Annotated in this window: 53 protein-coding genes; 13 read left to right on the top strand and 40 right to left on the bottom strand. The window is 60.7% G+C overall.

The window, feature by feature from the left end; all coding sequences use genetic code 11:
- Positions 1–317: 317 nt before the first annotated feature.
- Entirely contained in the window at positions 318–3185 is a 2868-nt protein-coding gene (gene rapA, locus ACWPWQ_RS02145; protein ID WP_454008905.1) for an RNA polymerase-associated protein RapA, read from the top strand.
- A gap of 194 nt (positions 3186–3379) precedes the next feature.
- A complete protein-coding gene (rluA, locus tag ACWPWQ_RS02150; RefSeq protein ID WP_040094972.1) occupies positions 3380–4036 on the top strand; it encodes a bifunctional tRNA pseudouridine(32) synthase/23S rRNA pseudouridine(746) synthase RluA in 657 nt (218 codons plus the stop codon).
- 85 nt (positions 4037–4121) lie between these two features.
- On the opposite strand, the gene ACWPWQ_RS02155 is transcribed toward rluA, so the two are convergent.
- The 5 genes from ACWPWQ_RS02155 to ACWPWQ_RS02175 all read right to left on the bottom strand — a co-directional run bounded on the left by ACWPWQ_RS02155 (position 4122) and on the right by ACWPWQ_RS02175 (position 8891).
- The gene (locus tag ACWPWQ_RS02155) at positions 4122–4310 is read right to left on the bottom strand and encodes a hypothetical protein (protein WP_106884960.1); all 189 of its coding nucleotides are present in this window, start codon (positions 4308–4310) and stop codon (positions 4122–4124) included.
- Between the two features lie 58 nt (positions 4311–4368).
- Positions 4369–6300: a putative bifunctional diguanylate cyclase/phosphodiesterase gene (locus tag ACWPWQ_RS02160; RefSeq protein ID WP_454008906.1), complete on the bottom strand. Its 1932-nt coding sequence runs from the start codon at positions 6298–6300 to the stop codon at positions 4369–4371.
- Positions 6301–6325: 25 nt separating this feature from the next.
- Entirely contained in the window at positions 6326–6823 is a 498-nt protein-coding gene (locus tag ACWPWQ_RS02165; RefSeq protein WP_454008907.1) for a molybdopterin-binding oxidoreductase, read from the bottom strand.
- A gap of 95 nt (positions 6824–6918) precedes the next feature.
- Complete coding sequence (gene groL, locus ACWPWQ_RS02170) at positions 6919–8553, bottom strand: chaperonin GroEL (RefSeq protein WP_025325745.1); 1635 nt, start codon at positions 8551–8553, stop codon at positions 6919–6921.
- A gap of 44 nt (positions 8554–8597) precedes the next feature.
- Positions 8598–8891, bottom strand: coding sequence for a co-chaperone GroES (locus tag ACWPWQ_RS02175; protein WP_005309514.1), 294 nt, complete (start codon positions 8889–8891; stop codon positions 8598–8600).
- 242 nt (positions 8892–9133) lie between these two features.
- On the opposite strand from ACWPWQ_RS02175, the gene ACWPWQ_RS02180 reads away from it, so the two are divergent.
- Positions 9134–10468 (top strand): MATE family efflux transporter, encoded by a 1335-nt coding sequence (locus tag ACWPWQ_RS02180; RefSeq protein ID WP_454009044.1) that lies wholly within the window; start codon positions 9134–9136, stop codon positions 10466–10468.
- Positions 10469–10505: 37 nt separating this feature from the next.
- Here ACWPWQ_RS02180 and ACWPWQ_RS02185 read toward each other — a convergent pair whose 3' ends face one another.
- Entirely contained in the window at positions 10506–10982 is a 477-nt protein-coding gene (locus ACWPWQ_RS02185) for an FxsA family protein (RefSeq protein WP_454008908.1), read from the bottom strand.
- 448 nt (positions 10983–11430) lie between these two features.
- Here ACWPWQ_RS02185 and aspA point away from each other — a divergent pair, with 448 nt between their 5' ends.
- Both aspA and ACWPWQ_RS02195 read left to right on the top strand, forming a co-directional pair.
- On the top strand, positions 11431–12873 hold the full coding sequence (gene aspA / locus ACWPWQ_RS02190) for an aspartate ammonia-lyase (protein ID WP_139436763.1): 1443 nt from the start codon (positions 11431–11433) through the stop codon (positions 12871–12873).
- Positions 12874–13001: 128 nt separating this feature from the next.
- Entirely contained in the window at positions 13002–14321 is a 1320-nt protein-coding gene (locus ACWPWQ_RS02195; protein WP_202047385.1) for an anaerobic C4-dicarboxylate transporter, read from the top strand.
- 127 nt (positions 14322–14448) lie between these two features.
- Here the strand turns inward: ACWPWQ_RS02195 and gshA are convergent, their stop codons facing one another.
- Genes gshA through ACWPWQ_RS02215 form a run of 4 tightly spaced genes read right to left on the bottom strand, consistent with a single transcriptional unit; the run spans position 14449 to position 20357 of the window.
- Entirely contained in the window at positions 14449–16044 is a 1596-nt protein-coding gene (gshA, locus tag ACWPWQ_RS02200) for a glutamate--cysteine ligase (protein ID WP_139436767.1), read from the bottom strand.
- Between the two features lie 60 nt (positions 16045–16104).
- Positions 16105–18918, bottom strand: coding sequence for a M16 family metallopeptidase (locus ACWPWQ_RS02205; protein ID WP_454008909.1), 2814 nt, complete (start codon positions 18916–18918; stop codon positions 16105–16107).
- A gap of 27 nt (positions 18919–18945) precedes the next feature.
- Positions 18946–19383, bottom strand: coding sequence for a YqaA family protein (locus ACWPWQ_RS02210; RefSeq protein ID WP_139436772.1), 438 nt, complete (start codon positions 19381–19383; stop codon positions 18946–18948).
- Positions 19380–20357, bottom strand: coding sequence for an NADP-dependent oxidoreductase (locus tag ACWPWQ_RS02215; protein WP_454008910.1), 978 nt, complete (start codon positions 20355–20357; stop codon positions 19380–19382). Before ACWPWQ_RS02215 ends, ACWPWQ_RS02210 begins: the two co-directional genes overlap by 4 nt.
- Positions 20358–20413: 56 nt before the next feature.
- Between ACWPWQ_RS02215 and ACWPWQ_RS02220 the strand changes: the two genes are divergently transcribed.
- Complete coding sequence (locus tag ACWPWQ_RS02220) at positions 20414–20581, top strand: hypothetical protein (protein ID WP_162472074.1); 168 nt, start codon at positions 20414–20416, stop codon at positions 20579–20581.
- A 45-nt stretch (positions 20582–20626) separates the two neighbouring features.
- Here ACWPWQ_RS02220 and ACWPWQ_RS02225 read toward each other — a convergent pair whose 3' ends face one another.
- Positions 20627–21625, bottom strand: a complete 999-nt coding sequence (locus ACWPWQ_RS02225) for a Preprotein translocase subunit SecY (protein WP_454008911.1) — start codon at positions 21623–21625, stop codon at positions 20627–20629.
- A gap of 91 nt (positions 21626–21716) precedes the next feature.
- On the opposite strand from ACWPWQ_RS02225, the gene ACWPWQ_RS02230 reads away from it, so the two are divergent.
- The 3 genes from ACWPWQ_RS02230 (at position 21717) to ACWPWQ_RS02240 (ending at position 23046) form a co-directional block, all read left to right on the top strand.
- Positions 21717–22163: a hypothetical protein gene (locus ACWPWQ_RS02230; protein WP_454008912.1), complete on the top strand. Its 447-nt coding sequence runs from the start codon at positions 21717–21719 to the stop codon at positions 22161–22163.
- A gap of 26 nt (positions 22164–22189) precedes the next feature.
- A complete protein-coding gene (locus tag ACWPWQ_RS02235) occupies positions 22190–22570 on the top strand; it encodes a hypothetical protein (RefSeq protein WP_404837732.1) in 381 nt (126 codons plus the stop codon).
- Positions 22571–22848: 278 nt separating this feature from the next.
- Complete coding sequence (locus ACWPWQ_RS02240; protein ID WP_404837731.1) at positions 22849–23046, top strand: hypothetical protein; 198 nt, start codon at positions 22849–22851, stop codon at positions 23044–23046.
- Between the two features lie 17 nt (positions 23047–23063).
- On the opposite strand, the gene ACWPWQ_RS02245 is transcribed toward ACWPWQ_RS02240, so the two are convergent.
- From ACWPWQ_RS02245 to rpsF, 4 genes are all read right to left on the bottom strand, one after another.
- Complete coding sequence (locus ACWPWQ_RS02245; protein ID WP_404837730.1) at positions 23064–23807, bottom strand: ferredoxin--NADP reductase; 744 nt, start codon at positions 23805–23807, stop codon at positions 23064–23066.
- A gap of 113 nt (positions 23808–23920) precedes the next feature.
- Positions 23921–24367: a 50S ribosomal protein L9 gene (gene rplI / locus ACWPWQ_RS02250; protein ID WP_005331773.1), complete on the bottom strand. Its 447-nt coding sequence runs from the start codon at positions 24365–24367 to the stop codon at positions 23921–23923.
- A 49-nt stretch (positions 24368–24416) separates the two neighbouring features.
- The gene (gene rpsR, locus ACWPWQ_RS02255; RefSeq protein ID WP_005313392.1) at positions 24417–24647 is read right to left on the bottom strand and encodes a 30S ribosomal protein S18; all 231 of its coding nucleotides are present in this window, start codon (positions 24645–24647) and stop codon (positions 24417–24419) included.
- 32 nt (positions 24648–24679) lie between these two features.
- Entirely contained in the window at positions 24680–25066 is a 387-nt protein-coding gene (gene rpsF / locus ACWPWQ_RS02260) for a 30S ribosomal protein S6 (protein WP_005331771.1), read from the bottom strand.
- A gap of 236 nt (positions 25067–25302) precedes the next feature.
- On the opposite strand from rpsF, the gene ACWPWQ_RS02265 reads away from it, so the two are divergent.
- Together ACWPWQ_RS02265 and ACWPWQ_RS02270 are read left to right on the top strand one after the other, a co-directional pair.
- Complete coding sequence (locus ACWPWQ_RS02265) at positions 25303–26526, top strand: Nramp family divalent metal transporter (RefSeq protein WP_404837729.1); 1224 nt, start codon at positions 25303–25305, stop codon at positions 26524–26526.
- A gap of 113 nt (positions 26527–26639) precedes the next feature.
- Complete coding sequence (locus ACWPWQ_RS02270; RefSeq protein WP_454008913.1) at positions 26640–27488, top strand: hypothetical protein; 849 nt, start codon at positions 26640–26642, stop codon at positions 27486–27488.
- Between the two features lie 27 nt (positions 27489–27515).
- Here the strand turns inward: ACWPWQ_RS02270 and ACWPWQ_RS02275 are convergent, their stop codons facing one another.
- The 5 genes from ACWPWQ_RS02275 to rnr all read right to left on the bottom strand — a co-directional run bounded on the left by ACWPWQ_RS02275 (position 27516) and on the right by rnr (position 32808).
- Positions 27516–28352 (bottom strand): EamA family transporter, encoded by an 837-nt coding sequence (locus ACWPWQ_RS02275; RefSeq protein WP_454008914.1) that lies wholly within the window; start codon positions 28350–28352, stop codon positions 27516–27518.
- Between the two features lie 97 nt (positions 28353–28449).
- Positions 28450–28902 (bottom strand): GNAT family N-acetyltransferase, encoded by a 453-nt coding sequence (locus ACWPWQ_RS02280; protein WP_454008915.1) that lies wholly within the window; start codon positions 28900–28902, stop codon positions 28450–28452.
- Positions 28903–29091: 189 nt separating this feature from the next.
- A complete protein-coding gene (locus ACWPWQ_RS02285; protein WP_454009045.1) occupies positions 29092–29658 on the bottom strand; it encodes a Crp/Fnr family transcriptional regulator in 567 nt (188 codons plus the stop codon).
- Positions 29659–29668: 10 nt separating this feature from the next.
- On the bottom strand, positions 29669–30418 hold the full coding sequence (gene rlmB, locus ACWPWQ_RS02290) for a 23S rRNA (guanosine(2251)-2'-O)-methyltransferase RlmB (protein WP_429110110.1): 750 nt from the start codon (positions 30416–30418) through the stop codon (positions 29669–29671).
- The gene (gene rnr, locus ACWPWQ_RS02295) at positions 30415–32808 is read right to left on the bottom strand and encodes a ribonuclease R (protein WP_139436795.1); all 2394 of its coding nucleotides are present in this window, start codon (positions 32806–32808) and stop codon (positions 30415–30417) included. The genes rlmB and rnr overlap by 4 nt, the downstream gene beginning before the upstream one ends.
- A 133-nt stretch (positions 32809–32941) precedes the next feature.
- Here rnr and ACWPWQ_RS02300 point away from each other — a divergent pair, with 133 nt between their 5' ends.
- Positions 32942–33964, top strand: coding sequence for a GGDEF domain-containing protein (locus ACWPWQ_RS02300; protein WP_404837725.1), 1023 nt, complete (start codon positions 32942–32944; stop codon positions 33962–33964).
- A 61-nt stretch (positions 33965–34025) separates the two neighbouring features.
- Here ACWPWQ_RS02300 and luxS read toward each other — a convergent pair whose 3' ends face one another.
- From luxS to ACWPWQ_RS02340, 8 genes are all read right to left on the bottom strand, one after another.
- Positions 34026–34535, bottom strand: a complete 510-nt coding sequence (luxS, locus tag ACWPWQ_RS02305) for an S-ribosylhomocysteine lyase (protein WP_017782209.1) — start codon at positions 34533–34535, stop codon at positions 34026–34028.
- 17 nt (positions 34536–34552) lie between these two features.
- Positions 34553–35146: a transglycosylase SLT domain-containing protein gene (locus ACWPWQ_RS02310; RefSeq protein ID WP_454008916.1), complete on the bottom strand. Its 594-nt coding sequence runs from the start codon at positions 35144–35146 to the stop codon at positions 34553–34555.
- 61 nt (positions 35147–35207) lie between these two features.
- Complete coding sequence (gene glnB / locus ACWPWQ_RS02315) at positions 35208–35546, bottom strand: nitrogen regulatory protein P-II (protein WP_025325723.1); 339 nt, start codon at positions 35544–35546, stop codon at positions 35208–35210.
- 9 nt (positions 35547–35555) lie between these two features.
- Complete coding sequence (locus ACWPWQ_RS02320) at positions 35556–37178, bottom strand: NAD+ synthase (RefSeq protein WP_454008917.1); 1623 nt, start codon at positions 37176–37178, stop codon at positions 35556–35558.
- An 85-nt stretch (positions 37179–37263) separates the two neighbouring features.
- On the bottom strand, positions 37264–39366 hold the full coding sequence (locus ACWPWQ_RS02325; protein ID WP_454008918.1) for a prepilin-type N-terminal cleavage/methylation domain-containing protein: 2103 nt from the start codon (positions 39364–39366) through the stop codon (positions 37264–37266).
- Positions 39367–39377: 11 nt separating this feature from the next.
- Entirely contained in the window at positions 39378–40508 is a 1131-nt protein-coding gene (locus ACWPWQ_RS02330; RefSeq protein WP_454008919.1) for a PilX N-terminal domain-containing pilus assembly protein, read from the bottom strand.
- A gap of 1 nt (position 40509) precedes the next feature.
- Entirely contained in the window at positions 40510–41154 is a 645-nt protein-coding gene (locus ACWPWQ_RS02335; RefSeq protein ID WP_404837722.1) for a PilW family protein, read from the bottom strand.
- On the bottom strand, positions 41148–41681 hold the full coding sequence (locus ACWPWQ_RS02340) for a GspH/FimT family pseudopilin (RefSeq protein ID WP_454008920.1): 534 nt from the start codon (positions 41679–41681) through the stop codon (positions 41148–41150). Before ACWPWQ_RS02340 ends, ACWPWQ_RS02335 begins: the two co-directional genes overlap by 7 nt.
- Positions 41682–41774: 93 nt before the next feature.
- On the opposite strand from ACWPWQ_RS02340, the gene ACWPWQ_RS02345 reads away from it, so the two are divergent.
- Positions 41775–42152 carry a type IV pilin protein gene (locus ACWPWQ_RS02345; protein ID WP_404837720.1) on the top strand — a complete coding sequence of 126 codons (378 nt, stop codon included), beginning with the start codon at positions 41775–41777 and terminating at the stop codon, positions 42150–42152.
- Between the two features lies 1 nt (position 42153).
- Here ACWPWQ_RS02345 and ACWPWQ_RS02350 read toward each other — a convergent pair whose 3' ends face one another.
- The 12 genes from ACWPWQ_RS02350 to murJ all read right to left on the bottom strand — a co-directional run bounded on the left by ACWPWQ_RS02350 (position 42154) and on the right by murJ (position 56017).
- Positions 42154–42561: a type IV pilin protein gene (locus tag ACWPWQ_RS02350; protein WP_429110104.1), complete on the bottom strand. Its 408-nt coding sequence runs from the start codon at positions 42559–42561 to the stop codon at positions 42154–42156.
- The gene (locus ACWPWQ_RS02355) at positions 42558–45932 is read right to left on the bottom strand and encodes a pilus assembly protein (RefSeq protein ID WP_454008921.1); all 3375 of its coding nucleotides are present in this window, start codon (positions 45930–45932) and stop codon (positions 42558–42560) included. Before ACWPWQ_RS02355 ends, ACWPWQ_RS02350 begins: the two co-directional genes overlap by 4 nt.
- A gap of 13 nt (positions 45933–45945) precedes the next feature.
- Positions 45946–46413 carry a pilus assembly PilX family protein gene (locus ACWPWQ_RS02360; protein WP_236661738.1) on the bottom strand — a complete coding sequence of 156 codons (468 nt, stop codon included), beginning with the start codon at positions 46411–46413 and terminating at the stop codon, positions 45946–45948.
- Positions 46414–46421: 8 nt separating this feature from the next.
- On the bottom strand, positions 46422–47504 hold the full coding sequence (locus ACWPWQ_RS02365; RefSeq protein WP_454008922.1) for a PilW family protein: 1083 nt from the start codon (positions 47502–47504) through the stop codon (positions 46422–46424).
- Complete coding sequence (pilV, locus tag ACWPWQ_RS02370; RefSeq protein ID WP_454008923.1) at positions 47501–47914, bottom strand: type IV pilus modification protein PilV; 414 nt, start codon at positions 47912–47914, stop codon at positions 47501–47503. Before pilV ends, ACWPWQ_RS02365 begins: the two co-directional genes overlap by 4 nt.
- Positions 47911–48423 (bottom strand): GspH/FimT family pseudopilin, encoded by a 513-nt coding sequence (locus ACWPWQ_RS02375; protein ID WP_404837715.1) that lies wholly within the window; start codon positions 48421–48423, stop codon positions 47911–47913. The genes pilV and ACWPWQ_RS02375 overlap by 4 nt, the downstream gene beginning before the upstream one ends.
- A 185-nt stretch (positions 48424–48608) precedes the next feature.
- Positions 48609–49544, bottom strand: coding sequence for a 4-hydroxy-3-methylbut-2-enyl diphosphate reductase (gene ispH / locus ACWPWQ_RS02380; protein ID WP_103859167.1), 936 nt, complete (start codon positions 49542–49544; stop codon positions 48609–48611).
- Positions 49544–49996 (bottom strand): FKBP-type peptidyl-prolyl cis-trans isomerase, encoded by a 453-nt coding sequence (gene fkpB, locus ACWPWQ_RS02385; RefSeq protein ID WP_319917968.1) that lies wholly within the window; start codon positions 49994–49996, stop codon positions 49544–49546. Before fkpB ends, ispH begins: the two co-directional genes overlap by 1 nt.
- On the bottom strand, positions 49993–50499 hold the full coding sequence (gene lspA / locus ACWPWQ_RS02390) for a signal peptidase II (protein ID WP_454008924.1): 507 nt from the start codon (positions 50497–50499) through the stop codon (positions 49993–49995). The genes fkpB and lspA overlap by 4 nt, the downstream gene beginning before the upstream one ends.
- Positions 50499–53360, bottom strand: a complete 2862-nt coding sequence (gene ileS / locus ACWPWQ_RS02395; RefSeq protein WP_454008925.1) for an isoleucine--tRNA ligase — start codon at positions 53358–53360, stop codon at positions 50499–50501. The genes lspA and ileS overlap by 1 nt, the downstream gene beginning before the upstream one ends.
- Entirely contained in the window at positions 53360–54334 is a 975-nt protein-coding gene (gene ribF, locus ACWPWQ_RS02400) for a bifunctional riboflavin kinase/FAD synthetase (protein ID WP_025325710.1), read from the bottom strand. The genes ileS and ribF overlap by 1 nt, the downstream gene beginning before the upstream one ends.
- A gap of 120 nt (positions 54335–54454) precedes the next feature.
- Positions 54455–56017 carry a murein biosynthesis integral membrane protein MurJ gene (gene murJ, locus ACWPWQ_RS02405; protein WP_429110094.1) on the bottom strand — a complete coding sequence of 521 codons (1563 nt, stop codon included), beginning with the start codon at positions 56015–56017 and terminating at the stop codon, positions 54455–54457.
- Between the last annotated feature and the right edge of the window lie 50 nt (positions 56018–56067).

A 56067-nucleotide genomic window follows, 5' to 3' on the forward strand; every position in this document is an offset into this window, starting at 1 on the left:
TGGCTTTCTGCGTTGCCGCTTGCCCTGTCGATGGAGGCGCATTATAGGGAGCCAGCTCGGATTGGCAAGGGTGATTTCGCATAAAATTCGCATTTCCGGCTCAACCGCTCACCAATCAACCAGGATGATGTTTAAATGCTCAATCAGGGTTCCGTATGCAGGCACTTTCTACCCCTTGCCGGGTCAAGGGTGTCGGTAGATCAAGGTTGTATCGAATTGCCTTTCCCGAACGCCATAACCATGGTGATCGGGATCCGGCCTTCGGGTAACATAGCGCCCCTTTGCGATTCTCACACTCTTGGGCTTTGGAGAGTTTAATGCCTTTTGCACTTGGCCAGCGTTGGATTAGTGATACAGAGACGGATCTGGGGTTGGGGACTGTCGTTGCTGTTGAAGGACGCATGGTTACCCTGTTGTTTCCGGCTACCGGTGAAAACCGCATGTATGCCAAAGAAGAGGCGCCGGTCACCCGGGTCAGCTTCAATGTGGGCGATCAGATTGCCAGTCACGAAGACTGGACCATGACGGTCGAAGAAGTGCAGGAGAAAGACGGCCTGCTTATATATGTGGGTGTGCGCACCGACAATGATGAGCCCGTTGCCCTCAAGGAAGTGTTTCTCAACAACTTCATCAAGTTCAACAAGCCGCAGGATCGCCTGTTCGCCGGCCAGATCGACCGGATGTCCCGCTTCACCCTGCGCTACGAAGCGCTGATCAACCAGCACCAGCGCCGCCGTAACCCGACTCGCGGTCTGGCCGGTGGCCGGGTCAGCCTGATCCCGCACCAGCTCTATATCGCCCATGAAGTGGGTCATCGCTACGCCCCGCGCGTACTGCTGGCGGACGAAGTGGGTCTGGGCAAGACCATAGAAGCGGGCATGATCATCCATCAGCAGCTGCTCTCCGGCCGCGCCCATCGGGTGCTGATCCTGCTGCCCGAGACTCTCCAGCACCAGTGGCTGGTCGAGATGCTGCGCCGCTTCAACCTGCACTTCTCCCTGTTTGACGAGGAGCGCTGCATCGAGGCGTTCGCCGATGCGGAGAACCCCTTCGAGACCGAACAGCTGGTGATCTGCAGCCTCGACTTCCTGCGCAAGAAGCGTCGTCGCTTCGAACAGGTGCTGGAAGCCGAGTGGGATCTGCTGGTTGTCGACGAGGCGCACCACCTGGAGTGGAGCGAAGAGGCGCCGAGCCGCGCCTATGAAATGGTGGAAGCGCTGGCCGAACAAGTGCCTGGCGTGCTGCTGCTGACCGCCACCCCGGATCAGCTGGGCCACCAGAGCCACTTTGCCCGTCTGCGCCTGCTCGACCCCGAGCGTTTCTACGACTACGACACCTTCCTCGCCGAGGAGCAGGCCTATGGTCAGGTCGCCAGCGCCGCGCAGGAGCTGCTGGATGGCGAGACCCTGAGCGATGAAGCCAGGCAGATCCTCGCCAGCCAACTGGAAGGGCTGGACTTGAGCGATGCTGCTGCCCGCCAGCAGGCGGTCGCCAAGCTGCTGGATCAGCATGGCACCGGCCGGGTGCTGTTCCGCAACAGCCGTGCCAATATTCAGGGCTTCCCCGAGCGTCACCTCAACGTCTACCCCATGCCGCTGCCGGAGCAGTACAAGACTGCCATCAAGGTGATGGGCATGATGGGTGGCAACGGCGGCGATTTGCAGACCCGCGCCCTGCGCTACCTCTACCCCGAGAAGATCTTCCAGCAGTTCGAAGGTGACAACGCCACCTGGACCCAGTTCGACCCGCGCGTCGAGTGGTTGCTGGAGCTGCTGCTCTCAGCCCGCCAGCAGAAGGTGCTGGTGATCTGCTCCGAAGCGGCCACCGCCATCGCGCTGGAAGAGGCACTGCGTACCCGTGAAGGGATCCGTGGTGCCGTGTTCCACGAAGGGATGTCGATCCTCGAGCGGGACAAGGCCTCCGCCTATTTCGCCCAGCAAGAGGGGGGCGCCCAGGTGCTGCTCTGCTCCGAGATCGGCTCAGAGGGTCGCAACTTCCAGTTTGCCAGCCATCTGGTGCTGTTCGATCTGCCCCTCAACCCGGATCTGCTGGAACAGCGTATCGGCCGACTGGATCGTATCGGTCAGCAGAATACCGTCGAGATCCACGTCCCCTATCTGGAAGGGACTGCCCAACGCGCCCTGCAGCTCTGGTATCACGATGGCCTGGATGCGTTCGAGCAGACCTGCCCGACTGCCCGCCCGGTATTCGAAGCTGTGCGTGACGAGCTGTTCGAGCTGCTGGCCGCCAACAGCGGCGAGCAAGGCCCGCTGGACGCCCTGCTGGTCAAGACCCGCGAGCTGCACGAGCCGCTCAAGGCCCGGCTGGAGCAGGGCCGCGATCGCCTGTTGGAGATCCACTCCAGCGGTGGCGCCGCCGCCCAGCAGCTGGTCGACAAGCTGGCCGCCGAAGATGACGACACCGGCATGATCTCCTTCGCCCTCAAGATGTTCGACGAGATCGGCGTCAATCAGGATGACAGAGGCGAGAACGCGCTGGTGCTGACCCCGGGGGATCACATGCTGGTCTCCAGCTTCCCGGGCTTGCCGCAAGACGGCATGACCATCACCTTCGATCGCAACACCGCCCTGTCGCGGGATGACATGGCGCTGCTCTCCTGGGATCACCCCATGATGCGCGGCGGTATCGACCTGATCCTGGGCTCCGAGATCGGTGCTACCTCGGTCGCACTGCTCAAGAACAAGGCGCTGCCCATCGGCTCCATCCTGCTTGAGCTGATCTTCGTTGCCGAGTCTGCGGCCCATCCCCAGCTCTACCGCTTCATGCCGCCGACCCCGATCCGTCTGCTGATGGACAAGAACGGCCAGAATCTGGGTGAGAAAGTGGCGTTCGATGCCTTCAACCGCCAGCTGACTCCGGTCAACCGCCACCTCGGTAGCAAGCTGGTCACCGCGTCCCAACCGGTGATCCACGGTCTGATTGGCAAGGGCCAGGCCATTGCCGACGAGCTGAAAGCCGGGATTGTCGACAAGGCCCGTGCCCAGATGGCGCAGACCCTGCAACAGGATCTGGATCGTCTGGAAGCGCTCAAGGCGGTCAACCCGAACGTGCGCGACAGCGAACTGGATTATCTGCGCAATCTGCAGGCAGAATTGCACCACCTGATCGATCAGACCCAACTCAAGCTGGACGCAATCCGCTTTATCGTGGTCACCCATAACTGACAAGGTACCGATCGACAGCGGCCAGACCCAGCTCAAGCTGGGTACCCAGTGCCGCTTTGTCGTGGTCACCCATAACTGACAAGGCAGTGAAGTGGCATGACCGGCTCCGGCTCACGCGGGATCCCATGCCCTTTATGATTGTGGTTACCCATAACTGATGGGGGCTTGTCCCCACCTTTTGATGCGAGACATTTATGTTTGAATACTCACCGCCTCTGGAACCCTGGCTCGATATCCTGTTCAAGGACAAGGACATCATGGTGGTCAACAAGCCCACTGGCCTGCTAAGCGTCCCCGGGCGCGGCCCCGAGAATGAAGACAGCGTCCTGCATCGGGTGAAACAGCAGCACCCCAAGGCGGCGGCAGCCCATCGCCTCGATATGTCTACCACTGGCGTCATTGTCATACCCCTCAATCCCAATTCCCATCGGGAGCTGAGCCGGCAATTTCGCGAGCGGGAGACCGAGAAGCACTACCTCGCCTGGGTGTGGGGCGAACCGGAAGCAGCATCGGGTCAGGTTGACCTGCCGCTCTGCGTCGACTGGCCCAACCGGCCGAAACAGAAGGTGGACTTTGAGGAGGGGCGCCACGCTCTGACCCTGTGGGAGAAACTGAAGGTGGAGAACGGCAACAGCCTGATCAAGCTGACCCCCATCACGGGTCGCTCGCACCAGCTGCGCGTCCACATGCTGGAGCTGGGGCACCCCATTCTGGGTGACAACCTCTATGCCCATCCGGATGCGCTGGCGGCAGCCCCTCATCTCTACCTGCATGCGGCCATGCTGACCATCAGCCACCCCCGCAGCGGCGAGCGGATGACCTTCGAGGCCCCGGCCCCCTTCCCGGTCTGAGCATTGTACCGAGCAGTGAAGCCGTCAGATAAAACCCCATAAAAAAGAAAGCCCCCATCGAAAGATAGGGGCTTTTTCGTTCAGGTCAGACGCGAATATCGATCCTGCTTCCGAGGGAAGCGCTGGCCGATGTCGGCGCCGCCGGCGCGGACTGAGCTGCCGTTGCCAGCAGTTTCAGTGCGGATTCGCCCTCCTGGGTCTGCTGCTTCTTGGCCAGGCTGGCCACCATCAGAGCAGAACCAAACGACGCATTTGCAGAGCTAGAAATATCCATTGTGTACCTCCTGCCAAAAGACTATCGGCCGGGGCCCGCGAGACATGAGCCATATCGTTCAGAGCAGGTATGCCTTGTCCGGCGCACGCCGTGCCAGCCAGCGCTCCTCCATCTCCAGCAGGGTCTGATAGGCCTTGGACGCCTGCTCCGGGCGGCTGAACAGATAGCCTTGTCCGTAGAGATGGATGTCGGTCAATGAACGCAGCACGTCGAGCTGCCCCTGGGTCTCGATGCCTTCACACACCAGCTTCTTGCCCAGCATGGAGCCCATGCGGCAGATGTTGGCCACCAGCTCGGCCGCCTCTATGGAGGTGTCTATGCCCTGGATGAAGGATCTGTCTATCTTCACCTTGCTCACCGGCAGCTTCTGCAGATAGCTGAGAGAGGAGTAACCGGTTCCGAAGTCATCCAACGCCAGGTGAATCCCCTGCTGACTGAGATCCTGCATCAGCTGCAGCGAGTTCTTCACCTCGCGCATTGTGGTGTCTTCCGTCACCTCCAGTACCAGGCAGGATGCGGGAATATGGTGTTCCATCAACGCCTTGGCCACCAGCTTCAACAGGTTGCGCTGATACATGCCAGGGGAGATGTTGACGCACATCTGCAGATCGACCAAGCCCAGGTGCTGCCACTGGTGGAGCTGCTCGCACGCCGTGTTCAGCACCCAGCTCCCCAGCTTCTCGGCAAGCTGGAACTCTTCCGCCACCTGGATCACCTCGTTGGGCGGGATGAAGCCAAGCTCGGGATGACGCCACCTCAGCAGCGCCTCCACCGCCTCGCAGCGACCGCTCTCCAGGTTGACTATGGGTTGGTAATAGAGCTCCAGGGCATTGTGTTCAAGGGCCATCACCATGTCGGAGGCGAGGTGCTTGCGCCTGGCGGTTTCGTTGAGCAGGGAGCTGTCATAGATGACATAAGGCACATGGGTCTTGCGGCTGTGGAACAGTGCCTGCTCCGCCCGGCTCAGCAGCTCCTGGGTCTGGTTGCTGTCCGTGGGGAAGAAGGCGATGCCTATGCCCACCTCCAGCCGGAAGGGGTAGCTGTCGATGATGATGTCTTGCTTGATGGCGTGGAGCACCCTCGCCACCAGCTCCCTGACCTGGCGCAGGTCGCTGCTGTCCCGTTGCAACATGGCGAGCTGATCGCCCCCGAGACGCGCCACCCACTCGCCGTTTTCACACAGGACACGCAGCCGCTTCGCCAGCTCCTGCAGCAGTATGTCCCCTGTGCTGTAGCCAAACTTGCTGTTGATGTCCCGAAAGTCGTTGATGTCGATCAGTACCAGACCAAAGGGAGTATCACGGCTGACATAGGACTCCATCTTCTCCAGCAAGGCCAGCCTGTTGGCCAGGCCGGTCAGCGGATCGACCCGGGCCGTTCTGAAATGGCGCCGGGCTTCGCGCACCAGCAGGCCGCTGAGCAGGATCACCGAGATCACCAGCCCCAACACCATGAACAACAGCGCATCGCGCAGCTGGCCGAAGCGCTTGTCATTGCCCGAATAGACGTTGATGTTCTTCTGCATCATGGAGGCGAGGGAGTAGGAGAGCGGCTCCTGCAAGGGCGCAAGGGTCATCATGACCTGCTGGTAGTCCGACATCCCCGGCTTCAGCCTGGTCAGCTCCGGCTCCAGCTTGCGGATATTGCTCTCGGTCAGCTGGACCAGTCGCAGCGTCTTCGGATTGTCCGACAGGCTCTTGCGCAGCTGGCCGCTCAGCAGTATGGGAGTACGGCTCCAGAGAATGTCGTAACGCAGCAGCAGGGTTTCATGGTCGATGCCGCCGTAGTGGTAGATCTCGACGGCATTGAGAAAGCGCCCCAGCTCGAGCTGCAGTTGCATCAAGGCCCAGGAGACGTCATAGGTGTACTTCTCCATCACCCGGGTCGCATTCTGTATCTGCACCAGGCAATAGAGCGTGCTACCCGTGAATAACAGAATGGATAGATAAAGAACGCCGAGTAAGGGCCAGGCCCTGGTCTTCGCTTTCACCCAGTACTCCCGCAAGTCACCGTCTTTACTGCTGAATATCGATTGCGCTCAGTTGCCAGATCATCATGTCGGTAAACTCTGACCGTTTCAGCTCAGGATACTGATCCAGCGGCAGAATAAACCAGAGCGGCCCCTTGTCACGTACCCGCATGGTCACCCCATCATCCTGCCAGGCCAGGATGGGATCGTATTGCCTGACCTTATCCCAGTTGATCCGGATCTGGAAACTATTCAAGGCGGTGAGCGTGATGCTCTTGCCGTTGGCCTTCACCGCCGTCAGCACGTCCGCCAGCCTGGGTCCCACGTATTTGTGCGGTTTATCCACCCAGGGATTGCTCGTCACTATCTCATGCTGTGGCAGGGCCTGGATCATGGCCATGTCGAAATCAACCTCACCATCAGCGGGGTTGGCGGGATCCAGATTCCCCGTCACCTTGAGGATCACCGGCCCCTCGGGAGCGGCCAATGCCATGGTGGGAACGACAAGGGAAAACAGTAACGGGATAAAACCTAATGTTCGCATGCTCACCTCAGATCATTTCACTATCAACAGCTTCAGCTTAGTAGCACTAAAAAAAACGGCCCGCAAAAGCGAGCCGTTTGATGACTATGACGGAATTACATCATACCCATACCGCCCATGCCACCCATATCAGGCATGGCAGGGGTATCTTTCTTCGGCAGCTCGGAGATCATGCACTCTGTGGTGATCATCAGGCCGGCGATGGAAGAGGCGAACTGCAGGGCAGAACGGGTCACCTTGGTCGGATCCAGGATGCCCATGGCCAACATGTCACCGTACTGTTCGGTGTAGGCGTTGTAGCCGAAGTTACCCTCACCGTTCTTCACGGCGTTGGCAATGACGGAGGCTTCTTCGCCGGCGTTGATGACGATCTGACGCAGCGGAGCTTCCATGGCGCGCAGGGCGACCTTGATACCCACGTTCTGGTCTTCGTTGTCACCACGCAGGGAGGCCAGCTTGGCGGCCACGCGCACCAGCGCCACACCACCACCGGCAACCACGCCTTCTTCTACGGCAGCGCGAGTGGCGTGCAGGGCATCGTCAACACGGGCTTTCTTCTCTTTCATCTCGACTTCGGTGGCAGCGCCAACCTTGATGACGGCAACACCGCCGGCCAGCTTGGCCACGCGCTCTTGCAGCTTCTCACGGTCGTAATCGGAAGAGGTATCTTCGATCTGCTGACGGATCTGAGCCACGCGGCTCTCGATCAGGGCGGCATCACCCACGCCATCGATGATGGTGGTGTTCTCTTTGGTGATGACGATGCGCTTGGCACGGCCCAGATCTTCCAGGGTCGCTTTTTCCAGCTCCATGCCCACCTCTTCGGAGATCACGGTACCGCCGGTCAGGATGGCGATATCCTGCAGCATGGCCTTGCGACGGTCACCGAAGCCAGGTGCCTTGACGGCGGCGACTTTCACGATGCCGCGCATGGTGTTGACCACCAGGGTCGCCAGCGCTTCACCTTCCACGTCTTCGGCCACGATGATCAGCGGTTTGCCCGCCTTGGCCACGCCTTCCAGCACCGGCAGCATTTCGCGGATGTTGGAGATCTTCTTGTCCACCAGCAGGATGAAGGGGTCATCCAGCTCGACGGAGCCGGTTTCCGGCTTGTTGATGAAGTAGGGGGAGAGGTAGCCACGGTCGAACTGCATACCTTCTACCACGGCCAGCTCGTCTTCCAGACCCTGACCGTCTTCCACCGTGATCACGCCGTCACGGCCGACCTTGTCCATGGCCTCGGCGATCAGTGCACCCACTTTCTCGTCGGAGTTGGCGGAGATGGTGCCGACCTGGGCGATGGCGTTGTTGTCGGCGCAGGGCTGGGACAGGGCCTGCAGCTCGGCGACGGCGGCCACGACGGCCTTGTCGATACCGCGCTTCAGATCCATGGGGTTCATGCCGGCGGCGACGGCCTTCAGGCCTTCGTTGACGATGGCTTGCGCCAGTACGGTCGCAGTGGTGGTACCGTCACCGGCGGCGTCGTTGGCCTTGGAAGCGACTTCCTTGACCATCTGGGCGCCCATGTTCTGGAACTTGTCTTCCAGCTCGATCTCGCGGGCAACGGAGACACCATCCTTGGTGATGGTCGGGGCACCGAAGGACTTGTCCAGTACCACGTTGCGGCCTTTCGGGCCCAGGGTCACCTTGACGGCGTCGGCCAGGATGTTGACGCCTTCCAGCATCTTGATGCGGGCTTCGTTGCCAAACTTAACTTCTTTAGCTGCCATGTTCTTCAGTCCTTAAATCAATTCGGGAAAAAGGGGGGAGGTGATTACTCTTCGACAATCGCCAGGATGTCGGTCTCGGACAGGATCAGCACGTCCTGGCCATCCAGCTTCTCGGTCTTCACGCCGTAGCCTTCGTTGAAGATCACCTTGTCACCCACCTTGACGGCGAGGGCTTTGACATCGCCATTGTCCAGAATTCGGCCAGTCCCCACGGCAAGAACTTCACCACGGGTGGACTTCTGGGCCGCAGTGCCAGTCAAGACGATGCCGCCAGCGGATTTGGCTTCAGCTTCGATGCGCTTGATGATGACGCGGTCGTGCAGTGGACGAATTTTCATCGATAACTCTCCCAAAATGAGTCTCTGTGTTGCTTGAGGAATGGCCGCAGTCGGCCAAATTTGTTATGCCCCTGATCTGGGGCAATATGGGTAGCCCTTCAAGGGCAAATACAAAAAAAATATTTTCACGTACTATGAGTATCTTCGATGGATCACCCACCCCCAATCAGGAAGGCGGATGGACGCGGCCAGCATTTCGGCCCAGAGCACATAGAGACCCTGCCTTGAGCCGACCCAACCCCATGCTGACCGCCCCCATGACGCCAGTGCTGCTGCGCATGACGGGACCCATGATCCTCGGCATCGTTGCCATCCTCGCCTTCAACCTGGTCGATACCTTCTTTATCGGCATGTTGGGCACCCAGGCGCTCGCCGCCATCAGCTTCACCTTCCCGGTCACCTTCGTGGTCACCTCCCTCACCATGGGGCTGGGAGCGGGACTGTGCGCCCTGCTCGGCCATGCCCTGGGCCAGGGCCGTCACGACGAGGCCGCCCGCATCACCACCGACTGCCTGTTCCTCGCCGTCATCCTGGTGACCCTGCTCGCCGTGCTGGGGGCACTGACCATAGAGCCCCTCTTTACCCTGCTGGGGGCCAGTGCCGAGCTCATTTCGCTGATCCACGACTACATGCTGATCTGGTATCTGACCGTGCCCATGCTGGTCATCCCCATGGTCGGCAATGCCGCCATCCGGACCACGGGGGATACCAAGACCCCCAGCCTGGTGATGGGGGTGGCCGGCCTGGTCAACGGGGTGCTGGATCCCCTGCTCATCTTCGGGCCCGGCCCTTTCCCCGAGTGGGGCATCCGCGGCGCCGCCATCGCCACCTCCCTCTCCTGGCTGATGGCCATGCTGGTCAGCCTGCACATACTGCGCCAGCGGGAGCAACTGCTGTCATGGCGCCTCTCCCCTCGCCCGCGGCTGCTGGCCCACTGGCGCACCCTGCTGCAGGTGGCCGTGCCCGCATCCTTTACCAACATGCTCAACCCGCTGGCCAATGCCGTACTGATGGTCATCTTCGCCGGCCTGGGTACAGAGGTGGTCGCCGCCTACGGCGCCGCCTCCAGGGTAGAGGCGCTGCTGCTGATCGTGATGATGGCGCTCTCTTCCGTGCTGGCCCCCTTCGTCTCGCAGAACTGCGGGGCAGGCAATCCGGCGAGGGCCAGGGCCGCCCTGCTGCTCTGCATGCGGTTCGCCCTGCTGTTCCAGCTCGCCATCTACGGCCTGGTCTGGCTGCTGGCCCCCCTCATCGCCAACCTGTTCAGCGATCACCCGCAAGTCGTGCGCCTCATCGTGCTCTATCTGCATCTGGTGCCCATCGGCTACGGTTTTCAGGGCATGGTGATGTTGCTGGCCTCGGCCCTCAATGGGGTCAGAGCCTCGACGGTATCATTCGTCTTCAACGGCATGCGGCTGTTCGTCTTCTTGCTGCCAGGGGCCTGGCTGGGGGCAAAACTGGGGGGAGAGCAGGGGATCTATCTGGGGATATTGGTGGCAAACCTGGCGGCGGGACTGCTGGCCTGGGGCTATGCCCACCGCAGGTTTGAGGGACTCTGCCATCAGGTCCACCCCTGACGGCGAGGCCCCCGATATGGTGGCCGATTCCGTTCACTCACTCTTTGCGTTCAAATTCCCCTTCAATCGTGGTTCCGCCACCCTTGACCTGATCCGGCTGCCCCTCGCCAGGGCGCGCCCCGAACGGTGGTTGCTGTGCCTGGAAGCCCCCCATCTGCATCCTGAACTGGCTGCTGCCCACCAGCTTGTCGGCCAGCCTGTTGCGCAGCCAGGGCTGCAGCAGCAGGATGCCGAAGAAGTCGGTCACGAATCCCGGAATGATCAGCAGCAGACCGGCCAGCGCCAGCATCATGCCGCCCATCACCTCGCGGCCCGGCATCTCGCCCTGCTGCATCTTCTGCTGGGCGCTGAACAGGGTCTTGATCCCCTCGCTGCGCACCAGGGAAGAGCCCAGCACCGCGGTCAATACCAGCAGGCCCACGGTCGGCAAGGCGCCTATCACCGAGCCCACCTCTATCATCACGGTGAGCTCCAGCAATACCAGGCCAACCAACAACAGTAACAACTTGCCCATAGCAACCTCAGTGCGGTGAATAAATGAACCTGCCATCACGCAGTGAGCGGAGTATGGCCCATGCCAACTCGCCATCGCGCAGGTCTCTTGTCACTAAAATGGGGAGCCATGCCGGTTTTTCAAGTCCGCGGCGTCAGACAACCCGGATTCGGGAGAAATATTTGGTCGCCCAACTGTGATTGAAGTGATTGTTCTGTCAAAGTTAATCGCTCAATTGCAATATCTGTTTAATGACCACAAGATATTTGGGGTTGCCTCAAATTTAGTGATCCAAGTCTAATATCAGATACCTCAATTGAGGTAAGATCTATCCCAGTCATTGCACAGGGAGCCATCGGTTCCCCACTGCCCCACCCGATGTGTGGTGCTTCAGGATGAAATGTGCGTAAGGAAGTCGCGACCACTCGGTGAGGATCGTTTCCATTTATCTGATTTCTGAGGCATTACAATGAGCGACATCAAGAACGTCCGCATTGAAGAAGACCTGCTGGGCACCAAAGAAGTTTCCAACGATCTCTATTACGGTGTGCATACCCTGCGCGCCGTCGAGAACTTCAAGATCAGCACTCAGAAGATTTCTGACGTTCCCGAATTTGTCCGTGGCATGGTGCTGACCAAGAAGGCCGCCGCACTGGCCAACGGTGAGCTGGGCACCATACGTCCCGAGATCGCTGACAAGATCATCGAAGCCTGTGACCTGATGCTGAACACCGGCAAATGCTTCGACCAGTTCCCGGTCGATGTCTATCAGGGCGGCGCCGGTACCTCCGTCAACATGAACACCAACGAAGTGCTGGCCAACATCGCCCTCGAGTTGATGGGTCTGGAGAAGGGCCGTTACGACGTCATCAACCCCAACGATCACGTCAACAAGTGCCAGTCCACCAACGACGCCTACCCCACAGGCTTCCGCGTGGCCGTGGTCAACAGCACCGACACCACCCTGCATGCCCTGGAAGCGCTGATCGCTGCCTTCGATGCCAAGGCTGCTGAATTCAAGAGCATTCTGAAGATGGGTCGTACCCAGCTGCAGGATGCCGTCCCCATGACCCTGGGTCAGGAGTTCCATGCCTTCGCCGTCACCCTGCGCGAAGAGATCAAGTCCATCAAGCGTTGCCAGGAGCTGCTGCTGGAAGTGAACCTGGGCGCCACCGCCATAGGTACTGGCCTGAATACCCCGCCCGAGTACTCCGCCCTGGCCATCAAGCGTCTGGCCGAGATCACCGGTCGTGCCTATGTGCCGGCAGAGGATCTCATCGAGGCGACCTCCGACTGCGGCGCCTATGTGATGCTGCACGGCGCCATCAAGCGTCTGGCCATGAAAATGTCCAAGATCTGCAACGACCTGCGTCTGCTCTCCTCGGGCCCCCGTACCGCGCTCAAAGAGATCAACCTGCCGGAAATGCAGGCGGGCTCTTCCATCATGCCGGCCAAGGTCAACCCGGTCATCCCGGAAGTGGTCAACCAGTCCTGCTTCAAGGTGTTCGGTAACGACGTCACCATCACCTTCGCCGCCGAAGCCGGTCAGCTGCAGCTGAACGTCATGGAGCCGGTGATTGGTCAGGCCATGTTCGAATCCCTGAGCCTGATGGAAAAAGCCTGCATCTCCCTGCGCGAGAAGTGCGTGGAAGGCATCACCGCCAACCCGGACATCTGCATGAACCACGTGCTGAACTCCATCGGCATCGTGACCTACCTGAACCCCTTCATCGGTCACCACGAAGGTGACATCGTCGGCAAGATCTGTGCCCAGACCGGCAAGAACGTCCGCGAAGTCGTGCTTGAGCGCGGCCTGCTGACCGCCGAGCAGCTGGACGAGATCCTCTCCATCGAGAACCTGATGAATCCGCAATACAAGGCCAAGCGTTACACCCGCGAAGCCACCGTATAAACGGAATCCTGGGCCGGGTATATCCCGGCCCCATAGAGTCAGTTCCCGAGCGGCCTCCTGCTAGTCCCGTCGGGAATTGGCTTTCTGCCTAATAAAACCTAAAAAAACTGGAAAATGGAGTGTTCGCTATGATTGGAATCGAGTTACTTGTGGTGCTCGCCGCTATCTATCTGGGGGCCCGGATAGGCAGCATCGGCATCGGCTTTGCCGGTGGTCTGGGGGTGCTGGTGCTGACCTGGGGTCTGGGCATGCCTATCCCGAGCGATCAGCTGGTGACCTACCTGCCCTGGGACGTGATCATGATCATCGCGTCCGTCATCTGCGCCATCGCCTGCATGCAGCTCGCCGGCGGGATGGACTACCTGGTGCACCTGGCCGAGAAGGCACTGCGCAAGAATCCCAAGCACATCACCTTCGCCGCCCCTGTCGTCACCTACCTGATGACCATGCTGGCCGGGACAGGTCACACCGCCTTCTCCACCCTGCCGGTGATCGCCGAGGTGGCCAAGGAGCAGGGCATTCGCCCGTCCCGTCCGCTCTCCATCGCGGTCGTTGCCTCCCAGATCGCCATCACCGCCTCCCCCATCTCGGCGGCTGTGGTTGCCTTCTCCGGCATGCTGGAGCCCCTCGGCGTCGACTACCTGACCCTGCTGGCCATCTGCATCCCGTCCAGCTTCATCGCCTGTCTGCTGGGGGCCTTCGTGGCCAACATGCTGGGCAAGCCGCTGGAGCAGGATGAAGTCTATCTGGAGCGCAAGGCCAAGGGCCTGATCAAGCTGCGCGGCACCAGCAAGGTGGAACTCAAGCCTTACGCCAAGCTCTCCGTCGGCATCTTCATTGTCGCCATCGTCGCCGTCATGGCCTATGCCACCGCCATCTCCGGCAACGTGGGTCTGATCAGCAGCCCGCCCATCCCCCGCGATGGCGCCATCATGGGCATCATGCTCTCCGCCGCCACCCTGATGGTGCTGTTCTGCAAGCTGGACGCCGCCCAGATCACCAACATGCCCACCTTCAAGTCCGGTATGTCGGCCTGTATCTGCGTACTGGGTGTGGCCTGGCTCGGCAACGTCTTCGTGAAGGGCAACATGGTCGAGATCCAGGCGTTCGCCGGCGATCTGCTGAGCCAGTACAGCTGGCTGCTGGCCGTGGTGCTGTTCTTCTCCTCCATGCTGCTCTACTCCCAGGGTGCCACCACCAAGGCACTGATGCCGGCCGCGCTGGCCCTGGGCGTCAGCCCGCTGGCGGCCATCGCCTCCTTCGCCGCCGTGAGCGCCCTGTTCGTGCTGCCGACCTACCCGACCCTGCTGGCGGCGGTCGAGATGGACGACACCGGCTCCACCCGGATTGGCAAGGCGGTATTCAACCACCCCTTCTTCATCCCGGGCGTGGCCACCATCGCCATGGCAGTGGCGCTGGGCTTCTTCTTCGGCGGTCTCATCCTCTGATGACGCGTCACTCCTTGCAGACGGCCCCTCGGGGCCGTTTTTTTATGCCCGCTGCGGGCCAGATCCCACCTCTACGCCCATCAAAAAGCCGCTCAAGGGAGCGGCTCTCGTCATCAGGGGCAGGTCCTCAGCTGGTCTGCCGGGTGCCGAAATAGTCGGCGAGGAAGTCATCGAAGGAGAGGCTGTCACTGCGCTCCCGCTCCCGCTGCTTGGCCAGGGAGTCCCGCGCCTCGCCGGCAAAGTAGGCCTCATCCCAGTACTGCAGCTCACCGCTCAGCATCTCTTCCCGGTAACGGCTCGCCAGGGCGTCGCCGAAGCAGCCGTTGTCCTGGCCGCTTTCCAGCAACTGCTTGAGCAGGCGGGCGGAGTAGGTCAGCTCGGGGTTGAGCAGCTTCTCGCGGTGCATGGCCAGCGTCTCGCGGTAGCGGTTGCGACCGCAGCAGCGATCCAGCAGCTCGGCGACCTGGGCCAGCTCGTCGAACAGCTTGAGCCCGTACTCCTTGAGGCCGATGGCATTGCCCTGCTCGTCTTCAAGCTCGAGACCGGGGCGGCGCCCTTCCAGCACCACCTTGTTCTGGTTGCGACGGTTGCGGGCAATCTCCTCGTCACCCAGCACGGGAGACGGGCGCAGCAGGCACCAGACCAGGAACAGATCGAAGAAGCGGATCTGATCCACCTCGATGCCGAACGGCGTGAAGGGATTGACGTCCACGGTGCGCAGCTCGATGTACTCGATGCCGCGCTGCTCCAGCGCATCCGAGGGCTTCTCGCCGCTGCGGGGGGTGCGCTTGGGCCGGATAGGGGCATACAGCTCGTTCTCCAGCTGCAGCACGTTGTCGTTGAGCTGGCGGTACTCGCCGTTCACCTTGACCCCTATCTTGGCAAACTCGGGATCATGGGTGTTGATGGCGCGGCGCAGGCTGCTGACATAGGCCGGCAGGTTGTCGTGGCTGATCTTGAGCCCCGCCTGGGCGCTGTTGGTATAACCGAGATCGGACAGGCGCAGGGCGGTGGCATAGGGCAGATAGAGGGTCCCCTTGCCAATCTTCTGGAACGGCAGGCTGCTCTTGCGCCCCTTGAGGAAGGAGTCGCAGATGGCCGGGGAGGCGCCGAACAGGTAGGGCACCAGCCAGCCGAAGCGGTAGACGTTGCGAATAAGCCCCATGTACTTGTCGGAGATGAAGCGCTGGCTGCAGCACCCCTCGCCCACCAGATCCTGCCATTCGCACCAGAAGCTGTCCGGCATGGAGAAGTTGAAGTGCACCCCGGCGATCACCTGCATCAGGCTGCCGTAGCGGTTCTTCAAGCCCTGGCGATAGAGGGTCTTCATCCGGCCTATGTTGGAGCTGCCGTACTGGGCCAGGCGAATGCTCTCCTCGTCACCGACGAAGCAGGGCATGGAGAGCGGCCAGATCCGCTCATCCCCCAGGTGATGAATGGCGTGGCGATGGATGTCGCCAAGCTGCTCGATCAGGCTCTCGATGGAGTCGGTCGCCGGGGTGATGAACTCCAGCAGGCTCTCGGAGTAGTCGGTAGTGATGTTGGCATGGGTCAGGGCCGACCCCAGGCCTCTGGGGTGATCGGTCTGGGCCAGGGTCCCTTCTGGGGTGATGCGCAGACATTCACGTTCGATCCCGCGCCGGATCCCCTTGAGGGCGGTCACCCGATCCGGGGTACCCAGCGCAGCCAGCAACTCGGTGAGCGACAAGCTAGTAGTAGTCATATTCACGGCTCATGTATGGCCGCCCCACCTGGGGCGGCGCTCATTTTTTTGCAACGCCCCTCAGGGCAGTTGCAGCGGATAGATGGGAAGATGAAGCTCGCTCAAGGGTTTTTCAAGCTTTTGCTTGTCCCCCACCACCACAATCACCATGTCGGCCGGGTCCAGCCAGCGTGCCGCACTGGCTTTTAGCGTCTCGGGCGACACCGTTTTGATCAGCTGGCTCTGGGCCTGCACATAATCCGGCTTCAGGTCGTACATGATCATCTGCAGCAGGAAGCCCGCCTTCTGGCCCAGCGTCTCGTAGGAGAGGGCATCCTGCTGGGAGACGGCGCTGCGCATGTAGGCCAGCTCCACCGGGGTGGGTCCACTCCCGCGATAGCCATCCATCTCCTTGAGGAACTGACGGATGGCATCCGCGGTCGCATCGGTGCGCACGTTGGCGCCGGTGGCGAACACGCCGGCCTCGCGGTTCGCCTGGAAGCCCGAGCTGGCACCATAGGTGTAGCCCTTGTCTTCCCGCAGGTTGAGGTTGATGCGGCTGTTGAAGTTGCCCCCCAGGTTGAAGTTCATCAGGTTGGCGACGAAGTAATCCCCCGTGGTGTCAAACGGCATGGCACGGCGGCCGATGCGGATCACCGACTGGGGTGCCCCCGGCTTGTCCACCAGGTAGATGCCCGGCTTGGCCTGCTCCCCCTTGAGCTTGAGATCCCCCAGGGTCGGCGCCGCCCCCTGCCACTGGGTGAGGAAGCCGAGCTGCTGTTCGACCTGCTGCTGGGTCACATCCCCGGTCACCACCACCTTGGCGTTGGTCGGGTTGTAGTAGGCGTGATAGAAGCGCTTCACGTCTGCCAGGGTCAGCTTCTCGACGTCGGTCAGCACCCCGTCGGTCGGCTGGCCGAGGCGGTTTTGCTTACCGTACACCAGCTCACGGAACGCCTGCCCCGCCAGCCACTCGGGCTGCTGCTCGCTCTGCTTCATGCCTTGCAGCATCTGCGCCTTGAGCCGCTCGAAGTCCGCCTCCCGCAGGCCGGGTTGCAGCAGCACCTCGCGCACCAGCGCCAGCGTCTGGGGCAGCTTGTCGGTCAGGCTGCTGATGGTGATGAGGTTGTTGTACTGGGCGGTCGAGACGCTGATGCTGGCGCCAAGCTTTTGCAACTCGTCGCTGAGCTCGGCCTCGGAGAGGCGCGCCGTCCCCTGCCCCAGCATGGCGGCGGTGAGGCTGGCCAGCCCCAGCTCGCCCTTGCCCTCGGCCCGGATGCCGCCAGGCAGGGCAATCATGATGGAGACGGCCGGGATCTCGTCACTCCGGGTGCCGATGATCTCGATGCCCTTGTCCAGCTTGCCGTGCCAGATGGCCGGCACCTTGACGCTGACCGCCTCCGCCGTCCTGGGCTGCACGCTGCGATCGAAGCTGTCCTTGATCGTTTGCTGGGCCAGCGGCTCCCCATGCTGGCTGTAATCCGGCAGCTCGCGCTTGGCCGGGGTGAAGTTGGGCGTGCCCGCCTGCCACTGGGTCTTGCCCTTGGGCACCACGCTCAGCACCACGGCCGGCTTGTTCGCGATGAACTTGTCGTAGGCCGCCTTGACCTGCTGGGCGTTCACCTGACCTATGGCATCCAGGTTCTTGAACACATAGTTGGGATCCTGGGCCAGCACCTGCCCCATGGCGAGCTGGCTCACCTTGCCGGAGACGCTGTCCAGCCCCCAGATGGCCGAGGCGCGATAGCTGCTGATGGCCTTCTCCAGATCCTCTGGCTTGATGCCGCGACCGGCAAACTCGCCGATCACCTTGTCCACTTCCCCCTTGAGGGTCTTGAGGCTGCCATCCACCGCCGGGTTCGGGTAGGCGTAGACCGCCAGGGTACAGGCCAGCTCTTCACAGGAGTGGGAGGCCCCCACCTCGATGGCCTTGCCGGTCTTGACCAGGGACTGATAGAGCATGGAGCTGGCGGAGCCGCCGAGCACGTCGGCAAAGATGTCCAGCGCCGGCTCCTGCGGATCCCCAAGGGACACGGTCGGGTAGCTGATATAGAGCAGCGGCAGGTGCACCTTGTCTTCCAGCGTCACATAGCGGGTCTCGGGCAGGGTCGCAGGCTGGGGCGTCGGCTCGGCCACCTCGGGGCCACGGGGGATGGGGCCGAAGTACTGCTCAATCCAGGCCAGCGCCTGCTTGCTGTCGAAGTCGCCGCCCAGGGTGAGGGTGGCGTTGTTCGGCCCGTACCAGCGCAGGAAGAACTGCTTGAGGTCGTTCACATCGACCCTGTCCAGATCCTCCACATAGCCGATGGGCTGCCAGGAGTAGGGATGGCTGCGCGGATAGAGCGCCTCCCCCACCTTCTCGCTCAGCAGGCCGTAGGGCTGGTTGTCGATGCGCTGGGCCCGCTCGTTCTTGACGGTGGCGCGCTGGATCTCGAACTTCTTCTGGCTCACCGCATCGAGCAGGAAGCCCATGCGATCCGCCTCCAGCCAGAGCACCTTCTCCAGCTGGTTGGCCGGTACCGTCTCGAAATAGTTGGTCCTGTCCTTGTTGGTGGTGCCGTTCATCTCGCCACCGGCCTCGTTGATGATCCGCATGTGCTCCTGATCGCCAACGTGCTTGGAGCCCTGGAACATCATGTGCTCGAAGAAGTGGGCAAACCCCGACTTGCCGACCGTCTCGCGCGACGACCCCACGTGATAGGTGACATCCAGGTGCACCAGGGGATCAGACTTGTCTGGCGCCAGGATCACGGTCAGGCCGTTGTCCAGCCTGTACATCTGATAGGGAATGCCGAGCTTGCCTTCCTGCTTGACCTGCTCGGACACCAGGGTGGACGCTGCCAGCACGGGCAGGGAAAATCCCAGGAGAATGCTTAATGGAATGAGTTTGTTCACGGTTACCTCGTGAGTGACAAGAATGGGCTAGAAGATCTGGCTGGCCAGCAGAAACACCAGGGCATAACGAAACAATTTGCCGAGCCCGATCAGGATGAGAGAGCGCCAGAAGGAGAAGCGAAGCCAACCGGCCAGCAGGCAGAGGCCATCGCCGATCACCGGCGTCCAGGCGAGCAGCAGGCACCAGTGACCATGTTGTTTGAGCCAGGCGAGCGCCTTTTGTTCCCCACGGCCTTGAAAATCTTCCGGTTTTTTCTTCAATGTGGCGAGCCGGCCCAGCCACCAGGTGGTCATGGAGCCCAGGGTGTTGCCCAGCGTCGCCCACAGCAGCAGGCTGGCCATGCTCCACTCTCCCCGGGTGGTCATGGCCCCCAGCAGCACTTCCGAGCTGCCGGGCAGCAGGGTGGCCGAGGTGAAGGCGCTCAGAAACAGCCAGCCCAGCCCCATCTCGGCAATGTCGTTCATCCGGGCTGGCCGTCGGCGGCAGGCATGCGCAGCAGCAGCTTGCCCCGCACATGGCCGCCCTCGATGGCGCCATGGGCCAGTGCCCCTTCCGCCAACGCATATTCACCGGAGATGGTGATATGCACATCCCCCTGACGCAGCAGCATCAGCACCTGGGTCAGCTGTTTTTGATCGGGGTGAACCAGCATGCCGAGCACCTCTATGCCCGCCTCGGCCCCCGCCTCCTTGATCTGCTGGGCCGTGATGGTGGGCACAGTCACCAGGCGGCCACCCGGTTTGACGCAGGCCAGTGCCGCCTTGCCGCTCTCGCCCCCCACCAGATCCAGCACCAGATCCACCGGGCCGCCGGCCGCCACCACCTGTGAAGGCCAGTCGGCGTCGTGGTAATCCACCATCTGGCTGGCGCCCAGCCCGTGCAGGAAGCTGTGGTTGTCAGGCCCGGCCGTGACCACGACCTGGGTCCCGTAGGCGGCGGCAAACTGCACCGCCAGATGGCCCACGCCACCGGCACCGGCCAGGATCAGCACGCGCTGTCCGCCCTTGAGAGCACCGTGTTCGAACAGTCCCTGCCAGGCGGTGAGGCCCGCCAGGGGCAGCGCAGCCCCCTGCTTGAGACTGACCCCGTCGAGCCTGACCAGCTCGTCGTCGCGTACCACCACAGATTCCGCATAGCCGCCGGCCGTCAGGGGAAAGCCGACCATGCCGCACACCGCATCCCCTTCCACCAGGGTGGTGACATTGGGGCCGACCTTCTCCACCACGCCGGAGACGTCATAGCCCGGGGTCCAGGGCAGCTTGTCCTTGTTCTGGGCTGCCGCCCAGCCGAGGCCGGCCCGGGTCTTGGCATCTATGGGGTTGACCCCCGCAAAGCAGATGCGCACCCGGACTTCCCCCTCGGCGGGCACCTTGTCCAGGGAGGGGTTGAGCTTAAGTACCGAGGGGTCGCCGAATGCGGTAATCTGTAGCTGCGTCATTGCACAATCCATCCTGTTGATTGATCAAGGATCAACAGAATAACAGCGAGGACACCATGGCTCGAATGTTTCTTATTCCTCTGTTGCTGGCCCTGGGGTGGTGGGCGTTTCTGCTCTACTTCCGCATTCCGCTCAAGCAGGGTGCCAAGGGGTTTTACTGGATCATCGGCATAGGTGGGGGACTGGCCGCCTTCTTCAGCCTGATGATGGTGCTCACCCACTGACGCCCCCTGCGGCAACAAAAAGGCCACCCTGAGGTGGCCCGGATCTCAACCCGCCTGCGCACTGAGGTGGTAGTGACGGTTGCTGCCCTGCCCCAGCACGCCCTCGGCCATCAGATGCTGGAACACCCTGTCCACCTCTTCCAGCGAGAGGGAGAGGGCCTCTGCCACCTTGCGCTTGCTGCACTTGAGCTCGCCGCTCTCCAGCGCGTTGCGCACCTGAGCCACCACGGCCGGTGCGGGCTCGGGTCTGCTCACCACCATGGGCGCGGCGGCAGCTGACTCGCTCGCGCGAGCCTCGGCCTGCTCTCGCGCCCGCAGCCACTGCCACTGGCGGCGGAAGCGGTTCTCCTCGCCGATCAGGCTGACGAAAAAGGCACCGAACGCATCCAACAACACGGAGAGGAAGCAGACCAGCAGGAACTGCACCTGGCTGATGCTCATGCCCACCCCGTCCGCCAGGCTGCTCATCAGCCCCAACATGGAGGACTGCTCATTGACAGGCTTGGCGTCACGCTCCTGGCGCAGCTCATCCTGCTTCAACCTGAGCCGGGTGTTGGCCTGCTGCAACCCGCTCACGCCGCTGGAGATCCGCGCCATCTCTATGTACTTGCGCGCCGCCTCCTCGTTGAGCTGGATCTGCCGCTCTATGCTGGCGATCTGCTCGTCGAAGCGGGCGATCTCCCGCTCGTGGCGCGCCTGCTGGCTCAGGATGGTGTTGGTGGCGCTGTTGATGCCGCCTATGCTGCCACCTATGGAGATGGCGGCCAGCACGCTGTAAAACAGCAGCGACCAGAAGGCTCCGCCGAGATCCCGCCTCGCCTTGCACTCGCCGTATTCATACCAGACATAGAACTTGCCCAGCTCGAAGATGATGGCCAGACCGCCAAACAGCCACTTCATCAGCGGGTTGTCGTCGATGGAGAGAAACAGCAGCAGGGAGAAGACGATGGAGGCCAGAATGGCCAACCCGGTAAAACTGTACACCGTGGTCAGTGCGAACCAGCCCTTGGGATAGCGCAATGCGGCAGGAGCCTGTGTGGTCATGATGAAGAGGGAGTGCCGTGCAGGAAAAGTTGGCTGCCGATTATAGTCACCGGGCGGTCGGAGAGAAGGGCAAATACCTGAATTCCTTCATATGGATAACCAGCTGTCCATAGTGCGACCAAAACGGACAAATCGGCAGCAGAAAACCGCTACAATCGACCTCAGACTTGCAGGGCATGTTTTCGTTGTGCCCGGGTTCAGCCCGGCGCGCTACACTGACTCCCTATTGCCATTATCCGAGGCCATCATGAACAGAACGACTACGCTGCTGCTCTCCCTTCTTCTGGTTGCCGGCACCGCCACCTCATCGGTCCAGGCTCAGGAGCAGGGGGATCAAACTTTCTCCGTTGACGCGCTCACCTTCAAACTGGACTGGAATGACACGCAATTTGACTGGTCGCAGACCGGCTGTCTCGATCTGGGGGTCGGTGAGGAGACCTCGCCCGATTGCAAGGGCACTAAGCTCAACCTGGATGATGAGACGCCTCGCAACCAACCCCCCAGCACCAACCAAATCCCGGCCAGCCCGGAACAGTGACTAGTCACGACAGGAGCCTCTCTGATATGACACACCCCAAGCGCAATACCATGATCAACCGCAGCGCCCTGCTGCTCTCTCTGTTCATTGTCCACGGCGTCGCCTTTGCTGCGCCTCCTTCCAAGAACAATGACGACGTCAAGATCTCCACCGATCGGGGCCAAATCAGCCTGGATTGGGACGACAAGGAGTACGACTGGTGGCAGGACAACTGCCTGGATATCAGCACCCGCAGCAGCAGTATCAAACTCAACTGTGACAACATGGATGGCAAGTATCGCGACCACTACAACCGCAGCATCCACAGCGGCAACAACCCGGGCAAGGGCCACGACAAGAGCGGCTGGGACAGCAACGATAACGGGAAGTACAAAGAAAAAGGTAACGGGAAAGGCAACAAAAAGTGATGGTTCGGGGGCTCCGGCCCCTGAATGCGGTCGCAGGTGCAGGCAGTGGCCGCCATATTCTACGCTCGGCTCACGAGTACCGGCGACTGCCATCCTGCCAGCCAAGGCTCAATGGAACACCTTGATACCCTTGGCAAAAAAGCATGAACCAGGCCATTTTACAAACGTTCGCCGCTCATTTCTCACCAGTTCCAGGCAATGATGCCAAGGTGCCGTTCCGCCCCGGTTAAGGCTGGCGACGATAGACTGCCTCTCCTCCAGCCGTCATCGAGGCCATCATGCGCAACACCGTCACCCATCTGCTCGCCCGGCTATTGAACAGCGGCGCCGCATTTGAAGCCCCTCTTGCCCGACGCGGCGCCGCCCAGGATCCCGGTGCCCACCAGGAAGCACAGGGCGTCAGACGGTCGCCACCGGGCGACAACGCCTGCGCCGAGGGCTCTGGCAAGCACGACGGTGACAAGATAGGTCGCTGACCGTCCCCTGCTGGCGTCTACCAGTAATTCTCCATGCTGATGTTGCCGGGGGCCCGGCGCAGGTTCTTGGCAAGACCGAGATCCAGCAGGGTTAGCTGCGTCTCCTTCACCATGGCGGGATTGCCGCAGATCATTACCTGGCTGTGCTCGGCCGAGAAGGGGAGCCCGACCCTGGCCTGCAGCTCGCCGCTGGCGATGGCCGCCGGGATCCGGCCTGGCAGCGCACCGGGCCAGGGCTCGCGGCTGACGAAGGGCACGTAGTGAAAACGGGGCCCATACTGCTCGACCAGGCTGGTGATCAGGCCCTGATAGGTAAGCTCCTCCCCCTTGCGCACCCCGTGCACCAACACCAGATTCTCGAAACGCTCGAAGGCCTCCCCCTCCGCCAGCATGGCGAGGAAGGGGCCTATGGCCGTGCCGGTGGAGAGCAGCCAGAGATCCCGTCCCGGCGGGAGTTCGTCCAGGGTCAGGAACCCAGTGGCCTGGGACTGAACCAGCAAGGTATCCCCAGGTTGCAAGGCACCGAGAGAGGGAGTCAGTTCGCCATCCGGGATCTCCACCAGATAGAATTCGTGATAGGGGGCAGAGGGGGGATTGACGAAGGAATAGGCGCGCTGGATCCGCTGCTCGCCCCGTTGCAGGGCCAGCTTGGTAAATTGCCCCGCCTTGTAGGGGGCGAGCTCCGCCGCTATGCGCAGGGAAAACAGGGTGGGCGTCCACTCGATGCGCTCGAGTACATGACCTTCGACCCAGGCTGCCATACAGGTTCTCCTACAGAGGAACAGAACCTCACTTTACCCCTGGATCCCCTCTTGATTCAAAAAGAAAAAAACCCGCGCATGTGCGCGGGTTTTTTCTGCAAAGCGAATCGCTATTACAGAGCAACAACCTGGATCTGTACGGTTGCCTTGACGTCAGCGTGCAGCTGAACAACAACTTCGTACTCGCCGGTGTTACGCAGAACGTTGCCCATACGGACTTCGCTCTTGGCAACGGCGACGCCGGCAGCAGTGATGGCTTCAGCAACGTCACGGGTACCGATGGAACCGAACAGCTTGCCTTCGTCGCCAGACTTGGAGGCGATGACAACGGCAGCCAGTTCACCCAGCTTGGCAGCGCGCTCTTCAGCGGCAGCTTTACCGGCAGCCAGCTTGGCTTCCAGTTCAGCACGGCGAGCATCGAAGGTCTCGATGTTGGCCTTGGTAGCCATAACGGCTTTGCCTTGCGGGATCAGATAGTTACGGGCGTAGCCAGCTTTAACAGCGACTTGATCACCCAGACCGCCCAGTTTGGCGATTTTGTCGAGCAGGATAACTTGCATTACCTTTCCTCTATAAAAGTTGAGTTAGGCTTAAGTGCCGGACCGATTCTTACTTGTTGTGCAGATCGGTGTACGGCAGCAGAGCCAGGTAACGAGCACGCTTGATGGCGCGTGCCAGCTGACGCTGATACTTGGCGCGGGTACCGGTGATACGGCTCGGTACGATCTTGCCAGATTCAGTGACGTAGTTTTTCAGAGTAACGATATCTTTGTAGTCGATCTCGGTAACGTTCTCGGCGGTGAAGCGGCAGAACTTACGACGACGGAAATAACGTGCCATGGCCTTTATCCTCTAATGCGGTGATCTAAGAATTACTCTTCGGAAGACGCTTCAACAGCATCTTCGCGGCGCTCGTCGTCACGACGGGTGAAGCGCTCTTCCTTGGCCTTGGCCATCGGAGAAACTTCAGTCACGGCGTGCTTGGTGCGCATGATCATGTTGCGGATAACGGCATCGTTGAAGCGGAAGTTGGTTTCCAGTTCGTCGATAACGGCCTGCTCAGCTTCTACGTTCATCAGAACATAGTGAGCCTTGTGCAGCTTGTCGATCGGGTAAGCCAGTTGACGACGGCCCCAATCTTCCAGGCGATGAATGGTGCCACCAGCGGTGGTGATAGCGCCGGTGTAACGCTCGATCATGCCAGGTACTTGCTCGCTCTGGTCCGGATGAACCATGAAGACGATTTCGTAATGACGCATTTTAGCTCCTTACGGATTAATTCAGCCTCCGCCCAGGTGCAGCCAGACCTCGGAGGCAAGGAACATAGTGGTGTTTAGACGCTGCTTTCTAGGGCGGCGTATTGTACGAAATCGCCTCTCCCACTGCAACTGGCGTCGGCAGATGTTTTTGTCGATGAACCTGATGCAAAACTTCAATTGATAACAATTATCATTTAGATCTATTCTATCTCCATGCTCTTATGGAGGGTGACACCATGCAACCCGCATTGACCACGGCCATCCCGGCCCGCAAATTCAAGCTGACCCTGCTTGGCCCCGCCTTCATCGCCGCCATCGGCTACATAGATCCGGGCAACTTCGCCACCAACATCCAGGCCGGTTCCACCTTTGGTTATCAACTGCTGTGGGTGGTGGTCTGGGCCAACCTGATGGCCATGGTGGTGCAGACCCTCTCCGCCAAGCTCGGCATAGTCACCGGCAAGAATCTGGCGGAGCACATCCGGGACAAATTACCCAAACCGGCAGTCTGGGCCTACTGGGTGCAGGCGGAGATCATCGCCATGGCCACGGATCTCGCCGAGTTCATCGGTGCGGCCGTGGGCTTCAAGCTGCTGTTCGGGGTGACACTGCTGGAAGGGGCCTGCATCACGGCCGTGGTCACCTGGGGCATTCTCATGCTGCAATCCCGCGGCCAGAAGCCGCTGGAGTTCGTGGTGGGCGGTCTGCTGCTGTTCGTGGCCGCCGCCTACATAGTCGAGCTGGCCTTCTCCCGCCCCCATCTGCCCAGCCTGCTGGAAGGCGCCCTCTTCCCCGGCCTGCCCAACGGCGATGCCGTCTATCTCGCCGCCGGCGTGCTGGGGGCGACAGTGATGCCCCACGTCATCTACCTCCACTCGGCACTGACCCAGCACACCCAGGATCAGGGGACCCTTTCCCAGCGGCTGCACAGCACCCGGGTCGATGTGGCCATCGCCATGACCATAGCCGGCTTCGTCAACCTGGCCATGATGGCCATGGCCGCTGCAGCCTTCCACGACGCGGGCCACCAGCAGGTGGCGGAGCTTGAAACGGCCTACCAGACGCTCACTCCCTTGCTGGGTCAGGCTGCCGCCACCCTGTTCGGGCTGTCCCTGGTCGCGTCCGGCATCTCCTCCACCGTGGTCGGGACCCTGGCAGGTCAGGTGGTGATGCAGGGCTTCGTGCGCTTCACCATACCGCTCTGGCTGCGCCGGGCCATCACCATGGCCCCCGCCTTCGTGGTGATCGCCATGGGACTCAACACCACGGAGATCCTGGTGCTGAGCCAGGTCATTCTGAGTTTTGGCATAGCCCTCGCACTCATTCCGCTGCTGATCCTGACCGGCGATCGCGCCCTGATGGGGGAGCATCGCAACCATCCGCTGACCCAGGCAACAGGTCGCGTCATCGTCGCGCTGGTGATCGGCCTCAACGCCTATCTGCTGGTCACCATGATCTAGTGCTCACTCCGCCATCTCCGTGCCGGCTCGTTAACAGAGGTTAATGAGCCGGCCCCCGCTTTGGCGTATGCTGCCGCTTTCTCTTCTCCATTTCTCGTTGCGGAAGCCTTGCCATGGAACATACCCGAGTCAGCTTCGTGCTGGGCCATCATCAGGAACAGGCCAGCGTCGTCTATTGCGAGCAGGGGCAACCCAGCCTGCTGGTCACCGATCTCACCCCCTTCCACCCCCAGAGCCACCTCTGGCCCGATCAACCGGGGGATGTGGGCACTGTGCGCTGGGATGGCGGCGAGGCGGCCGTAGGCCCCTGCCGGATGGGGGCCATCAGCCCGGAAGGCAGGTTGTTCGTGGATCAGGATATTCCGGTCAAGCGGGGCGCTGAGGGCTGGGCCTTCGTGGTGGTGCATCCCCTCGCCGGCTCCCATCAGCTTGCCATCGGCACTCAGCTGGAACTCATGGTGGACGCCGAGGCTCGCCACGCCCTGAGTCTGGGCCACAGCGGCTGCCATCTGGTGGCGCTGGCCCTCAACCGGGCACTCGTCCCTTACTGGCGCAAGGAGGTGAGCGAGCGCGATGCACTGGATCAGCCCGACTTCGACCGCCTCGCCATCCAAAGCTCGCGGGTCGAGCCCCTGGGCTCCCGGGAGCACTACCGCATCGGCAAGAGCCTGCGCAAGAAGGGGGTCAACGGCGAGGCACTGCTGGCGGATCTGGCGCTGATAGAAGAAAAGGTCAACCGGCAACTCGCCGACTGGCTGGCTGCGGGGGGCGAGATCCGCCGCTCGCGCGCAGGCGAGGCCATCATCGACTCCCGCTACTGGCACTGCACGCTCGGGGGAAAAGAGCTGACCATCCCCTGCGGCGGCACCCATGCCGGCACTCTGGCGGAGCTGGGTCAGGTCAGGGTGCGGCTCGCCCCTGCAGAGGAGGGGTTCAGCCTGCTCTCCGAAGTCACCCCCTGAGTCGACGAACGATCCGGCTTCTCCCCATCATCCAAGCCGGATCAACAATATGCCGCCGAGGATCACCAGGGCCGCCATCAGCCTGACCCGCCCCAGCCGCTCCCCCAGCCAGAGCCAGGAAAGCAGCACGGCAAACAGCACGCTGCTCTCGCGCAGCGCCGCCACCAGCCCGATGGGGGCCCGGGTCATGGCCCAGATGACGATCCCATAGGCAAGCAGCGAGAGAGCGCCGCCCAGGGCGCCCGAATACCACTCGGCCCGGGTCAGGCTGCGCAAGGCGGTGCGGCTCTGCCATCTCATCAGCAGCGGCATCATCAGGGCCGTCAGGGTAAAGAGCCAGAGGGTATAGCGTATCGGCTCCCCCGCCGAGCGGGCCCCGATCCCGTCAGACAGGGTATAGGCGGCGGTAAACAGCGCCGTGATCAGCACGGCGCACAGGGCAGCAGGCGCCAGCCGGATGCCGCCGCGCCAGGCCATCAGCAAGACTCCGCCCACCAGCACCATGGCTCCCGCCACAGCCACGACACCGGGCACCTCCCCCAGCAGCAGGGCGCCGAGCAACAGGGTAACCAGGGGCGCGCTGCCACGGGCCAGCGGATAGATCTGGCCAAACTCCCCCAAACGGTAGGCCCGGCCGAGAAAGAGGCAATATCCGCAGTGCAACAGGATGGAGAGTGTCAACCAGGGATACTCGACCGGGGCAGGCCACCCCACCAGCGGCAGGAAAGGCAGGGAGAAGAGGCCGGAGCAGAGGGAGACCAGCAACACGCTGACACGCCCCTCGGCCTGGCGCTTGGCCAGCGCATTCCACAGGGCGTGCAGCAGGGCGGCCAGCAAGATGGCCGCGAAGATGGGGAGGGTCACGACGGGGTTCCAATCAACAAGGGGACGAGATCATACCCGTTTGCGTCGCAGCAATGTGGGAGCCAGCTCATGAAGGCTCCCTGGACTTGCCATCGACTCAGGGGGCTTTGCGCATCCCCATGTGAGGGATGTCGTCTTCGATATAGCCCTCCCCTTCCGGCGCGAAGCCGTGCTGGCCGTAGAAGCCCTGCAGGTGAGCCTGGGCACCGAGCCAGATGCTGTGCGCCGGCCAGCGGGCCGTGCAGGCGGTCACCGCCTCATCGAGCAAGCTGTGGCCCAGACCGCCCCCTCTCGACCGGGGGGAGGTGACCACCCGGCCGATGGCGGCACCACTGTCGTCGCCGATGCCGGGGGCCATGATGCGGGCATAGGCGGCCAAATGATCGCCTTCATAACCGAGCAGGTGCAACACACCGTCCCGGCGATCCACCCCATCCAGATCCTGGAAGGGGCAGCTCTGCTCCACCACGAACACCTCGGCCCGCAGTGCCAGCAACTCGTACAACTCGTCCGTGGTCAGTGCAGACCAGGGTTTCAGGATCCAGTTCATCGGCGACTCCTTATCAATTCGGCCTGCCAGCATAGGTGAGCGCAGCCAGGGCGGCATTAACCTTTGTTAAGACTTTTAAGCCGTTTGCGAATGCGGCTCAGGCTGACTGGCAGGCGTGATGCCGAGACGCACTGTATGAAAGGTTTGAAATCTGGTGGCAACACAGCCCCTCATGGCGCATCGGCAACACTACTCCTTGTTAAGCGCTTTCAACCGCTTGCGAATGCGACTCAGACTGATGGGACTGATGCCGAGATAGGCGGCGATCTGGTGATCCGGCACCCTGGCATCCAGCGCGGGGAAGCACTCCAGGAAGTGCTGGTAGCGGGCCTGGGGGCTCTCGGTCAACAGCAGCAGCTCTTTTTCTTCCTTGATGCGCAGCTGCACTTCCAGCAGGTGCTGATACCAGGCGGACCAGCAGGAGAGCTGGCGCAGGTCGGCCAGCTGGAACAGCTGTAACCGGCAAGGCTCCAGCGCCTCCACGCTGTAGCGGGCGGGTTCGCCACTGAGCAGGTGATGGAAGTCGAGAAACTCGTCCCCCTCCCAGTAGAACTCCTTGATGTACTCCCGCCCATCCGCCAGCACCACCCTGGCACGCAGCAACCCCTGCTCCACCCTGATCAGCAGATCCGGACTGTCACCGGCGTGCCAGAGGCAGGATTTGGGGGCTAGGGTCAGCGGCCGGGCAAAAGAGAGGAGGCGCCTGGCCTCCTGCTCATCTGTGACCCTGTCCCGGAAAAAGGGAGGTCTGTCCATCATCACGGCGTCAGCTGCGGCGCTGACGCACGGCTTCGAACAGGCAGACGCCGCTCGCCACCGAGACGTTGAGGCTGGATACCGCCCCCGCCATCGGTATGCTCACCAGCTCGTCGCAATGTTCGCGGGTCAGGCGACGCATCCCCTTGCCCTCGGCGCCCATCACCAGCGCCATGGGGCCGGTCAGCTTGGCCTGATAGAGGTCGTGGTCCGCCTCGCCGGCGGTGCCGACTATCCAGACGCCGCGCTCCTGCAGCTCGCGCAGGGTGCGCGCCAGGTTGGTGACCTGAATGAGCGGCACCACTTCGGCGGCGCCACAGGCGACCTTGCGCACTATGGAGGTCAGGCCGGTGGCCTTGTCCCGCGGCACTATAACAGCATGGACCCCGGCCGCATCGGCGCTGCGCAGGCAGGCACCGAGGTTGTGCGGATCGGTTACCCCGTCCAGCACCAGCAGGAAGGGGGCGGTCTCTTGCACCGCCAGGCCGTCCAGCAGACTGGCCAGGTCGTGCTCGGCCAGCCTGGGCGCCTCTATCACCTTGGCCATGATGCCCTGGTGATTGTTGCCCTCCGCCTTGTCATCGAGCGTCTTGCGGTTCACGCTCTGCACCTTGATGCCGAGGGATTCCAGCTCGGTCAGCAAGGGTTGCAGCCGGTCGTCATCGCGGCCCTTGAGGGCCCACACTTCGATGAAACGCTCCGGGGTGCGCTCAAGCAGCGCGGATACAGCGTGAATGCCGTAGATCAGTTCTGTACTCATTTAGTGCTCTTGGCCTTGTCGCGAGCGTTTTTGCTCGGTCGTCTGTTGCTGGGTTTGGCGCGGCCACCCTTGTCGGATTTGCCGTGATCCTTGCCCTCTTTGCGTTTCTCGTGGCGCTGGGCGCTCTTGGCCTTCTCTTTCTTGATCTCGGCCTGCTTGCGCGCCATCTCCTTGGCGTTCTTGCCGGTGGCCTGGAGCGGCTCTTCCACCATCACGAAGTCGATCTTCCGATCGTCCAGGTTCACCCCCATCACCTTGACCCGCACCTTGTCACCCAGACGGTAGCGACGGCGGAAGTTCTCGCCGATCAGCTGCATGTGCAGGGGATCAAACTGGTAGTAGTCGTTGGTGAGGGTGCTGACGTGCACCAGACCGTCGATGTGGATATCCGCCAGGCGCACGAAGAAGCCAAAGCCGGTGACGCTGGCGATGACGCCGTCGAAGTCGTCACCCACGTGATCCAGCATGTACTCGCACTTGAGCCAGTCGGCCACGTCGCGGGTCGCATCGTCGGCACGGCGCTCTGTCATGGAGCAGTGCTCGCCCATGGGATCCACTTCTTCCAGCTGGTAGTGGTAACCACCGCTCGGCGTCCACTTGTGGCGCAGGTTGCCCTGCTGCTCCTTGGCCGTCTGATACTTGATGGCACGGTGCAGGATGAGGTCGGGATAGCGACGGATCGGCGAGGTGAAGTGGGCGTAGGACTTCAGGGCCAGACCGAAGTGACCTATGTTGTCGGCCTGATAGATGGCCTGACGCATGGAGCGCAGCAGCATGGTGGAGAGCAGCTCCGCATCCGGGCGCCCTTCAAACTTGGCGGCCAGCTCGGCGAAGTCCTTCGGCTCGGGCTCGAGGCCCCCCTTGAGCTCCAGGCCCAGTTCGGCCAGGAAGTCACGGAACCCGGTCAGACGCTCTTCGCCCGGACGGTCGTGCACCCGGAACAGGGCTGAGGCTTCGTTCTTCTCGATGTAGCGGGCGGCCGCCACGTTCGCCTGGATCATGCACTCTTCGATGATCTTGTGGGCGTCGTTGCGCACCAGCGGCACTATCTGGTCGATCTTGCGCTGGGCGTTGAAGATGAAGCGGGTCTCCTCGCTCTCGAACTCCACCGCGCCACGCTGGTGACGGGCGTGCTTGAGCGCCTTGTAGAGATTGTTGAGCTCCTCGATGTGACCCACCAGCGGCTCGTACTGCTGACGCAGCTTGGGCTCGCCATCCAGGATCGCCGCCACCTTGCTGTAGGTCATGCGGGCGTGGGAGTTCATCACCGCTTCGTAGAACTTGTAACCGGACATGCGGCCGGCGGCGGAGATGGTCATCTCGCACACCATGCAGAGACGGTCAACCTGCGGGTTCAGGGAGCACAAACCGTTGGAGAGCACCTCCGGCAGCATGGGCACCACGAACTCGGGGAAGTAGACGGAGTTGCCGCGCTGATAGGCTTCGGCATCCAGCGCCGTCCCCGGCTTCACATAGGCGGAGACGTCCGCGATGGCCACCCACAGGCGCCAGCCGCCGCCGCGTTTGGCTTCGCAGAAGACGGCGTCATCGAAGTCGCGGGCATCTTCCCCATCTATGGTGACCAGCGGCAGGGCGCGCAGATCGATGCGACCCTCTTTGGCCTTCTCCGGCACCTGCTCGCCCAAGCCGGCGACCTCCTTGGTCACCTCCTCCGGCCAAGTGTGCGGGATGCCATGGGTACGCAGGGCGATTTCAATTTCCATGCCCGGCGCCATGTTCTCGCCCAGCACCTCCAGCACTGTACCGACCGCATTGATACGGGCGGTGGCGCGCTGGGTGATGCGCACAACCACCACCTGGCTCTGGCGGGCCCCCTTGTTCTCACCGTCCGGGATGATGATGTCCTGGCCGATGCGGCTGTCATCCGGCACCACGAACCCCACGCCGTTCTCGACGAAGTAGCGGCCGACGATGTCCGCCTCGCGGGCCTTGAGCAGGCGCACCAGACGCGCTTCCTGACGACCCTTGCGGTCAATCTCGGTCGGCTGCACCAGCACGTAGTCACCGTGCATCAGCCGCTGCATCTCGCGGTTGTTCAGGAAGAGATCCGATCCACCACCCTCGGGGCGCAGAAAACCGAATCCATCTTTGTGGCCGAGCACATAGCCTTTCACCAGATTCAGGCGATCCGGCAGGGCGTAACATTGGTTCCTGGTGAACACGAGCTGTCCATCACGCTCCATGGCGCGCAGACGACGGCGCAAGGCTTCCAGCGGCTCTTCGTCGGTCAGCTTGAGGACCTTGGCCAACTCTTCCCGGGACATGGGTTTTTCATGGCCCTTGATGAGTTCCAGCAGCATCTCGCGGCTGGCGATGGGGTTATCGTATTTTTCGGCCTCGCGTTGGAGGAAAGGATCTTTTTGAGACATAAGCAGGCCTTAGGGTAGGTAGTAACGCAGACATTATATCGAAGGGGGGAGCTAATGGCATCCATCGACTGCCTTTTGCCCAATCTCTCTGTCATACTGGGCACAGTTTGCAGGTATGTGAGACTCGGAACTCATGAGCAAGGACTCGTTCGCCCAATCGGCCGCCTATTTGAAGCAGGCGGTCCCCCTGATGATCAAGTATCAAATCCCCACCACCCCGAACAATTACCACCTTTGGTACAACTACGTCTCCGGCGCCATGCCCGAGCTGAACCATGCCGTCGATCACGCCATAAAACTGCAGGGCACCTTCTCCCTCACCACCTGTGAGCGTCTCTATCACCAGCATCTCGCCAGCCAGGACGAACAGCAGATGGAGACGATGAAGCTCAATCTGGTCGCCATGGCCAACGAGCTCGGCCACTCCATGCAGGATGCGCTGGTCGACACCGGCCAGTTCCAGGCGATGCTCGACAAGAGCTTCGACAAGCTGAGCCTCATCGATGACGAGGGGCTGAGCCTGGACGACACCATGGCCATCTTGCGGGAGCTGGTGCGCGAGTCCCGGGATGTACGCATGTCCACCCTGCACTTTCGCAACCAGCTCAGCAGCGCCGAGAAGGAGATCAAGGAGCTCAAGGCGGCGCTGAACGAGACGCGTAAGATGGCCACCGAGGACTCTCTCACCGCCCTGCTCAACCGCCGCGCCTTCGATCTGGAGCTGGACAGCCTGATCCGCAACAAGCAACCCTTCTCGTTGATCATGACCGACATCGATCGTTTCAAGAACTTCAACGACGAATATGGCCACCTGCTGGGGGATCAGGTGCTGCGCATCGTCGGCAAGCGGCTGCGGGAAGTCAGCAAGGAAGGGATCACCGCCTATCGGCTCGGGGGGGAGGAGTTTGCCCTGCTGGTGCCGGGCCGGGCTCTGGCGCTGACCCGCCAGATGGCGGAGAGCCTGCGCCGGGTCATAGAGCGGATGTCGCTGCTGGATCGCAAATCGGGCCGACGCATCGATCACATCACCGCCTCCTTCGGTGTGGGGGAATACAATGGCCAGGAGACGGCGGACGCCCTGATAGAGCGCACCGACAAGCTGCTCTACAAGGCCAAGGAGCTGGGTCGCAACCGGGTGATGCCGCTCCCCTCCTGAGCCTGTCAGACACAAAAAAGGCCGGTCACTGACCGGCCTTCTTCATTTTTCCGCTGTTGGCTCAGAGGCTTTTCAGCTTCTCTTCCGGCAGCGCCAGCTCATCGTTGTGGTTGACGCCGATGCCGCGTTCCAGCACGTGGCGGGCGATGGCATGGGCCTCTTCCAGGGAGTGCATGCTGTAGGTACCGCACTGGTATTCGTTCAGCTCGGGGATCTTGCCCTGCTCCTGCACGGTCAGCACATCGCTCATGGCCGCCTGCCAGGCCGCGCCCACGCGGGCCTCGTCCGGTGCGCCGATCAGGCTCATGTAGAAGCCGGTACGGCAGCCCATGGGGGAGATGTCGATGATTTCGACCCCATTGCCGTTCAGGTGATCACGCATGAAACCGGCAAAGAGGTGCTCCAGCGTGTGGATGCCGCGCTCGGAGAGGATCTCCTGGTTCGGCACGCAGAAGCGCAGATCGAACACGGTAATGGTGTCCTTGTTCGGGGTCTGCATGGTCTTGGCCACCCGGACTGCCGGGGCTGCCATGCGGGTATGGTCGACGGTAAAACTGTCCAATAACGGCATTTCTGACTCCTGATTGGTTACGAGAACCAGCCCCCGCTGGGGAGCCGATCCTTGCATTGTCGATACTGGGCGCCGTAGCGTTGGGCACGGGCCTCCACCTTGCGGGAGACCTTCATCAGCCACCCCTTGCTGCGGTAGCTGCCACGCCGGTAGCCGCCCCAGCCTTCGTGATAGTTGAGATACTGGCCATAGGCATCCCACTTGGAGGTGCCATTGAGCCGCTGCGCCTTGTTAGTGTACCAGCCCATGAAATCGATGGCGTCGGCGAAGTCGTCGCGATCGCTCCAGCCGTTGCCAGTCTCACGCTGGTAATCGTCCCAGGTCTCATCCTTGACCTGGGCGTAGCCATAGGCAGAGCTGGCCCGCCCGGTCGGGATGAAGAGGAAGTACTGCATCGGCGGCTGGGCATCGTGCACGAAGGAGGACTCCTGATACATCATGGCCATCACCACATGCACCGGGGTCCCCCACTTCTCGTTCATCTCGAGTGCCGCCTTGTGCCACTCCGGCTTTTCCCGAAAGATCTGGCACAGGTTTTCCGGCTGGGCCGGTGGCCGGCTACTGCAAGCAGTCAGCGCCATCAGCAGGCCTGCCGCCGCCACGAGACGCATCCCTGACATCAATGGGGCGGCATCTTCGTACGCTTGATCGTGTCGAGGCACATCCATCACATCAAATCGCGTCTTCGTTCTCTTCGCCGGTACGGATGCGGATCACGCGCTCCACCTCGCAGACGAAGATCTTGCCGTCACCTATCTTGCCGGTACGGGCGGTGTTCTGGATCGCTTCCAGACAGGCGTCCAGCTCTTCGTCCTGCACCACCAGCTCTACTTTCACCTTGGGCAGGAAGTCGACCATGTACTCGGCACCGCGGTAGAGCTCGGTGTGGCCCTTCTGGCGTCCGAAGCCTTTGACTTCGGATACAGTCATGCCGTTGATGCCGATCTCGGCCAGGGCTTCGCGCACATCGTCCAGCTTGAACGGTTTGATGATGGCTTCAATCTTCTTCATGGTGACTCCTTACCAGTTCTGTTTACCGAACCCGGACGTAATGGGGTAGCGGCGATCCTTACCAAAGTTGCGAGCCGTGATGCGGGGCCCGACGGCAGCCTGACGGCGCTTGTACTCGTTGAGATCCACCAGACGGATCACCTTGCGCACCACGGCTTCTTCGAAGCCCTCCGCCACCATGTCGGCGACCGAGGCGTCTTCTTCCACATAGCGCTTGAGGATGGCGTCCAGAATGTCGTAGGGAGGCAGGCTGTCCTGATCCACCTGATCCGGTGCCAGCTCTGCCGAAGGGGGACGATCGATGACCCGCTGCGGGATCACGTAGTCGACCGAGTTGCGATATTCGCACAGCTTGAAGACCAGGGTCTTGGGCACATCTTTCAGCACGTCGAAACCGCCCGCCATGTCACCGTACAGAGTGGCATAGCCGACCGCCATCTCGCTCTTGTTGCCGGTGGTCAATACGATACGGCGACGCTTGTTGGAGAGCGCCATCAAGAGCACGCCACGGCAGCGAGCCTGCAGGTTCTCTTCGGTGGTATCCCGGGCAGTCCCCTCAAACAGCGGCGCCAGCTGGGTCATGAAGCCTTCAAACATGGGCTCGATGGAGATGATGTTGAACTCGACCCCCATTCGCTCGGCCTGCTCCTTGGCATCTTCCACGCTCATCTGGGCGGTGTAGCGGAACGGCATCATCACCGCCTGTACCTTGTCCGCACCTATGGCATCGGCCGCGATGGCGAGCGTCAGGGCGGAGTCGATACCGCCGGAGAGGCCCAGCACGGCCCCCTGGAAGCCGTTCTTGGTGACATAGTCATGCACCGCCAGCACCAGCGCCTGATAGGTCTCGGCCAGGGGCGCCAGCGGCGCAGACGGTTCCCGCTCTTTCAACGGCTGGCCGTCGACAAAACGCACCAGCGCCAGCTCTTCGGCAAAGGGGGCCAGCTTGTGGGTCAGCTCGCTCTGGCCGTTGAACACCTTGGAGCAACCATCGAAGATCAGTTCGTCCTGACCACAGACCTGATTGAGGTAAACCAGCGGCAAGCCGGTCTGCTCGCAACGCTCGGCCATCAGCTCGCGGCGGATCCAGGGTTTCTCCTGATCGTAAGGGGAGGCATTGATGGTGAGCAGCAGCTCGGCACCGGCCGCCTTTGCCGCGAGAGCCGGGCCCGGTTGCCACAGATCTTCGCAGATGAGCAAGCCCAGCTGGTGGCCACGGAACGACACCACGCAAGTATCGCTCGCCGCGGTGAAGTAACGCTTCTCGTCGAACACCCCGTAGTTGGGCAGATCCTGCTTGAAGTAACGGGCGATGAGCTTGCCCTGCTCATAGAGAGAGGCTGCATTGTAGAGTGCTTCTCCTTCACGACAGGGGTGTCCCACCAGGATGGCGCAACGACCCTGCCAGGCCGCGACACGCGCCAGGGCAGCCTCCACTCGTATCATCAGATCGCTGCGCAGCAACAGATCTTCAGGGGGATAGCCGGTCAGCGCCAGCTCGGAGCAAACCAGCAGATCGGCGCCTTGCTGGTCGGCCTCTGCGGCGGCAGCCAGCACCTTGTCACAGTTATCTTCGATGGCGCCTACCGTCAGATTTAACTGGGCAAGCATCAGAGAGAGGGCTTTTGCCATGGCGATGCATCTTGAATTCGAAAATGATGGGGAATGATAAAGAAAAGGCGCTGGCTGTGCCAGCGCCTTGGCTCCCGCAACAACTTCAGGGAGAGCAGGTCAGGTTTGCTGCGTTGGTGACACCGTTGTCCACCAGCAGGGTGCAGGGGCCGCTGATGACCTGGCCGCTGGCTGGCGGTGTCATGGGAATACTTAACGAACTCGGCTTCAGCAGGAAGGTCGTGTTGTTTCCCGAGTAGGAGAAGTTCACCACCAGAGTACTATTCTGTGCAGCCGTACAGGTATAGATGGCCGTCTGGTTATCACTGCTCGGCGCATCCACATGACAAGTGGCCCCGGATGTCGAGGTGCTGATGCCCAAGCTGCTGAAGACATTCTTCTTGCAGGCCTTGGGAGTGGGATCGTTGTTTTTTGTTTTCTCGAGACACTCCACCTTGCCCGTTACCGTCAACAAGGGTTGTGTCACCACGCCAGTGTCTATTTTCACTGCCAGTTCGGTACTGAGTGCCAAGCTTTGATCGCTTGGTGAAATCAGCGTAGCGGTGACCCCTGAATTACCCTGATAGACGGTGGCTTTTACCTTCACGCTCTGCAGCACCTGGCTACTGTCCTTGGTGGATTTCTTGGCTGCCAGATAGCCACGGCTATAGCTGCCGAAGTAGTAGTTATTGAGATCCACTATGGTATCGACCGGCTCATTGCTGACGGTGGCGTAGTCGGTAGCTGCCCCCGTCAACTGGCCATTGAGTGGGGTCATGGACCACTCCGCCAACATGGTCAGGTTGATATCCTGAAAAGGCACCTTTGCCAGATAGCCAGTGACATTGGTATCTATCCCGGTCAGATAGGTGGGGTTCAAAATATCGACATAGATGCCACGGGCAATCAGCTGGCGCGTACCGGTATTGATCGCGATCTCCGTAACCGCATCACCACCAGGCGCAACATTGGCAGGGGTTTGAAGCCATGTGGAAAAATCACTGATCGCAGGTGCGGTTGCCGTCGGGGTCGAGGTCCAGTTCAGGGTCTGTTTCTGCCAGTCGATATAGGTCTTGACCACATACTGGATGTAATTCTGGTAACTGACCTGATTGGCGGCCTTGGCCAAGAAATCCGAGGTGGTAACAATGACCTTGACCAGGTTCCAATCCGGGAGGGGGCGATAGTATCCATCCAGTCGCACAAACCGGCAAGCATCAACATAGGTGCCACTGGCCGCCACGGACAGTGCGCTGTTATAGCGCTGTCGACTGGTATTGAGCGGTGCATAGTAGCTGGTAAAACTCCCCCCCGAACCATCGAAATGATCCTTGCAGCAGCTTGTGCAGAGCGCTGGCTGGTTATTGCCGCTGACGGTCCCGGTCTGCTTGCTCTGCTGTGCACCTACTTTCCAGTAGAGCTGGTTGGTGGAAGTACTGTAGGCCTGACCCGGCAGAGAGGCACTCAAGGTTGAACCATAGGTACAGGCGCAGCTTACCGAGCTGATATCTTGCTGTATTTGCTGGGTATTCCCTTGATTTGCAGGCTGATACGTCACTGTTTCAAACTGTACTTCCTTGCCGACAGTGTTGTTTTTGGCCACCACTGTCGGAGAAGGTTTGCTGGTTTCCTGTCTGCTGCCGTTACCGAGATCGATGGAGATGACGTCCGGCGCCACCCCAGGGGTGTAATTTATCTTCGGCCCTGTCCGAGCGGTATCCAGCCCCCCACTCAACTGTTCCGCAGTCAATGATTCCGTAGGAGAGGCATAACCCGTAAGCGCGACCGAGGCGGTCACTCCTTCGCTGTTGGTCCAGCTCACCGTCGTATTGATCTGCTTTCGCCCAGGGTAGTTCAGCAGATACCCTGCAGGAGCCGTGTTCTGCCATGCAGAAGTAGCTCCGTTCCAATATTGGTTGGTCACTGTCCAGGCCAATGTGTAACTGTCACCAGACTGGCTCTTGGTCGCATTGCCACTCGTAATGGCCGAATAGGCAGTGAGCGGGGCCGTCGCCGTCACCAGACTGTTGAAATTACGAAATTCCTCAATCTTGGATTCCGCGAGTCGCATGGCAACTTCATACCGCCGCCCATCCTGGGAGGCCGTGAGGGCCGACTTCGACAGCATCACCAGGCCGACCACCCCCACCCCCAACACAACCAGGGTTACCAGTATCTCAAACAGGCCAAATCCTTTTTGCCGTTTCATTTGCTTGTCCTCTACCAGTCGCGCCAGCTACCTGGAACCTGCTTAAGAGTCTGAAAGGCGGCACCTGTCCTGATATTGCTCAGTGCAGCCTCATCATATTTCGCATCATAGGTACCATTGGAATTGCCCAGCTTGAAGTTGGCAGCCAGAGCGCCATTGACGATGGCTCCGCCGGTGAGTTTGATATCCGCGGTCGTAGTGGCAGGGTCGGAGGCGTAAGCGAACACCAACCCAAATAGCTGACGGTTACCATTGATGGTCAAGTTGCCATCTCGAATGATCAACACAACAGGGGCGGCCTGAGTACCAATATTGGACCCCGGACTACAATCACCGTCGACAATGATAAGCCCGGTTGTCGTCGGCCCCAGACCATTGCAGTTCGTGACTATCTGATTGGCCCTGGATTCGATGTTTGCCCAACCAGCATCATCGTCATTCTCATTGAACAAATACCACACCAGGTCGGTTGGAAAATCGGGGTCGCTATCCTTGATATCCGACTGCTTACTGCCCGGTTGGCTGATGTTGGCACTGCAGCCACCGGCGTAATCCCCCTGATGGCAGGTCTGGCCGGACCCCGTATTCAGATCTACATAATCATTGGTCCAGATGGACAGCGGCACTCCGGGCCCCCCTCCATTGGGATTGGCAACAACGGTAAAATTCCCCCCCACCGCCATGCCACCGGCAACGGTCAGAGGAGCCGCGGGGGTGCCTGCCAGCACGTTATTTTGCACATATTGTGCCTCGACCGCCGCCTGGGCCTGGCTGTCACTCAAATTGGCCACGGAACGAATACGGATGGGGGCAACGAGTGTGGTACTTCCCGCCACCACGGGAAAGGGGGTTATGCATTCGACTGTCAGGGTATAAGCCCCGCCTGCACCAGATGGAGAAAAAGAGTTCCCTGACCAAGCGGGCAGCGAAGAGGGACAAGATGAGCCTTCAGCAGAGAGGCGACCAAAGCCATAGGATAACCCCTGCTCTGCCAAGGCCATCACTTGACGATAGAGGGTTTCATTCAATGTGATGCGACGATCGGCCACCAGCAGCTTACCCACCAGCAGAGTGACTGCCAGCAGGATCAACAGCAGGATCAGTGTGACTGTGAACGTCGTAAAACCGGACTGGGTTCTCATATCAGTATCCGTCATTGCGCAGCTTGATATCCCGCTGCAAGTTCAACGTCAACGTCGTGTTGTCCTTGTAGCGACCCGATATATTGAGCTGGATGGCCCTGGCGCCACTCACCTGACTATTCGCCAACAAGCCGTAGGTGAGCTGAGTAACTTCTATGGTGTTATCGGTCGAGATGAGACTGCCACTGTCACAGGCAGGGCTGGCTCCCGTCGCCAGCTTGATTCCCTTTTCGGCACTGCTGTAACTGTAAACACGCGTTTCAAGACTGCTGGATGCGCTGTTATTCAGCACACCATTTTCATTGTCATCATAATTCACTCTAATACAGCGATAGAGCTTGGAACCTGTTGCCGTCTCATCCAGCAGGTCGACACTGGCATCGAAATAGAAGGGGGAAGGTGCAGCACCAGATACCAATCTGGTAGCGGTGGCAGCACTGGCATCATAGCCTGCCCGTTCTATATCGCGGGCTATCATATCGGTGATCGCCTGCATCTCCTGATTGAGGCGACTTACCTTCATGGCGGTACTATTGGCCCTGAGAATGGTCGCGAAAAGCGAGATCACCGTGGCCACCAGCAGCAAACCCGCCACCATGGAAACCATCAGCTCCACCAGGCTGAAACCTGCATGTCGCCTCAGCATGCTGGCACCCCGCTTACATTGCTGACGGCACAGGTACGCACCCGTCCGACATTATTGGTGACGACCCGCATGATATGGCTTCCAGATGAGATTTCAATGTTGCCCGCCGTGAGAGAGCCTCGGCGGGGAGAAATACTGAGGGGTCTGATATTGGTTGCCGACTCACTGTAACTCGCCACCAAGGTGATACCGGGAAACTCACTGGCATCTACCCCTTTTCGCCCCTCGATACTGGAACAAGCGTCGGCACAGCTATTGCAGCTACCATCGACATGGACCCGGTAACACCAGTTGCTCGCACCACTGTTAAAAAGGAGGAGATTGAGCGTCTGATTGCGTTTGACCGCCTCGGATTTGAGCAGCATGACATCGGTATAGATGGCCTGCGTCGCAGCCCTGACCATTTGCTCCTGTCGCAATGACTGGTAGCTGGGCAGGGCTACGACCAGCAGCAATGCAGCCACCGTCAATGCCAGCAACAGCTCAATCAGGGTGAAACCGGAAACACGTCCTACTGTGCGCATCATTTAGCTCAAGACTCCTTTCTTTTTGCCCATGCCAGTAGAGCCCAGCGTCAGTACTATTCTATAGTATCAAACCGTTTCCAGAGCACGCCGCCCATGAGAACCAAACAATCAGGTATTACCTTGCTGGAGCTGCTGGTCGTGGTGGCTGTCGTCGCCATCCTGGCGGCTGTAGCCTATCCGAGCTTTACCAATGGACTGCAAAAGTCCCGTCGCGCCGAGGCTCTCAAGGGACTGCTGAGCATGCAACTCAAGCAGGAAGAGTTTCGCATCTCCAATACAAGCTATAGCGGGACACCATCCCAAGTCGGTAACCCGGCAAGCGATTACTACACCTTCACCATCTCTGGCGCTACCGCCACGGTTTATACTCTGATAGCCACCGCCAAGGGCAGTCAGAGCAACGATGCTGGTTGCACCATATTGACCCTCAACAAGGCCGATACCAAGACGCCATCTGATTGCTGGAAGTGAATCACCAGCAGTCAGCCGCAGTGAATGATGCGCCCGAGACGGTTTGCCGCCCCGCCTGATCCACTATCAGCACACCGCAGTTGTCTCCGTTCATGCCCCCCGTTGGCGTCGCGCTGAGGGTGAAAAGACCGCCACTGGCACTGACGGCCAACTGGTAATAGGCAGAGCCACCCTCTCTCGGCAGGGTGCTGAGCCCGGCCGACGCAAGACTGGCCGAGCCATAGTCTCCCGTCAGGGTGAATTCCCGCTCCATGTATTGGGCCGCTTCCATCAGGGCGGCTCTCGCCTCCGCTCTGCGTGACGCCGCGATATGCTCCTGATAACTGGGGTAGGCGATGGCCGACAGGATCGCCACCACCACGACCACTATCATCAGTTCCAGCAGGGAAAATCCCTTGGGCTGTTTCATTCCAGTTGAATCCAAGACTGCCTGCCTCCCAGCTCACCCGCCCCCTCCTCCAGCGTCACCGACACATTGCCGCTGGAACCGCTCATGTATTTACGCTCAACCTCACCATCTTCCACCACGCTAGGGGTCGTCGTCAGCTCATCAAACTGCTTGCCACTGGCGGGCACCTTGGTGGAGCCCCCGTTACCGTCCGGCACGTCGACATAGTCATCATCATTGACGGCATTATCGCCATTGACATCGAATACCGAGTAAGTGAGGCGAGCCCCCGAGAAGGGCTCAATCTCCATCAACCAGGATCGTCCTCCGAAATCACAGGCGTCGGATGAGGGGATGAGAGTGTTGAAGATCAATCGCTTGTGACGATACATCATTTCTGCCACCTGACGCTCACCCACGCCCTTGGAAAGTCCTGGCGAAATGAGCTTGAGAAACCACCCCTTGCGAGCGCTGTAGTCCACCGCACTGTTGGAAACGACCCGTACATTGAACTTGCGAGTAGTGCCATTGGCTGCCAGCTCGTTGGTGATGGACTGACTCTGTAGCTGGCTGGCCGTAATGGTGCTGGTCTGGCCATCGGCATCCCAGATGCCATATACAGCGTCCACCCGCGGCGTACTCGGCAGGCTTTTATCATCGTTGGTAAAATAACTTCCCGTCCCGAACAGGACCATCACCCCACCATTGGGATGTCGAAGTGCCAGTGGTCGAACCGTGATGGGCTGGCGTGTCGTCGCCGAACAAGTACCGTCACATGCCTGATACAAAGGCGCCGGAACCTGATTTCTGCCACTCCCGCTCGTCAGCGCTACAGCCCACTGGTTGCTGTTGTTGGCTGTCAAATCGAACTTCCACAGATTGCCCTGCAGATCGCCGGCATAGACGTAATCGATCAGCTTGTCCCCGTCCACATCCACTGGCAAGGGGCTCGACAGGCCATTTGGGGCTGAATTGGAGCCAACCTCTGTGCTCAATTCCTTTATAAGGGAGCCATCCGCCAGATCGATCACAAACAACCTGGCTATCTGGCTCTGACTGTTATAACCATTGGCCACCAACGCCACCCACTTGTTACCCGCCTTGACCCTTCCCAGGGTCGGCACCGAGAGCGCCACCCCCATCTCGGCATTGCTGCTGGCGTTGAATTCCCACATCACATTGCTGGCCACCATATCGGCAGGGTTCGTCACGTTGATGGCGAACACCGCCTTGCCACCTGCCCCTGTGCTGCCCAGCAGCACCGTCTTCCAGTCACCATTCAGATAGGCATCCCCCACCTTGGGCGAACCATCCACATAGTAGCGGTGGGCATAGCCCGTTTGGGTCAAAGGCGCCAACCCCCCAAGCAGGGATACAGGAACGTAGGCCATGGTCTCTACGCCGTCGCTGGCCCTGAAGCCATGCAGCATACCGTCATTAGCCCCGACATAGAGCATCGGCGGGCGGCCGATCACCAGAGTCGAACTCAGGAAGGCGGCATATCTCTCCCGCTCGGTTTGAGTCAGCCCGCTGGCCGCGCCATAGCCATAGTCCTGACGCCCCACATAGACGGGATCCGAGTTGATGATATCCCCCAGAATGGTGCTGCGGTCTCTGAAGGATCCCCCTCGCCCCTGCTCGCCGCTGCGATCACCACGTAGATAATTCACTCTTGACTCACCAAGAGAGTCTCCTCCTACGGCGAACAGGGCTCTGTTCGCTATGTTGAGAGCCCCCCAAGTGAAGTCGATGCCACTCCCCCCCTGCAGAGTGAAGATGCGGCGCTCGTCGGGTTCTGGCAGTTCAGCCGCTGCATCCCAGGCTTGTCCCCCCAAAGCGCCACTGTCATCGAGCGGGATGGCAATGAGTTGACCTGACCAATCCCCGCTGTTGTAACGGGCTTGATAGATATGGGTATTGCTGTCGAGCCGAGTGGCATTGGCCGTCACCGAGCTAGCCGAGCTGGTACGCGATGCGATTTGGGCCAGTGTATTGCCGAGCGCGGTAGCGAAGGTGGTGGGATCGGCGGCACTGAAAAATCCTCCCTTGCTGTTGACTGCGGCATGCCAGAGGTCATCCACTTTTCTGGCGTCGGAACCGTAAGGGTTGGGCCAGCTAGCTGGCATCCCGTTGGCGGGATTCAATGTGCCATTCACTCCCAATCCCACGGTGAAGTTGACCAGATGCTGCCAATTCGCCGGATCTGCCGTGCTGGTCGGAACCTTGTTGACCAGGTCGGTGCGCAAATCCGTCTTCCAATAGTTGAGGGATACGTCGGCCAAGGTGTCGGCCGTTCCGTCCTTGTCCAGATCACCGACCACAGGGTTCGGATTATAAGAACGCCCCTCGCTCCAGTAGCCGTCTGTCATCAGAATATTGTAACTCTGTCGACAGGTCAGATGCGCTGCAATACTGCCCGCACTGGTTGCCCAGGGGCCATTGTTGTCCGTGCGGGAAAAATAATTTCCCACATCCTGGAGACTGGTCCGCAGCGGCGTGTAATGGATGCCATTAAATTTGCCGTTATAGAGGTCCGTGAAGAAACCAGTGCGCTGGGAGCCGGTAAATGGCGCCACATTGCGCAGCATGGTACTGCCGCTATTGATGGTGGTGAATCCCACCCGGATGGTATTGCCCTGGGTTGCGAAGGCGCGCCCGATCCCTGCCCTAGCTGCCAGGATCCTGGATCGGTAATAGGTATACCAGTTGGCAAAGTTCTGGATCTCTTCGGCATAAGTGCAGACAGGAGCACTCTTGCAATCGCTGCGGTTGGGCCGGTTGTCATAGGTGCTGCCCGACTTGATCTCAACCCGGGTATAGCTGCCAGCCTTCCTCACGTCGCCACTTCCCTTGTAGGCAAAGTAGATGGCTGGCCAGAATGTCTCTTCCGCATTTCTGTTGTAATCGGCGGAAAAACTGGTGTAGTAGTTTGCCCGCAGCTTGTTGTTCTTGGTCAAATCGCGGCAACCTGCCATCGTATTGGTCGGGTTATGTGGCGCACAACTTATATTGGCATTCACCATCAGGGATCCATCCGCATTGGCCCAGGGGCGATAACTCAAGGATGGGTTGTAATAGAGTTTGTTGTTTTGGCTCGACCGGCTATAGGCATTGAGGTCATTGGTAGCGGCGAACGTAACCGTGCTGTTGCTCCAGTCATAACTGCCATACACCTCATCGGCTCTTGGATAGATGAAAAACACGTTGAGGTTGGATGGCACCAGCTCTTCCGGCATCACCTCGGAGAGCATCGAACTCGAGTTGTCCAGGGTGAACATGATGTTGGGCTCGGCACGGGTGCCGAGATAGAGGGGGGTCTGGGCGATATCGAGTGCCCCCTGAGCCGTCAGCACTGGCAACAGTCCCAACAGCATCCATGCTGATCTACGCATCCTCGCTCCCCTCCTATCGACTGTAGGTTGACTGCAACAGCACGAAACTCTCGTTCGACAGACCATATCCCCTGGCAGTGATGCGGTAGAGGCGACGCTCACCCTGAGGTTCGTCCGCAGCCAGATTCTCGTTTAGGCTCTGGGTATAGGGCAGCCGCTCTATGAAATACTCGGGTGATGGCCCCTGACCACCAGTATTGTGGCTGCGCCATGAAGTGGCCGATGCCAGCGGATCCATGGCAGTGTCTACCAACTCATAGAGTCCATCGCTGTTGTCGAAGGGCCCAGCAGTTCCGCCTTCGATATAACGTTCAGCCCCCCGTAGCGCCGCCTCGGCCGCCTGGAATGCCTGCAGGCTCTCCTGATAATTCCCCGCCATCTTCTCCTGCAGCACGCCCCCACGCATGGCGGCCATCGCCAGCAGGCTCACCACCGTCAGGAAGATGAGGCTCAAGATCAATACCATTCCTCGTTGCCGCATCGTGTCTCCTAGGGAACCCTGTTACGCAGCGCCACCGTGGTTTCGGTTGCCCAGTACCAGTGGCTGTCCGCGCTCTGGAAGGTACCGCCAGCAAAGCTGACCGATTGAGGCGATGAGAGCACACCACCCTGACCGCTGCGAAGCAACAGGGCGATCCCGACACTCATCACATTGTCCCAGTTGCTCACTGATCCCGCTGTCACATAAGTATCGGCGGCGCGATCCCTATTGCGATCCTCACCATAGGTGAGCTGCAGATCGGCTATCCCGTCCACCACAGGCGTGCCAGCGGAGCTACCGCTCTTGCGATAGAGGGTCCAGGGACGATCAGCGGCGGGGCGGGCAATGTAGTAAAGCCGAGTCTCCAGTCGGTGAAGCAACGAACCCGGGCCAAATCGCTCCTCGGCAGGGGCGCTGTTCCCTCCCCAGGAGCTCACCGTATTGCCTGGGACATAGCTGTTGCTGTTGGAGTGGTTGATATTGATCTCTCCCCCCGCGGCCTGCACATTGGTGATCTGGAAGACCCTCGCCTTCTGGCAGTCGGACACCATGACGATGTCGCCCTCGCAAAAATCACTGTAAGCAGGCTTGTTGGGCGCACAGTAGTTGGCTTTGGTCGACAGCAGTTGGGCAAACAACTGGGCGGCACTGTTGTTGCGGATCACGGGCACTCCGCTCCCGACCGGGCTCTGGATCAGCAGCAGATCACTGCCGCTGCGCGGCTTGGGTTCCCCTGCCCCGAACAACCCGGAGATCGCGGTGGGCAAGGTGCTGCCCAGGTTGTCATAACCACGGATCCGGATGCGAAAGTCATAGGGGGTTGTCGTCGCGCTCAGGGTGCTGGTAATGGTCACCCCTTGCTTGCTGATGCATCCCAGATACCCAGCCAGTCGCAGCTCTTTTTGCATCAGATTGAGAGCGAAGCGACTCTCCTCCTGTACCCGGGCGACCGCCTCAGTGATCAGAAAAGTACGGTGATTGCCCAGAAAGACCTGGATGATGACCCCAATAGTGAACAGGGAGAGCAGCAGGGCAATCATCACCTCTACCAGACCTACACCAGCCTGGTGATGCCTCGATGCGGTCTTCACAACTCAGTCCTCACTATCAAGGCCTGTTGGGCAGGTTCACCCGCCTGACGGCCCCCTTGCCACTGCACCCTGATGGTGGCACGCCCCTGGCTGACCACCACGGCCCCATCCCCCTGCGGTAAGGAGGCGAGTGTTTGCTTCCAGTATTGAAGGTCCGCCACGGCCGCCGTCGCCCCTGACGCGCTCTCACCCAGTGCGATATCGTACTGACCGGCCAGGGCGGCGCTGCGGTTGGCCCGCATCAGATCGCCGATCAAGCTGGCGTACTGGGTCGCTTCGGTCTTGCTCAGCGCCGACTGGTTGCTCTTTAGCGCCTGTAACTGGAGAGTGGCCATACCGAGAATCCCCACCGACAGCACCAACACGGCGATCATGACCTCCAGCAGCGAAAAACCGCTATCGCGCGTCACATGCATGTGACCTCCTCAACCGACGGGTGACCTGTCCCATTGATGCTGATACTGCGCCCGCTCACTCCGGCACAGGAGGATGGCGTGAGACTGAAGACATGTCCCTGAGGAGTGCGGCCATCGAGAAAGCCATTGCTGGTGAAACGCAGCATCGCAGTGTCACTGGTCAAGACGTCTCCCCCGAGCGAGCCAAACTGGCGGATCAGTTCCCCGCCATCCAGACTGCCGTTGCCATTGTTATCACTCCACACCTGCCATCCCCGCTCCCAATGCAAGGCCGTGTTGCCAGCCTGCGCCGACAATAACACGCTGCGATTGCGCCGGACCGCCTCGCTGCGTGCCAGTTGTACGGAAGCCACGAACTGATTCGCCTGCGTCGTCAGGCTCATGTTCCTGATCAAGGAGTGAAAGGAAGGGACTCCCAGCGTCAGCAGGATAGACAAGAGTGCTATGGTGACCATCAGCTCGATGAGCGTGAAGCCGAGAGGCGCAAACGTCCTGTTGTGCACCGTGCCAAACCCTCCTTCAGTTCCATCCATGGTTGGGGGCGGTATTGGTGAGATAGAGACAGTCTAAACAGTGTTGTCGGTGTTGGTAATTGCAACTACGGGTTCAAACGAGAAGTTATGATGGTTTTATATACAAGGTATGGGAGCTTGATCACAAAAATGCCGGCACAGGGCCGGCATGTCAATCAGAGGATACGCAACTCGGGCGGCACCTCGAAGACCACGTTCTCTTCGCGACCCGGGTGTTCGGTCACTATCTTGCCGCCCAGCTCACGCAGACGGGCGATGACATTCTGAACCAGCACATCGGGAGCAGAGGCCCCCGCCGTCACCCCGATACGCTCGACCCCTTCCAGCCAGGGGGATTCAATCATGGAGGCATCGTCGATGAGGTAGGCTCGCGCCCCCACCTTCTCGGCCAGCTCCCGCAGGCGGTTGGAGTTGGAAGAGTTGCGAGATCCCACTACCAGCATGGCATCCACCAGCCCGGCCATCTCCCTGACCGCATCCTGACGGTTCTGGGTGGCGTAGCAGATGTCATCCTTGCGCGGCCCCTGGATCTTGGGGAAGTGCTTGCGCAGCGCATCGATGACGTCCGAGGTCTCGTCCACGCTCAGGGTGGTCTGGGTGACGAAGCAGAGGTCATCCGGGTTCTTCACCTTGAGCCTGGCCACGTCCTCCGGCGTTTCCACCAGATACATGCCCCCTTCCGGATTCTCGTACTGCCCCATGGTGCCTATCACCTCGGGGTGACCGGCGTGACCGATGAGCACGGCCTCGGAACCCTTGCGGCTGGCGCGATGAACCTCCATGTGCACCTTGGTCACCAGCGGACAGGTGGCATCGAACACCTTGAGGGCGCGGGACTTGGCCATCTCGCGCACCGTCTTGGCAACGCCGTGGGCGGAGAAGATGACGATGCTGTCGTCCGGCACCTCGTCGAGCTCCTCGACGAAGACGGCCCCCGCCTCTTTCAGCTTGTTCACCACATAGCGGTTGTGTACCACCTCGTGACGGACATAGATGGGGGCCCCGAACTTCTCCAATGCGCTCTCGACGATGCTGATGGCACGGTCGACACCGGCGCAGAAACCACGGGGGTTAGCCAGCAAAATATCCATCAGCTCACCTTTTCCTCATCATCCACACCCAGGATCTCCACCTCGAAGGTGACGGTGTGGCCCGCCAGCGGGTGGTTGAAATCGACCGTGACCGACATCCCTTCCACCGCCCGTATGATGCCCGGTAGCTCGCTGCCATTGGGCTGATCGAACAGGATGATGGTGCCGACTTTTGGCTCCACATCGGAACCAAACTTGGCTCTGTCCAGATGATAGATGTTGTCGGGATTGGAGTGGCCGAATGCCTGCTCGGGCGCCAGCGTGAAGCTCTTGGCCTCTCCCTGTTGCAACCCCAGCAGACACTGCTCGAAGCTCGATGTCAGGCTGCCGTCACCCATCCGCAGGCGGGCCGGTTTGCCGTGCAACGCAGTGCTGTCGGCCACCGAGCCGTCTTCCAGCTTGATGGAGAAGTGAAACAGCACGCTGCTGTCAGCGCCTATGGCCTGGCTCATGCCGCCTCCTTCTGCTTTTCGGAGCGGAAGCCTTCCAGCACTATCATGGCGGCGCCGATGAAGATGAAGCTGTCCGCCAGGTTGAATGCGGGCCAATGGGAGCGCTGCCAGTAGAAGTCGAGGAAATCGACCACGTGGCCCAGCACCAGGCGATCAAAGACATTGCCAAGGGCGCCGCCGATGATGAGGGAATAGGCGACGCCACTCCAGCGCTGGGTGACCGACTGCTTGCGCAGCCAGTGGATCAGCAGGCCACAGATGGCAAACGCCAGGACCGCGAAGAACCAGCGCTGCCAGCCCCCCTGATCGGCCAGGAAGCTGAACGCTGCGCCCTTGTTGTAGACATGTACCAGGTTGAAGAAGGGGGTGATCTCCACCCCCGGATAGCCAAACGGCAGCAGCTTGACCACGGCGAGCTTGCTCGCCTGGTCCAGTACGAAGGCCAGCACAGCCAGCCACAGCCAACGCAGGCCGGTTTTTTGAGTGTCTTGAGTCATGTTCATCAGGCAAATTGACGCGTTTCGCCGTCACCCTCGACGTTGGTGACGCAGCGGCCACAGATCTCTTCGTGACCGGCTATGGTGCCTACGTCTTCCACATGGTGCCAGCAGCGGTCGCACTTGGCGGCAGCAGACTGGGTCACGTTCAGCCACAGATCATCGCGCTCGGTCACAACGGCACCTTCCGGTGCTGTGTCAGCCACCACCACCTTGGCCTTGGAGGTGAGCAGCACGAAGCGCAGCTCATCGGCCAGGGCATTCAGGCGCTTGGCCAGCTCGGGCTTGGCGAACAGGGTCAGCTCGGCCTGCAGGGAGCCACCGATGCGCTTCTCACCACGGGCGGCTTCCAGTGCCTTGTTCACTTCACCGCGCACGGTGAGGATCTCGGCCCAGAAATCGTCGTTCAGCACTTCGCCCGCTTCCAGCCCGAACAGGCCGTCGTACCACTCTTCGGTGAACACGAACTCACCGCGCTCACCCGGCAGCAGAGCCCAGATCTCGTCGGCGGTGAAGCTCATGATGGGCGCCATCCAGCGCACCATGGCCTCGGCGATGTGATAGAGGGCGGTCTGGCAGGAGCGACGGGCCAGGCTGTCTGCCTTGGCGGTGTACTGGCGATCCTTGATGACGTCCAGATAGAAGGAGCCCATCTCGATGGAGCAGAACTGCATCAGCTTCTGGGTCACGCCGTGGAAGTTGTACTCGTCGAACGCAGCCATGATCTCGGCCTGTACCGCCTTGGCACGACCCACGGCCCAACGATCCACCACTACCATGTCGGCCGGTGCCACCATGTCGGTCGCCGGATTGAAGCCGTTCAGGTTGGCCAGCAGGAAGCGGGCTGTGTTGCGGATACGGCGATAGGCATCGGCGGAGCGCTTGAGGATCTCGTCGGAGACCGTCATCTCGCCGGTGTAGTCGGTGCTCGCTACCCACAGACGCAGGATGTCGGCGCCCAGCTTGTTCATCACGTCCTGCGGACTGACCACGTTGCCGATGGACTTGGACATCTTGCGGCCCTGGCCGTCCACGGTGAAGCCGTGAGTCAGCACCTGGTTGTAGGGAGCCTTGTCTTTCATGGCCACGCCGATCATCAGGGAGGACATGAACCAGCCACGGTGCTGGTCAGAGCCTTCCAGATACATGTCGGCCGGGTTGCCGTTGAACTCGGGACGGGCGTCGACCACGGAGGAGTGGGTCGAACCTGAGTCGAACCAGACGTCCAGGGTGTCTGGCACCTTGTCATACAGGTCGGCGTCGCTGCCCAGCAGCTCGGCCTTGTCCAGATCCCACCAGGCCTGGATACCGGACTGCTCGACCCGCTTGGCCACCTCTTCCATCAGGCGCACGGATTCAGGGTGCAGCTCCTGAGTCTCCTTGTGTACGAACAGGGAGATGGGCACGCCCCAGGTACGCTGACGGGAGATACACCAGTCAGGACGGTTCTCGACCATGGCCTGGATACGGTTCTTGCCCCAGGCCGGCACCCAGCCGCTCTGGCCGTGTTGTTTGATACCATCTTTCTCGATGCGCTCGATCTCTTCCAGCGCGCGCTTGCGCAGCCCCTTCTGCTCCATGCTGATGAACCACTGGGGGGTGGCACGGAAGATGATCGGAGTCTTGTGACGCCAGCAGTGCGGGTAGGAGTGGTTGAATACCTTGTGGTGCAGCAGGGCACCGCGCTCGGTCAGCACCTCGACCACGGCCGCATTGGCCTTGAACACGTGCTGGCCGGCAAACAGCTCGGTATCCGGCAGGTAGACGCCGTTGCTGCCCACCGGGTTGGCCACTTCCAGACCGTACTTCTGACCGACCACGAAGTCTTCCTGACCGTGGCCAGGGGCGGTGTGCACGGCGCCGGTACCGGCATCCAGGGTGACGTGATCACCCAGCACCACAGGCACGTCGAAGCTGTAGAAGGGGTGGCTGAAGCGCAGCAGCTCGAGCGCCGCGCCCTTGGCATAGCCCAGATTGTGGAATTTCTCGATACCGGCGCGGTCCATCACGTCCTTGACCAGCTCGGCGGCCAGGATCAGGCGCTCGGGGTTGTCACCCTCCACCTGTACCAGGGCGTAGTCCAGGTCCGCATGCATGGCGATGGCGCGGTTGGCCGGCAGGGTCCAGGGGGTGGTGGTCCAGATCACGGCAGAGAGCGGGCCACGGCCGGTGTGACCTTCGGGGCAGTCGAACTTGGCGGCAACGCCCGCCTCGTCGACTGCCTTGAAGCGCACGTCGATGGAGGGGGAATTCTTGTCGTAGTACTCCACTTCGGCTTCCGCCAGCGCGGAGCCACAGTCGGTACACCAGTGCACCGGCTTGGAACCCTTGTGCAGGTGACCATTGGCGACGATCTTGGCCATGGAGCGGATGATGTTGGCTTCGGTGCCAAAGTCCATGGTCAGGTAGGGGTGTTCCCAGTCACCCAGCACCCCTAAGCGGATGAAGTCGGTCTTCTGCGCTTCGATCTGGGTCTTGGCGTATTTGCGGCACTCGGCGCGGAACTCGGCGGCGGAGACCTTCTCCCCCGGCTTGCCGACCATACCTTCCACCTTCAGCTCGATGGGCAGACCGTGGCAATCCCAGCCCGGCACATAGGGGGAGTCGAAGCCGGAGAGGCCCTTGGACTTGATGATGATGTCTTTGAGGATCTTGTTGACCGAGTGACCGATGTGAATGCTGCCGTTCGCGTAGGGAGGGCCATCATGCAGAATGAAAGAAGGCTTGCCCGCTTTGGCGCGGCGAATGGCGCCGTAAAGATCCTGATCGTACCAACGCTTGAGCATGTTGGGTTCGCGCTTGGCCAGATCGCCACGCATCGGAAACTCGGTTTCCGGCAGATTCAGGGTGTGTTTATAGTCGCTCATCAGTCCTGGGTTCCCTTCTTTTCTAAAAGAGTGCTGGGTAAATTGAATGGTGGCAGCCCGAACCAGGCTCGGGCCGCCAGGGCATCTCGTTCGATCTGCTCTTTCAAGGCGGTGAAAGAGGCAAACTTCTGCTCTTCGCGCAGCTTGTGGCGAAGCAGCACCTTGACCTGCTGACCGTATAGATCACCAGAAAAATCAAATAGATGTACTTCCAATCTGGCTTGTGTACCGCTCAAGGTCGGCCGTACACCCACATTGGCGACACCGGGGAAGGTCTTGCCGGAACATAACACTTCCACCGCGAACACGCCACCGACCGGGATCACCTGCCGTTTGAGCGCGAGATTGGCGGTAGGAAAACCTATGGTGCGCCCCAGCTTGTCGCCGTGGGCCACCCGGCCGCTGATGGCATAGGGGCGGCCGAGCATCAGCTCCACCTCCGCCATCCGCCCTGCCTTCAAGGCCTCGCGCACCAGGGTGCTGCTGACCCGCTGGCGTTCGACCTGGAAGCTCTGGGTGCTGATCACCTCGAAGCCGAAGCGGTGGCCCGCCTCCTCCAGCAGGTGGAAGTCCCCTTCCCGCCCCTTGCCGAAGCGAAAATCATCGCCCACCACCAGGTAGTGCACACCGAGTTTCTCCACCAGCAGCTGCTCGATGAAGGTGCTGGCGGCCTGCTCGGCGAAGCGGTGCGTGAACCGCACGCAGAGCATGCGATCTATCTGCATCCCCTTGAGGGCTTCGTACTTCTCTCGCCAACGGCTGAGACGGGCAGGGGCGGCGTCCCCCGCAAAGAGCTCAAGGGGCTGCGGCTCGAACAGCATGACGCAGGCGGGCAGGCCAAGCTGGGCGGCTTTCTCCTGCAAGCGGGCCAACACCGCATGGTGTCCCTGATGAACCCCATCGAAGTTGCCTATGGTCAATACACAGCCCCGGTGACGGGGCTTGATATTGTGAATGCCGCGAATGAGCTCCATCAGTGCCTTGTGCGTTGCTGCCATGGAAATCGGCGGATTATATATCAGGCAGCAGGCAGGGTCAGCCCTGCTGTTGAGCCGATTTCAGGTATCTGGCCCGGAACCCGGGCCTCATCAGCCTCATTGCTGACCCGATTTCAGGTGTCTTGGCCTGACCCCCAGCACCAGCAGGACTATTCCATACAACGCGCCCCCAAGGCAGAGCAGCAGGGTCAGCTCCAGAGTGGCCTTGCCCATGCTCCAGGCCCCCCACTGGGCGAGATCCGGTGACAGATAGCCAAGCACGCCCCCCATCAGCACGGTCGCTGCCAGCAACTTGAGGCAGAACAGGCCCGTGTTGCGGGAAGGGCGATAGACCGCCTGCTGATAGAGCCCCTTGAACAGCAGGGCCGCATTCAGGGTGCCAGAGCAGGCGGTGGCGAGCGCCAGCCCCACATAACCAAGCGGATAGATGAAGATGAGGTTGCACACCATGTTGGCTACCATGGCCATGATGCCGATCCGCACCGGGGTCCTGGTGTCCTGGCGGGCGTAGTAGCCAGGGGCCAGCACCTTGATCAGCATCAGCGACAGCAAGCCCGTGGTGGATGCCAGCAGGCTGGCGCTCGACATGGCCACCTCGTGCATGCCGAACTCGCCGCGCATGAACAGAACCCGCAGTATGGGCTCGCGCAATACGGCAATCCCTACCATGGCGGGCAGGCCGAGCAACATCACCATGCGCACCCCCCAGTCCATGGTGCGGGAGAAATCAGCCGGATCCGCATCCACATGCTTCCTGGCCAGCGCCGGCAGGATCACAGTGCTGATGGCGACCGCGAACAGGCCGAGGGGGAACTCCAGCAGGCGATCCGAATAGTAGAGGTAGCTGATGGCACCGGTGGCGAGGAAGGAGGCCAGCATGGTGTTGATCAGCAAATTGATCTGGCTGACCGAGACGCCGAACAGCGCTGGTATCATCAGGGTGCGGATCTTCACCACACCGGGATGGTGCCAACCCCACTTGGGCCACACCAGCATGTTGATCTGACGCAGGAAGGGGTACTGGAACAGAAACTGCACCAGGCCGCCGAGGAAGACGCCGATCGCCAGCGCGATCTCGGGCCGCTCCAGCAACGGGGCTATCCACCAGGCCGCCGCAATCATGGTGAGGTTGAGAAACACCGGCGTGAAGGAGGAAACGGCGAAGCGACCGAAGGTGTTGAGAATGGCCCCGGCCATGGCGGTGAAGGTGATGAACCAGAGATAGGGGAAGGTAATCTTGAGCATCAGGCTGGCCAGCTCGAACTTCTCGGCCGCCGGCCCGCCGTGCAGCCAGTCCCAGAACCAGCCCCAGCCAAAGATGGCGGTCAGCACCCCCGAGCCCAGCACCCCGAGCAGGGTGACTATGGTGACTATACCCCCAAGGGTGCCCGCCACCGCCGCCAGCAGCTCGCGCACGGCCTGCTCGTCACCGTTTTTCTTGTACTCCGTCATCACCGGCACGAAGGCCTGGTTGAAAGCCCCTTCGGCGAACAGCCTGCGCAAGAAGTTGGGAATGCGGTTGGCGAAGAAGAAGACGTCTGCGGCCACCCCGGCACCGAGCAGATTGGCGATGACCACATCGCGCACCAAGCCCATCACGCGGGACGCCAGCGTCATTCCGGACACTATCATGCCGGATTTGATCAATTTCTTACTCAAGACGAGGCCTCTGGAACTGTCAGAAAGAAAAGAATGCTGTTAGAATCGGC

This window comes from Aeromonas sp. Marseille-Q7275 (assembly GCF_965119515.1).

Excerpts from the sequence above, each read along its gene's own strand:
- ACWPWQ_RS02220 (WP_162472074.1), top strand. The coding sequence starts at position 20,414 with ATGGCTCGAATGTTTCTTATTCCTCTGTTGCTGGCCCTGGGGTGGTGG.
- ACWPWQ_RS02225 (WP_454008911.1), bottom strand. The coding sequence starts at position 21,625 with ATGACCACACAGGCTCCTGCCGCATTGCGCTATCCCAAGGGCTGGTTC.
- rplI (WP_005331773.1), bottom strand. The coding sequence starts at position 24,367 with ATGCAAGTTATCCTGCTCGACAAAATCGCCAAACTGGGCGGTCTGGGT.
- luxS (WP_017782209.1), bottom strand. The coding sequence starts at position 34,535 with ATGCCGTTATTGGACAGTTTTACCGTCGACCATACCCGCATGGCAGCC.
- ACWPWQ_RS02165 (WP_454008907.1), bottom strand. The coding sequence starts at position 6,823 with ATGCGAACATTAGGTTTTATCCCGTTACTGTTTTCCCTTGTCGTTCCC.
- ACWPWQ_RS02270 (WP_454008913.1), top strand. The coding sequence starts at position 26,640 with ATGGAACATACCCGAGTCAGCTTCGTGCTGGGCCATCATCAGGAACAG.
- ACWPWQ_RS02355 (WP_454008921.1), bottom strand. The coding sequence starts at position 45,932 with ATGCGTAGATCAGCATGGATGCTGTTGGGACTGTTGCCAGTGCTGACG.
- ACWPWQ_RS02175 (WP_005309514.1), bottom strand. The coding sequence starts at position 8,891 with ATGAAAATTCGTCCACTGCACGACCGCGTCATCATCAAGCGCATCGAA.
- rlmB (WP_429110110.1), bottom strand. The coding sequence starts at position 30,418 with ATGAGTACAGAACTGATCTACGGCATTCACGCTGTATCCGCGCTGCTT.
- ACWPWQ_RS02210 (WP_139436772.1), bottom strand. The coding sequence starts at position 19,383 with ATGAACGACATTGCCGAGATGGGGCTGGGCTGGCTGTTTCTGAGCGCC.
- lspA (WP_454008924.1), bottom strand. The coding sequence starts at position 50,499 with ATGAACATGACTCAAGACACTCAAAAAACCGGCCTGCGTTGGCTGTGG.
- ACWPWQ_RS02345 (WP_404837720.1), top strand. The coding sequence starts at position 41,775 with ATGAGAACCAAACAATCAGGTATTACCTTGCTGGAGCTGCTGGTCGTG.
- ACWPWQ_RS02310 (WP_454008916.1), bottom strand. The coding sequence starts at position 35,146 with ATGCGTCTCGTGGCGGCGGCAGGCCTGCTGATGGCGCTGACTGCTTGC.
- rpsR (WP_005313392.1), bottom strand. The coding sequence starts at position 24,647 with ATGGCACGTTATTTCCGTCGTCGTAAGTTCTGCCGCTTCACCGCCGAG.
- ACWPWQ_RS02330 (WP_454008919.1), bottom strand. The coding sequence starts at position 40,508 with ATGAGAACCCAGTCCGGTTTTACGACGTTCACAGTCACACTGATCCTG.
- ACWPWQ_RS02240 (WP_404837731.1), top strand. The coding sequence starts at position 22,849 with ATGCGCAACACCGTCACCCATCTGCTCGCCCGGCTATTGAACAGCGGC.
- ACWPWQ_RS02185 (WP_454008908.1), bottom strand. The coding sequence starts at position 10,982 with ATGGGCAAGTTGTTACTGTTGTTGGTTGGCCTGGTATTGCTGGAGCTC.
- ribF (WP_025325710.1), bottom strand. The coding sequence starts at position 54,334 with ATGGAGCTCATTCGCGGCATTCACAATATCAAGCCCCGTCACCGGGGC.
- ACWPWQ_RS02215 (WP_454008910.1), bottom strand. The coding sequence starts at position 20,357 with ATGACGCAGCTACAGATTACCGCATTCGGCGACCCCTCGGTACTTAAG.
- ACWPWQ_RS02320 (WP_454008917.1), bottom strand. The coding sequence starts at position 37,178 with ATGGCAAAAGCCCTCTCTCTGATGCTTGCCCAGTTAAATCTGACGGTA.
- ACWPWQ_RS02265 (WP_404837729.1), top strand. The coding sequence starts at position 25,303 with ATGCAACCCGCATTGACCACGGCCATCCCGGCCCGCAAATTCAAGCTG.
- ACWPWQ_RS02280 (WP_454008915.1), bottom strand. The coding sequence starts at position 28,902 with ATGAACTGGATCCTGAAACCCTGGTCTGCACTGACCACGGACGAGTTG.
- ACWPWQ_RS02155 (WP_106884960.1), bottom strand. The coding sequence starts at position 4,310 with ATGGATATTTCTAGCTCTGCAAATGCGTCGTTTGGTTCTGCTCTGATG.
- fkpB (WP_319917968.1), bottom strand. The coding sequence starts at position 49,996 with ATGAGCCAGGCCATAGGCGCTGACAGCAGCGTGCTGTTTCACTTCTCC.
- ACWPWQ_RS02195 (WP_202047385.1), top strand. The coding sequence starts at position 13,002 with ATGATTGGAATCGAGTTACTTGTGGTGCTCGCCGCTATCTATCTGGGG.
- rnr (WP_139436795.1), bottom strand. The coding sequence starts at position 32,808 with ATGTCTCAAAAAGATCCTTTCCTCCAACGCGAGGCCGAAAAATACGAT.
- ACWPWQ_RS02180 (WP_454009044.1), top strand. The coding sequence starts at position 9,134 with ATGCTGACCGCCCCCATGACGCCAGTGCTGCTGCGCATGACGGGACCC.
- gshA (WP_139436767.1), bottom strand. The coding sequence starts at position 16,044 with ATGACTACTACTAGCTTGTCGCTCACCGAGTTGCTGGCTGCGCTGGGT.
- aspA (WP_139436763.1), top strand. The coding sequence starts at position 11,431 with ATGAGCGACATCAAGAACGTCCGCATTGAAGAAGACCTGCTGGGCACC.
- groL (WP_025325745.1), bottom strand. The coding sequence starts at position 8,553 with ATGGCAGCTAAAGAAGTTAAGTTTGGCAACGAAGCCCGCATCAAGATG.
- ACWPWQ_RS02335 (WP_404837722.1), bottom strand. The coding sequence starts at position 41,154 with ATGCTGAGGCGACATGCAGGTTTCAGCCTGGTGGAGCTGATGGTTTCC.
- ACWPWQ_RS02340 (WP_454008920.1), bottom strand. The coding sequence starts at position 41,681 with ATGATGCGCACAGTAGGACGTGTTTCCGGTTTCACCCTGATTGAGCTG.
- rpsF (WP_005331771.1), bottom strand. The coding sequence starts at position 25,066 with ATGCGTCATTACGAAATCGTCTTCATGGTTCATCCGGACCAGAGCGAG.
- ACWPWQ_RS02230 (WP_454008912.1), top strand. The coding sequence starts at position 21,717 with ATGGATAACCAGCTGTCCATAGTGCGACCAAAACGGACAAATCGGCAG.
- ACWPWQ_RS02235 (WP_404837732.1), top strand. The coding sequence starts at position 22,190 with ATGACACACCCCAAGCGCAATACCATGATCAACCGCAGCGCCCTGCTG.
- ACWPWQ_RS02350 (WP_429110104.1), bottom strand. The coding sequence starts at position 42,561 with ATGAAACAGCCCAAGGGATTTTCCCTGCTGGAACTGATGATAGTGGTC.
- ACWPWQ_RS02245 (WP_404837730.1), bottom strand. The coding sequence starts at position 23,807 with ATGGCAGCCTGGGTCGAAGGTCATGTACTCGAGCGCATCGAGTGGACG.
- rluA (WP_040094972.1), top strand. The coding sequence starts at position 3,380 with ATGTTTGAATACTCACCGCCTCTGGAACCCTGGCTCGATATCCTGTTC.
- ispH (WP_103859167.1), bottom strand. The coding sequence starts at position 49,544 with ATGGATATTTTGCTGGCTAACCCCCGTGGTTTCTGCGCCGGTGTCGAC.
- ileS (WP_454008925.1), bottom strand. The coding sequence starts at position 53,360 with ATGAGCGACTATAAACACACCCTGAATCTGCCGGAAACCGAGTTTCCG.
- ACWPWQ_RS02300 (WP_404837725.1), top strand. The coding sequence starts at position 32,942 with ATGAGCAAGGACTCGTTCGCCCAATCGGCCGCCTATTTGAAGCAGGCG.
- rapA (WP_454008905.1), top strand. The coding sequence starts at position 318 with ATGCCTTTTGCACTTGGCCAGCGTTGGATTAGTGATACAGAGACGGAT.
- glnB (WP_025325723.1), bottom strand. The coding sequence starts at position 35,546 with ATGAAGAAGATTGAAGCCATCATCAAACCGTTCAAGCTGGACGATGTG.
- ACWPWQ_RS02285 (WP_454009045.1), bottom strand. The coding sequence starts at position 29,658 with ATGGACAGACCTCCCTTTTTCCGGGACAGGGTCACAGATGAGCAGGAG.
- ACWPWQ_RS02325 (WP_454008918.1), bottom strand. The coding sequence starts at position 39,366 with ATGAAACGGCAAAAAGGATTTGGCCTGTTTGAGATACTGGTAACCCTG.
- ACWPWQ_RS02360 (WP_236661738.1), bottom strand. The coding sequence starts at position 46,413 with ATGCGGCAACGAGGAATGGTATTGATCTTGAGCCTCATCTTCCTGACG.